Origin of the sequence: Kribbella sp. NBC_01484 (assembly GCF_036227145.1) — a bacterium.
GTDB lineage: Bacteria > Actinomycetota > Actinomycetes > Propionibacteriales > Kribbellaceae > Kribbella.
Genome location: NZ_CP109437.1, coordinates 3001161 through 3058625, shown reverse-complemented (window position 1 = coordinate 3058625; position 57465 = coordinate 3001161). Strand labels below are relative to the sequence as shown.

General features: G+C 69.0%; 55 protein-coding genes (2 of these 55 running past the window's edge). 31 read left to right on the top strand and 24 right to left on the bottom strand.

Going from position 1 to position 57465, the window contains the following annotated elements; all coding sequences use genetic code 11:
* From OG555_RS15095 to OG555_RS15085, 3 genes are all read right to left on the bottom strand, one after another.
* A protein-coding gene (locus tag OG555_RS15095; protein ID WP_329483509.1) for a phage baseplate protein crosses the window boundary here: on the bottom strand, positions 1-365 show its start. The gene continues 601 nt to the left of window position 1, outside the view; the window shows 365 of its 966 coding nt (coding positions 1-365); its start codon is at positions 363-365; its stop codon lies off the left edge, out of view.
* 79 nt (positions 366-444) lie between these two features.
* Positions 445-1359, bottom strand: a complete 915-nt coding sequence (locus OG555_RS15090) for a 1,4-dihydroxy-2-naphthoyl-CoA synthase (RefSeq protein WP_328525214.1) — start codon at positions 1357-1359, stop codon at positions 445-447.
* Positions 1360-1373: 14 nt separating this feature from the next.
* Positions 1374-2387: a LacI family DNA-binding transcriptional regulator gene (locus OG555_RS15085; RefSeq protein WP_329483508.1), complete on the bottom strand. Its 1014-nt coding sequence runs from the start codon at positions 2385-2387 to the stop codon at positions 1374-1376.
* A gap of 147 nt (positions 2388-2534) precedes the next feature.
* On the opposite strand from OG555_RS15085, the gene OG555_RS15080 reads away from it, so the two are divergent.
* Positions 2535-4472 carry a Xaa-Pro dipeptidyl-peptidase gene (locus OG555_RS15080; protein ID WP_329483507.1) on the top strand — a complete coding sequence of 646 codons (1938 nt, stop codon included), beginning with the start codon at positions 2535-2537 and terminating at the stop codon, positions 4470-4472.
* Positions 4473-4641: 169 nt separating this feature from the next.
* On the top strand, positions 4642-5502 hold the full coding sequence (locus tag OG555_RS15075; RefSeq protein WP_329483506.1) for a DUF559 domain-containing protein: 861 nt from the start codon (positions 4642-4644) through the stop codon (positions 5500-5502).
* Between the two features lie 65 nt (positions 5503-5567).
* Here the strand turns inward: OG555_RS15075 and OG555_RS15070 are convergent, their stop codons facing one another.
* On the bottom strand, positions 5568-6497 hold the full coding sequence (locus OG555_RS15070; RefSeq protein ID WP_329483505.1) for an AraC family transcriptional regulator: 930 nt from the start codon (positions 6495-6497) through the stop codon (positions 5568-5570).
* A gap of 207 nt (positions 6498-6704) precedes the next feature.
* On the opposite strand from OG555_RS15070, the gene OG555_RS15065 reads away from it, so the two are divergent.
* Positions 6705-7034 carry a PadR family transcriptional regulator gene (locus OG555_RS15065; RefSeq protein WP_329483504.1) on the top strand — a complete coding sequence of 110 codons (330 nt, stop codon included), beginning with the start codon at positions 6705-6707 and terminating at the stop codon, positions 7032-7034.
* Positions 7031-8248: a DUF1700 domain-containing protein gene (locus tag OG555_RS15060; protein WP_329483503.1), complete on the top strand. Its 1218-nt coding sequence runs from the start codon at positions 7031-7033 to the stop codon at positions 8246-8248. The genes OG555_RS15065 and OG555_RS15060 overlap by 4 nt, the downstream gene beginning before the upstream one ends.
* On the opposite strand, the gene OG555_RS15055 is transcribed toward OG555_RS15060, so the two are convergent.
* On the bottom strand, positions 8245-9294 hold the full coding sequence (locus tag OG555_RS15055) for a bifunctional NAD(P)H-dependent oxidoreductase/GNAT family N-acetyltransferase (protein ID WP_329483502.1): 1050 nt from the start codon (positions 9292-9294) through the stop codon (positions 8245-8247). The two genes, OG555_RS15060 and OG555_RS15055, sit on opposite strands and share 4 nt — an antisense overlap.
* A gap of 53 nt (positions 9295-9347) precedes the next feature.
* On the opposite strand from OG555_RS15055, the gene OG555_RS15050 reads away from it, so the two are divergent.
* Entirely contained in the window at positions 9348-9797 is a 450-nt protein-coding gene (locus OG555_RS15050; RefSeq protein ID WP_329483501.1) for a MarR family winged helix-turn-helix transcriptional regulator, read from the top strand.
* On the opposite strand, the gene OG555_RS15045 is transcribed toward OG555_RS15050, so the two are convergent.
* The 9 genes from OG555_RS15045 to OG555_RS15005 form a co-directional block, all read right to left on the bottom strand.
* Positions 9798-10514, bottom strand: coding sequence for a GNAT family N-acetyltransferase (locus tag OG555_RS15045; RefSeq protein WP_329483500.1), 717 nt, complete (start codon positions 10512-10514; stop codon positions 9798-9800).
* Between the two features lie 4 nt (positions 10515-10518).
* A complete protein-coding gene (locus tag OG555_RS15040; protein WP_329483499.1) occupies positions 10519-11466 on the bottom strand; it encodes an adenylate/guanylate cyclase domain-containing protein in 948 nt (315 codons plus the stop codon).
* A gap of 40 nt (positions 11467-11506) precedes the next feature.
* On the bottom strand, positions 11507-11905 hold the full coding sequence (locus tag OG555_RS15035; protein ID WP_329483498.1) for a cyclic nucleotide-binding domain-containing protein: 399 nt from the start codon (positions 11903-11905) through the stop codon (positions 11507-11509).
* Positions 11906-11989: 84 nt separating this feature from the next.
* Positions 11990-13330 (bottom strand): threonine/serine ThrE exporter family protein, encoded by a 1341-nt coding sequence (locus OG555_RS15030; RefSeq protein WP_329483497.1) that lies wholly within the window; start codon positions 13328-13330, stop codon positions 11990-11992.
* Positions 13330-14304 carry a sugar-binding transcriptional regulator gene (locus OG555_RS15025; protein ID WP_329483496.1) on the bottom strand — a complete coding sequence of 325 codons (975 nt, stop codon included), beginning with the start codon at positions 14302-14304 and terminating at the stop codon, positions 13330-13332. Before OG555_RS15025 ends, OG555_RS15030 begins: the two co-directional genes overlap by 1 nt.
* A gap of 171 nt (positions 14305-14475) precedes the next feature.
* Complete coding sequence (locus OG555_RS15020; RefSeq protein ID WP_329483495.1) at positions 14476-15432, bottom strand: transketolase family protein; 957 nt, start codon at positions 15430-15432, stop codon at positions 14476-14478.
* Positions 15429-16328: a transketolase gene (locus OG555_RS15015; RefSeq protein ID WP_329483494.1), complete on the bottom strand. Its 900-nt coding sequence runs from the start codon at positions 16326-16328 to the stop codon at positions 15429-15431. Before OG555_RS15015 ends, OG555_RS15020 begins: the two co-directional genes overlap by 4 nt.
* Positions 16325-17320: a sugar phosphate isomerase/epimerase family protein gene (locus OG555_RS15010; protein ID WP_329483493.1), complete on the bottom strand. Its 996-nt coding sequence runs from the start codon at positions 17318-17320 to the stop codon at positions 16325-16327. Before OG555_RS15010 ends, OG555_RS15015 begins: the two co-directional genes overlap by 4 nt.
* Positions 17317-18210, bottom strand: a complete 894-nt coding sequence (locus OG555_RS15005; RefSeq protein ID WP_329483492.1) for a nucleoside hydrolase — start codon at positions 18208-18210, stop codon at positions 17317-17319. The genes OG555_RS15010 and OG555_RS15005 overlap by 4 nt, the downstream gene beginning before the upstream one ends.
* A 119-nt stretch (positions 18211-18329) precedes the next feature.
* Here OG555_RS15005 and OG555_RS15000 point away from each other — a divergent pair, with 119 nt between their 5' ends.
* The 9 genes from OG555_RS15000 (at position 18330) to OG555_RS14960 (ending at position 27624) form a co-directional block, all read left to right on the top strand.
* Positions 18330-19757 (top strand): FGGY family carbohydrate kinase, encoded by a 1428-nt coding sequence (locus OG555_RS15000; protein WP_329483491.1) that lies wholly within the window; start codon positions 18330-18332, stop codon positions 19755-19757.
* Between the two features lie 302 nt (positions 19758-20059).
* Positions 20060-20794 carry a cupin domain-containing protein gene (locus OG555_RS14995; RefSeq protein ID WP_329483490.1) on the top strand — a complete coding sequence of 245 codons (735 nt, stop codon included), beginning with the start codon at positions 20060-20062 and terminating at the stop codon, positions 20792-20794.
* 11 nt (positions 20795-20805) lie between these two features.
* Complete coding sequence (locus OG555_RS14990) at positions 20806-21969, top strand: Gfo/Idh/MocA family protein (protein ID WP_329483489.1); 1164 nt, start codon at positions 20806-20808, stop codon at positions 21967-21969.
* A complete protein-coding gene (locus tag OG555_RS14985; RefSeq protein WP_329483488.1) occupies positions 21966-23147 on the top strand; it encodes a dihydrodipicolinate synthase family protein in 1182 nt (393 codons plus the stop codon). The genes OG555_RS14990 and OG555_RS14985 overlap by 4 nt, the downstream gene beginning before the upstream one ends.
* Complete coding sequence (locus OG555_RS14980; protein ID WP_329483487.1) at positions 23144-23959, top strand: sugar phosphate isomerase/epimerase family protein; 816 nt, start codon at positions 23144-23146, stop codon at positions 23957-23959. Before OG555_RS14985 ends, OG555_RS14980 begins: the two co-directional genes overlap by 4 nt.
* Positions 23960-23978: 19 nt before the next feature.
* Positions 23979-24725, top strand: coding sequence for a sugar phosphate isomerase/epimerase family protein (locus tag OG555_RS14975; protein WP_329483486.1), 747 nt, complete (start codon positions 23979-23981; stop codon positions 24723-24725).
* A gap of 69 nt (positions 24726-24794) precedes the next feature.
* Complete coding sequence (locus OG555_RS14970; RefSeq protein ID WP_329483485.1) at positions 24795-26237, top strand: diguanylate cyclase domain-containing protein; 1443 nt, start codon at positions 24795-24797, stop codon at positions 26235-26237.
* 9 nt (positions 26238-26246) lie between these two features.
* On the top strand, positions 26247-26969 hold the full coding sequence (locus OG555_RS14965) for a phosphotransferase (protein ID WP_329483484.1): 723 nt from the start codon (positions 26247-26249) through the stop codon (positions 26967-26969).
* Positions 26970-27075: 106 nt separating this feature from the next.
* The gene (locus OG555_RS14960; protein WP_329483483.1) at positions 27076-27624 is read left to right on the top strand and encodes a hypothetical protein; all 549 of its coding nucleotides are present in this window, start codon (positions 27076-27078) and stop codon (positions 27622-27624) included.
* Between the two features lie 64 nt (positions 27625-27688).
* On the opposite strand, the gene OG555_RS14955 is transcribed toward OG555_RS14960, so the two are convergent.
* Positions 27689-28171, bottom strand: coding sequence for a GNAT family N-acetyltransferase (locus tag OG555_RS14955; protein WP_329483482.1), 483 nt, complete (start codon positions 28169-28171; stop codon positions 27689-27691).
* A gap of 100 nt (positions 28172-28271) precedes the next feature.
* Here OG555_RS14955 and OG555_RS14950 point away from each other — a divergent pair, with 100 nt between their 5' ends.
* The 4 genes from OG555_RS14950 to OG555_RS14935 all read left to right on the top strand — a co-directional run bounded on the left by OG555_RS14950 (position 28272) and on the right by OG555_RS14935 (position 31429).
* Complete coding sequence (locus OG555_RS14950; protein WP_329483480.1) at positions 28272-29147, top strand: aldo/keto reductase; 876 nt, start codon at positions 28272-28274, stop codon at positions 29145-29147.
* Between the two features lie 76 nt (positions 29148-29223).
* Complete coding sequence (locus OG555_RS14945) at positions 29224-29568, top strand: tetratricopeptide repeat protein (RefSeq protein ID WP_329483478.1); 345 nt, start codon at positions 29224-29226, stop codon at positions 29566-29568.
* A 140-nt stretch (positions 29569-29708) separates the two neighbouring features.
* Positions 29709-30821, top strand: coding sequence for an LLM class flavin-dependent oxidoreductase (locus tag OG555_RS14940; RefSeq protein WP_329483477.1), 1113 nt, complete (start codon positions 29709-29711; stop codon positions 30819-30821).
* Complete coding sequence (locus OG555_RS14935; protein ID WP_329483475.1) at positions 30818-31429, top strand: FMN reductase; 612 nt, start codon at positions 30818-30820, stop codon at positions 31427-31429. Before OG555_RS14940 ends, OG555_RS14935 begins: the two co-directional genes overlap by 4 nt.
* On the opposite strand, the gene OG555_RS14930 is transcribed toward OG555_RS14935, so the two are convergent.
* Positions 31426-32187, bottom strand: a complete 762-nt coding sequence (locus tag OG555_RS14930; RefSeq protein ID WP_329483474.1) for a TetR/AcrR family transcriptional regulator — start codon at positions 32185-32187, stop codon at positions 31426-31428. The two genes, OG555_RS14935 and OG555_RS14930, sit on opposite strands and share 4 nt — an antisense overlap.
* A 95-nt stretch (positions 32188-32282) precedes the next feature.
* Between OG555_RS14930 and OG555_RS14925 the strand changes: the two genes are divergently transcribed.
* From OG555_RS14925 to OG555_RS14915, 3 genes are read left to right on the top strand one after another with little or no spacing between them, the layout of a single operon-like run.
* Positions 32283-33236 (top strand): ATP-binding cassette domain-containing protein, encoded by a 954-nt coding sequence (locus tag OG555_RS14925; RefSeq protein WP_329483473.1) that lies wholly within the window; start codon positions 32283-32285, stop codon positions 33234-33236.
* Positions 33233-34021: an ABC transporter permease gene (locus OG555_RS14920; RefSeq protein ID WP_329483472.1), complete on the top strand. Its 789-nt coding sequence runs from the start codon at positions 33233-33235 to the stop codon at positions 34019-34021. The genes OG555_RS14925 and OG555_RS14920 overlap by 4 nt, the downstream gene beginning before the upstream one ends.
* A gap of 17 nt (positions 34022-34038) precedes the next feature.
* The gene (locus tag OG555_RS14915; RefSeq protein WP_329483471.1) at positions 34039-34563 is read left to right on the top strand and encodes an FkbM family methyltransferase; all 525 of its coding nucleotides are present in this window, start codon (positions 34039-34041) and stop codon (positions 34561-34563) included.
* Here OG555_RS14915 and OG555_RS14910 read toward each other — a convergent pair.
* Entirely contained in the window at positions 34538-35305 is a 768-nt protein-coding gene (locus tag OG555_RS14910) for an SDR family NAD(P)-dependent oxidoreductase (RefSeq protein ID WP_329483470.1), read from the bottom strand. The genes OG555_RS14915 and OG555_RS14910 overlap by 26 nt on opposite strands.
* Before the next feature lie 18 nt (positions 35306-35323).
* On the opposite strand from OG555_RS14910, the gene OG555_RS14905 reads away from it, so the two are divergent.
* From OG555_RS14905 to OG555_RS14890, 4 genes are all read left to right on the top strand, one after another.
* Positions 35324-35677 carry a hypothetical protein gene (locus tag OG555_RS14905; RefSeq protein ID WP_329483469.1) on the top strand — a complete coding sequence of 118 codons (354 nt, stop codon included), beginning with the start codon at positions 35324-35326 and terminating at the stop codon, positions 35675-35677.
* 50 nt (positions 35678-35727) lie between these two features.
* Complete coding sequence (locus OG555_RS14900) at positions 35728-36267, top strand: GNAT family N-acetyltransferase (RefSeq protein WP_329483468.1); 540 nt, start codon at positions 35728-35730, stop codon at positions 36265-36267.
* A gap of 300 nt (positions 36268-36567) precedes the next feature.
* Positions 36568-38415: a hypothetical protein gene (locus tag OG555_RS14895; RefSeq protein WP_329483467.1), complete on the top strand. Its 1848-nt coding sequence runs from the start codon at positions 36568-36570 to the stop codon at positions 38413-38415.
* Positions 38416-38483: 68 nt separating this feature from the next.
* Positions 38484-38918, top strand: coding sequence for a GNAT family N-acetyltransferase (locus OG555_RS14890; protein ID WP_329483466.1), 435 nt, complete (start codon positions 38484-38486; stop codon positions 38916-38918).
* On the opposite strand, the gene OG555_RS14885 is transcribed toward OG555_RS14890, so the two are convergent.
* Genes OG555_RS14885 through OG555_RS14860 form a run of 6 tightly spaced genes read right to left on the bottom strand, consistent with a single transcriptional unit; the run spans position 38915 to position 45732 of the window.
* The gene (locus tag OG555_RS14885; protein WP_329483465.1) at positions 38915-39739 is read right to left on the bottom strand and encodes a bifunctional allantoicase/(S)-ureidoglycine aminohydrolase; all 825 of its coding nucleotides are present in this window, start codon (positions 39737-39739) and stop codon (positions 38915-38917) included. The genes OG555_RS14890 and OG555_RS14885 overlap by 4 nt on opposite strands.
* Entirely contained in the window at positions 39736-41079 is a 1344-nt protein-coding gene (allB, locus tag OG555_RS14880) for an allantoinase AllB (RefSeq protein ID WP_329483463.1), read from the bottom strand. Before allB ends, OG555_RS14885 begins: the two co-directional genes overlap by 4 nt.
* 22 nt (positions 41080-41101) lie before the next feature.
* The gene (locus OG555_RS14875; RefSeq protein ID WP_329483462.1) at positions 41102-42247 is read right to left on the bottom strand and encodes a glycerate kinase; all 1146 of its coding nucleotides are present in this window, start codon (positions 42245-42247) and stop codon (positions 41102-41104) included.
* Complete coding sequence (gene gcl / locus OG555_RS14870; protein WP_329483461.1) at positions 42247-44022, bottom strand: glyoxylate carboligase; 1776 nt, start codon at positions 44020-44022, stop codon at positions 42247-42249. The genes OG555_RS14875 and gcl overlap by 1 nt, the downstream gene beginning before the upstream one ends.
* Entirely contained in the window at positions 44022-44906 is an 885-nt protein-coding gene (locus OG555_RS14865) for a 2-hydroxy-3-oxopropionate reductase (RefSeq protein WP_329483460.1), read from the bottom strand. Before OG555_RS14865 ends, gcl begins: the two co-directional genes overlap by 1 nt.
* Before the next feature lie 13 nt (positions 44907-44919).
* The gene (locus tag OG555_RS14860) at positions 44920-45732 is read right to left on the bottom strand and encodes a hydroxypyruvate isomerase family protein (protein WP_329483459.1); all 813 of its coding nucleotides are present in this window, start codon (positions 45730-45732) and stop codon (positions 44920-44922) included.
* A 181-nt stretch (positions 45733-45913) separates the two neighbouring features.
* Between OG555_RS14860 and OG555_RS14855 the strand changes: the two genes are divergently transcribed.
* The 6 genes from OG555_RS14855 (at position 45914) to OG555_RS14830 (ending at position 55425) form a co-directional block, all read left to right on the top strand.
* The gene (locus OG555_RS14855) at positions 45914-47446 is read left to right on the top strand and encodes a PucR family transcriptional regulator (protein ID WP_329483457.1); all 1533 of its coding nucleotides are present in this window, start codon (positions 45914-45916) and stop codon (positions 47444-47446) included.
* A gap of 129 nt (positions 47447-47575) precedes the next feature.
* Positions 47576-49501: a 2-oxo-4-hydroxy-4-carboxy-5-ureidoimidazoline decarboxylase gene (uraD, locus tag OG555_RS14850; RefSeq protein ID WP_329483456.1), complete on the top strand. Its 1926-nt coding sequence runs from the start codon at positions 47576-47578 to the stop codon at positions 49499-49501.
* Positions 49498-50958, top strand: coding sequence for a xanthine dehydrogenase small subunit (locus tag OG555_RS14845; protein WP_329483455.1), 1461 nt, complete (start codon positions 49498-49500; stop codon positions 50956-50958). The genes uraD and OG555_RS14845 overlap by 4 nt, the downstream gene beginning before the upstream one ends.
* Positions 50955-53294: a xanthine dehydrogenase molybdopterin binding subunit gene (gene xdhB / locus OG555_RS14840; RefSeq protein ID WP_329483454.1), complete on the top strand. Its 2340-nt coding sequence runs from the start codon at positions 50955-50957 to the stop codon at positions 53292-53294. Before OG555_RS14845 ends, xdhB begins: the two co-directional genes overlap by 4 nt.
* The gene (gene xdhC / locus OG555_RS14835; protein ID WP_329483453.1) at positions 53282-54148 is read left to right on the top strand and encodes a xanthine dehydrogenase accessory protein XdhC; all 867 of its coding nucleotides are present in this window, start codon (positions 53282-53284) and stop codon (positions 54146-54148) included. The genes xdhB and xdhC overlap by 13 nt, the downstream gene beginning before the upstream one ends.
* A complete protein-coding gene (locus OG555_RS14830; RefSeq protein ID WP_329483452.1) occupies positions 54145-55425 on the top strand; it encodes a guanine deaminase in 1281 nt (426 codons plus the stop codon). Before xdhC ends, OG555_RS14830 begins: the two co-directional genes overlap by 4 nt.
* Before the next feature lie 1244 nt (positions 55426-56669).
* Here OG555_RS14830 and OG555_RS14825 read toward each other — a convergent pair.
* Positions 56670-57465, bottom strand: partial view of an 8-oxoguanine deaminase gene (locus OG555_RS14825; protein WP_329483451.1) — the 3' portion only. The gene runs 554 nt beyond the window's last position; the window shows 796 of its 1350 coding nt (coding positions 555-1350); its start codon lies beyond the right edge, outside the window; its stop codon occupies positions 56670-56672.

Here is a 57465-nt window from a genome sequence, read left to right as displayed (position 1 = left end):
GTACGCCCGACGGTCTCGGCTCCGATCGAGACGGCGTGGCCGAACCCACTCAGGTACATGTGGCCGACGACGTCACCGCTCATCGTCAGTTGGGTCAGGGTCAGGTCGCCGCTGTTGGCGCCGGTCTTCGAGCGCAGCTGACCGGTGAAGAGCCGCTGGTTCCAGGTGTCGAACGCGATCGACTGCATGACGGTGACATCGGCCAGCGGCTTGCTGCGGAACAGCTCACCGCCCGGTCCGTCCAAGGCGAAGCGTCGCGTGGGCAGCAGGTCGAGCGTACGGGCGGAGGCCGGTAGGCCGACCGCGCCTGCGACGAGCATCGCACCGGCACCAGTGAGCAATCCACGGCGGGAGAGGTTGTCCATATCGCCCGACCGTAAGCGTTTTACCGCGAACTGTCAGCAGTCCGCACGAATTTTTCTGCGAACTACTCAGAGATCAGTGTTAGAACGCATAAGGGTACGGCGACCAGTCCGCCGGGCGCTTCTCCAGGAACGAGTCGCGACCCTCGGCGGCCTCGTCGGTGCCGTAGGCGAGGCGGGTCGCCTCGCCGGCGAACAGCTGCTGCCCGACCAGTCCGTCGTCGATCAGATTGAACGCGTACTTCAGCATCCGTTGCGCGGTCGGCGACTTCGCGCAGATCTTCTTGCCCCACTCGAGCGCGACCGTCTCGAGCTCGGCGTGCGGCACGACCTTGTTCACCATGCCCATCCGGTACGCGTCCTCGGCGGAGTACTCGTCACCGAGGAAGAAGATCTCCCGCGCGAACTTCTGCCCGACCTGCCGGGCCAGGTACGCCGACCCGAAGCCACCGTCGAACGACGCGACATCCGCGTCCGTCTGCTTGAACCGCGCATGCTCCGCGGACGCCAGCGTCAGGTCCGCGACCACGTGCAGACTGTGCCCGCCGCCCGCGGCCCAGCCCGGTACGACGCAGATGACGACCTTCGACATGAAGCGGATCAACCGCTGCACCTCGAGGATGTGCAGCCGCCCGGCCTTCGCCGGATCGATGCTCTCGGCCGTGGTGCCCTCGGCGTACTTGTAACCGTCCTTGCCGCGGATCCGCTGGTCGCCACCCGAGCAGAACGCCCACCCGCCGTCCTTCGGCGACGGGCCGTTGCCGGTGAGCAGCACGCAACCGACGTCGGTCGACATCCGCGCGTGGTCCATCACCCGGTACAACTCGTCGACGGTGTGCGGCCGGAACGCGTTGCGTACCTCAGGCCGGTTGAACGCGATCCGCACCACCCCGGCGTCGACCGCCCGGTGATAGGTGATGTCGGTCAGGTCGAAACCGTCCACCTGCTTCCAGGCCGACGGGTCGAAGATCTCGGAGACATGCGCGGCATCGGTCACGCCGCGAGCATATTTCAGCCGCGTGCGGTGCTTTCCCGCAGGACGACCTCGGCCTTGAACGTCTCGGTGGTCGCGTCGCCGCCCTCGATCGCCAGCTCCAGCGCCCGCCGGCCCATCTGCTCCAGCGGCAGCCGGACCGTCGTGAGTCCCGGCCACACGTCCCGCAGCGTGGCGATGTCGTCGAATCCGGCCACTCCCAACCGGCCAGGTACATCGACCCCGCGCGCACGCAAAGCGGACATCGCACCGACCGCCATCACGTCGTTCACCGCGAACAGACAGTCAACGTCGGCCTGCCGATCCAGCAGCACCCCGGCAGCGGCGTACCCACCGTCGCGGGTGAACTCGCCGGCCTCGACCGCCACCGGCTGCAATCCGGCCTCGGCCAGTCCCGCAACGAATCCGTCCCGGCGGTCCCGCGCCGTGGCGAGAGTGTCCGGCCCACCCAGTACGGCGAACTTCCGCCAGCCGAGCCCGATCAGCTCGCGCGCCAACGCCGCCGCGCCGGAACGGTTGTCCGGCTCGATCGTGTGGGCCGGCATGCCGGACTGGCTGACCAGCGCCAAACCGGCACCGGAGCTGAGGAACGTCTCGACCTCGGTCGCGGTCCGGGCCAGGCTCTCGGCGTCGGTCCGCCGGCTGCCGATCATCACCGCGGCCCGCGCCCGCTGCGCCCGCAACGACGACAGATAAGCGATCTCGCGCTCCGAGTCCCGGAACGTGCTGGCCATCATCACCAGCAGATGGCGCTCGTCCGCGGCGCGCATCACGCCGTTCGCGATCGCGGCGAAGTACGGGTCCTCGATGTCGTGGACCAGGATGCCGACCAGGTTCGTCGACGACTTCGCCAGCGCCTGCGCCTGCGCGTTCGGCGTGTAGCCGAGCTCGTCCGCGGCCGCCTTGACCCGTTCCTGCAACTCGGGGCGGGGCACTCGATCCCCGCCGTTGAGCACGCGGGAGGCAGTCGCCACCGACACGCCCGCGCGCTGTGCCACGTCCAGCAATGTCACCGGTGCTCGCAGATTCACTGGCCTACCCTTTCCTGCTCTCCCCCCAGGGGTGGTGGCGGTCACCTTATCGGAATCAGTGTCTCGTTACGCTGTGTCGCCGGGAAGTGCTTACCAATCTCGGCAGAACCTGGCTTTGCGGCGCGGGAGTGACTAGCCTTCCGAGCCATGACGACCGTCCGCGCCAGGGTGACGATCCTGGTCTCGTCCACCGTGCTCAGCCTGGCGACCGTGACCGGTCCGGCCATGGCTGCCCCGATCCCGGACGACCCCGGTGCCGGCGCCGGACCGGCCGCCACTCCGAGCGTGCCGGAGCACATCGACACGGCCACGAAGAGCACTCAGCCGGTCTACGACTACGACGCCGCGATCCGCGAGTCCGTGTACGTCGACACCACGATGGACACCGACTCCGACGGCAAGGACGACGTGATCGCCGTCGACATCGTCCGGCCGGTCGAGACCGCGCTGGCCGGGGTGAAGATCCCGGTGATCATGGACGCTTCGCCGTACTACTCGTGCTGTGGTCGCGGCAACGAGAGCGAGAAGAAGACGTACGACGCGAACGGCGTCATCCAGAAGATGCCGTTGTACTACGACAACTACTTCGTCCCGCGGGGCTACGCGGTGATCGGCGTCGACATCGTCGGCACCGGCCGCTCGACCGGCTGCGGCGACGTCGGCGGCAAGGACGAGATCGACTCCGTGGTCGACGTGATCGACTGGCTGAACGGCCGCAACACCGCGCACACCGCGGACGGCCGCCAGGTCAAGGCGACCTGGACCACCGGCTCCGTCGGGATGATCGGCAAGTCGTACGACGGCACCCTGGCGAACGGGGTCGCGGCGACCGGCGTCAAAGGCCTGAAGACGATCGTGCCGATCTCGGCGATCTCCTCGTGGTACGACTACACCCGCTCCGGCGGCGTACCGTACTCCGACGACTACATGCCCTGGCTCGGCGGCTACGTCGGTCACGACAGCCCTGCCTGTGAAGCGGTTCGGGGCGAGCTCGGTGACAACGACGACGACGAGACCGGCGACTACACCGCCTTCTGGTCTGAGCGTGACTACCTGAAGGACGCTGGCAAGGTGAAGGCGTCGGTCTTCATGACGCACGGGCTCAATGACTACAACGTCCAGACGAACCACTTCTCGCAGTGGTGGACGGCACTGTCGAAGAACAACGTGCCCCGGAAGCTGTGGCTGGGTCTTGAAGACCACGTCGATCCTTTCGAGTTCCGTCGTGACGCCTGGGTGGACGAGCTGCACAAGTGGTTCGACTACTGGCTGCAGGGCTTGCAGAACGGCGTCATGAAGGAGCCGATGGCAACGATCGAGACCGCGCCCGATGTCTGGCGCAACTACCAGACCTGGCCGGCCGTGAACCGTCCCATCTCCGTGCCGCTGTCCGCGGGCAAACTAGGTGCCCAGGGCAAAGGATCGGTGACGATCACGGACGACCCGGACCTGACCGAGGACGACATCGTCGCCGACCCGACCACGGTGATCGCCGGCCGGCAGACGTTCCTGTCCGCGCCACTGCCGGTGCCGATCCGCATCAGCGGTACGTCGTCGGTCACGCTCAAGCTCAAGTCCGACTCGTCCACGACGCCGGTCACCGCCCGCCTGATCGAGTACGGCGACGCCCAGCGGTACACCGGGGTCCGGCGTACCGACGTGAGTTCCTGCGAAGGCGCGAGTACGGACTATGACGACAGCTGCTACTACACCGTCGAGAAGCTGACCGCACAGAGCGACCACGGCATCGTCAGCCGCGGCTGGATCGACGCCGCCCACAGCAAGTCCCTGAGCAAGCCGACTCCGCTCACCCCCGGCCAGTGGACCACCGTCACCGTCCCCCTCCGCGCCCAGGACGAGGTGATCCCGAAGGGCCGCATCCTGGGCCTCGCGATCACCCTGTCCGACACCGAGTGGACCAGCCCCAACGACACCGGCGCCACCATCGACATCGACCTCGCCGGCAGCAAACTCAACCTCCCCGTCACCTCCGGCACGATCGCCGCCCCCACCAAACTCACCCCCATCGACGTAGACATCACCACCCCCACCCAACGCCCCGACCTCCACGACCCCACCAACTAACGTGGTCTGACCCCGCCCCGTTCGCCGAGTCGTGGATTTGGGTTGATTCCATCGCCGTTGCGCAGCCCTGAGTCACGACTCGGTTTTCGTAACTCCCGCCAGATGCCACGACTCGAAGTCCCTGTGGATAAAGGGGATGGGGTGGTCGTAGGGCTGGGAGAATGGTGGGATGTTGTTCACGGCGGCGCAGGCACAGGCGGCGGGGATGTCGCGCGGGGTGTTGCGTGGTGTGGGATACCGCCGAGTGCTGGGGTCTGTGTACGTGGCTGCCAGTGTCGCGGTGACGCCTCGGTTGCGCGCCGAGGCCGCATTGCTTTTGATGCCTGGTGCCGTGATGAGCCACCACACCGCCTTGAACTTGTGGGTCGCGGACGCACCGGCCGGTGACGACGTACATGTGAGTGTCCGCCGTGATCCCCATCGAACCCTGCCGCGCATCCGTGGTCTGCGCGTTCACGAAGTACACAACCTCGAGTGCGTGCTGCGGGTCGGACTGCCGCTGACGCCCCCCGACCGCACGTTCCTCGACGTGGCGCCGTACTGCGACCTGACCGAACTCGTCACGGCCGGGGATTCGCTCGTACGGCGTGCTGGGGCAGACCCCGAGCACCTGAGAGAGATGGCGTCGGCGGCGATCGGCGTACGTGGTGTCCGGCTCGCCCGGGAAGCGGCTGCACTCGTACGGCGCGGGGTCGACTCGCCCATGGAGTCGCGGCTACGGCTCCTGCTCGTCCTGGCCGGTCTCCCCGAGCCCGAGGTCGGCCGCGTGATCTATGACTCCGACGGCGGCTGGCTGGCGCGACCGGACCTGTGCTACCCGGATCTCAAGATCGCGATCGAGTACGACGGTCAGCACCACCTGCTCGACATCCGCCAGTGGCGGCGAGACATCCGCCGGCGCGAGAACCTCGAGCGCGAAGGCTGGCTCGTCCGCGTCATCACCGCCCACGACCTCCTCCAGTCCCCCGACACCGTCATCGCCCGCATCTCCCAAGACCTCCACACCCGCCGCCACCCACTCGCCGCGTGACCCAGTCGTGGAATCCGGCTCCGACTCGCCGCTTGGCGTGCAGCCTGGATCCACGACTCGGCGAGTTACTTGCCTTCGGCTACGTACTGCATGGGGTCGCCGAAGCCCAGGTCGGTGATGCCGGCGGTGTAGAAGGCGCCGATCAGGAGGGAGCGGCGGTGGGCGGCGAAGGTGAGTAGGTGCGCGACCATGCCGCCGTACGTGAAGACTCGTGGTGGTTCGCAGGTGGTGTCGACGAAGCTCTCGTCGAAACGGCCCTCCTCGTTCAACTGGTTGACCAGGGCAACGAAGCGGGAACCGGCGATCGCGTGCCGCTCACGCAGTTCGGAGATCGGCGTGACCACCTGCCGCCCGCACTCCGGCACCTGGAACGGCCGGTCCTCCACCGACGCCAGCCACATCTCCTCCTGCCAGACCAGGCGATCCAGCAGATACCGGATCGAGATGTCGTCGTCGATCCCTTCCACCGACAACTCGATCGGCCGGTCCAGCGCCGCCGCGTCCAGCCGGGCGCCGCGCTCGATCATCTCGCCGGTCAACCAGACGTGATGCTCGACCATCCTGACCAGTACGTCCATCCCTCTCACCTCTGTCCGCGCCGGCAGCCTCAAACCCGCCGGCGGCTGAAAATGAACCCCACTCGGCGCCGTCAGGAAGAACACCCGCGACGCCTCCCGCCGCCACTCCCGCGGCGACATCCCATAAGCCCTGGCGAACGCCCGAGTGAACGCCTCGTGCGACCCGTAGCCGGCCTCCACCGCCACATCCAGTACGGCGACCTGCTCAACCAGCAACCGGTACGCCGCCCGCTCCAGCAACACCCGCCGCCGGAACGCGAACGGCGACTCCCCTGCCACCGCCCCGATCACCCGATCGAAATGGAACCGCGACAAATGCACCCGCCCGGCCAGCCCGGCCCCGTTCACCACGGCGGTTCCCGGCCCGGCCATCCCCTCAGCCACCACCGCCACGAACTCCTCGAACACATCTGCCATGCCCCCACTGTGCCCGACCCACCCCCGCCGCATTTGATCGAAATTGCGGACCTGTCAATCACGCCCGAGGCGATCACTCGCGCACCCCGTGCGGTCGCGCCGGGTGCTGCCTACCGGAGTACTCCGCAGTGTGTAGTAGTGTGGTCAGTAGAGCACCGGGAGGGCGGTCTGAGGGGTCCGGCCTTCCGGTGCGTTAGGGAGGTTGGGATGGACACGAGCCAGTTGCTCAAAGGCGTGCTGGATCTGGCGGTGCTTGCCGTGTTGCGGGACGCCGACGGGTACGGGTACGACGTGCTGCGGCGGCTCCGGGCCGCCGGGCTGGAGGATGTCGCGGACGCGTCGGTGTACGGGACGTTGCGGCGGTTGTTCGCGGCCGGCGCGTTGACGTCGTACGTGCAGCCGAGTGAGGAAGGGCCGCACCGGAAGTACTACGGGCTGAACAAAACCGGCCGCGAACTGCTCCAACAGTCCACCAAGACCTGGAACCACTTCGCCGACACCATGTCGGTGTTGCTGCTGGAGAAGGAGGCCGCGTGAACAGCACCCTGACCGGAGCGGTCGCGATCTACCTGGCCCAGGTGCGGGCCGAGCTCAGCGACCTGCCACCGGGCGAACTGGAGGACGTGCTCGACGACGTCAGTGGTCACCTCACCGAGGTGGCCGCCGAGTTCGAGGGCGAGCCGACCATCGCGGCCTTGCAGGAGCGGCTGGGCACACCACAGCAGTACGCCGACGAACTGCGCACCGCGGCCGGGTATCCACCGCGCACCCAGCCGGTCGGCGACGCCCATCTCGACTCAGGCTGGAAGGCGCTGCGCTGGGGCCTGATCGCGGCCACCGCCGGACCGTTCTTCATTGCCGTCGGCATCTTCGCGTGGCAGCAGGACGCGACCGCGTTCTTCGGTCTGCTCGGGCTCGCGGTGCTGTTCGGCGGGGCCTTCCTCGGCGTACGGGCGCTGCACGGCAACGACCCGCGGATCGTCCTCGACACCCCGCACGGTGCCCGCGGCACCGCCGCCATCCACGCGTGGATCGAGCAGATCCCGCCGCATGCCCGCCGCGAGCTGGTCAGCATCGGCCAGCCGGTCTGGTGGGTCGCCCGCGGTGTGATCGGCGCCGGCGGCTTCTTCGCGTTGTTCGGCGCGAACTCGGTCACGGTGGTCGGCTCGATCGCCGGCGCCGCGGTGTCGATCTGGATCGGCCGCAAGACGCAGCAGGACCGGCGCTGGCTCTGGTACGTCGTACCGCTCAACGTCGTCGCGGCGATCGCGGTCCCGGCCTTCCTCGCCGCCGCGTACGCCGGTACGTCGTTCGGCGTCTTCTCCAACTACAACGACTACCGCGGCGGCTCGTCGGCGTACAACCCGCCGTCGAACGGCCTCACGCTGGACGGGAAGCAGGTCTCGAACATCTACCCGTTCGATGCCCAGGGCAAGCAGGTCGACGTCCGGCTGTACGACCAGGACGGCAACCCGATCAGCCTGCCGCTGCAGGACTGCGCGACGAACTACGGCTCCGGCGACCGGGACACGACCAGCAACCTCTTCCCGCAGGCCGTGGTCAGCCCGGACGAGAACGGCAACTCGGACCCGGAGAACTGCAAGGACACCAGCAAGGCCCCGTTCGTCCCGCCCCCGGCGCCGGCCACCCGCACAGAGCCGACCCCGACCGCGAAGCCCAGCTCCGGACCGACCCCGAAGCCGTCGCCCGCGCGCCCGGGCGTCACGCTGACGGTGCAGCCCAGCCGCTAAGCAGCCAGCGGCTTGGTGAGGCGGACGGCTCCGGCCGGTGCGGGTTCGGTGGAGAGCGTGTAACCGGCCTTTTGGTACAGCTGGATGTTGCGGTCGCTGTGTTCGCCGGTGAACAGCCCAGCGGCCGTGACTCCGTACGGCGCCTGGGCCTCGGCGAAGGCCAGCAAGCGCCGGCCCAAGCCGGTGTGACGCTGGTCCGGGGCAACCATCAGCCGGCCGATCTCCCAACTGTCCCCCTCACGCCGCGCCCGCACCGAGCCGACGAGACGGCCGGCGGATCGCACGCACCAGGTGGACCAGGTGCGCAGACCGGCTACGACCTCGGCCTCCGACTCCACCAGGGCGGGCAGATCGAGCCGTGAGTTGGCGATCGCCTCGTCGACCCAGCAGCACCGCTGCAGCACCAACAGTTCGGCCGCATCCCCGAGCACAGCGGGCACGATCGCGGCCGACTCGAGCGCACTTGTCCCCGTGTCCTCCCGGTACAACGGCCGCAGGACGCCGGCCACCCGACTGAGCTGGCGCAACGCATCGCCGGCCCGCACGGCCAATCGCTCCGAGTTGATCACAACGCCATCCTGCAGATCATCGGCGATCCGGAGAAAGATGTCGCTCCCGATCGGCAGCATCCGCAAGGACGCCGCCACCCCCCGAGCCATCTGGACACCGCGGGTCCCGGCCGAGGTGTTCCCGTACCCGATGAACAGGCACGGCTTCCACGCCCACTCGGCGTACAGATAGTCGAACGCGTTCTTGAGCGTGGCCGGCATCGCGTAGTTGTACTCGCTCGTCACGAAGACGAGGGCATCCGCCGCCGCCACCCGCCGGCTCCAGGACCGGGTGTGCTCATGCACGTAGTTCCCGCTCGACGGATGCTCCGGCTCGTCGAGGAACGGCAGGCCGACCTCGGCCAGATCCGCCACCTCGAGGCGCACCCCGAGCTCGGCCGCCACCTCCGCCGTGGCACCGGCGAACCACTGCGCAACCGCCGGCCCCAGCCGCCCGGGGCGAGTGCTGGCAATGACCAGCAGAATTGTCTTTGACATGTCAACGAGCGTACACCTGTTCTTTGACACGTCAAAGAAGTACGATCGGACCCGTGACCGAGACGCGCTGGCTGGACTCCGACGAGGAGCGGGCCTGGCGTGCGGTACGCCGGTTGCTGACCGTGGTCCCGTCCCGGCTCGCCCGTGACCTGAACCAGCTCGGCCTGTCCACCGCGGACTACGAGGTGCTCAGCACCCTGTCCGAGAAGCCCGGCCGGCGCTGGGGGCTGAAGGACTTCGCGGTGAAGATGCAGTGGTCGCGCAGCCGGTTGTCACACCACGCGGCCCGGATGGAGGCCCGCGGCCTGATCGAGCGGGAACCGGATCCCGCCGACGCGCGCGGCTCGATCTACCACCTGACCGACCACGGCTTCGACGTACTCGCGGAAGCCGCGCCCGGGCACCTCGACTCCGTCCGGCAGCGTTTCATCGACCACCTCAGCCCTGAGGAGCTCGCCGTCCTGGAGCGAGTCTCGACCAGGATCGCCGACCTGCCGGACTGATCAGACGAAGGCGGCGGCGACGCGGTGGTAGGTGTAGCCCAGCTTGCGATAGAGCCCGATAGCAGCGGCGTTGTCACCGTCAACCATCAGAGCGGCCCGGCCGTGCCGCTTGATCAGTTCGGCCGTGACGAACCCGCACACCTGCCGGGACAATCCCTTGCCCCGGGCAACAGGCCGGGTAGCGACGCCGGCCAGGAACCCGACCTCCGGCGCGCTCCAGGCATCCGCCGCGATGCTCAACAGTTCCCCGCCATCACCGCTCACCGCAGCCCAGCGCCGTACGCCGCCACGCCCGGGCCACGCGTACGACGAAGGAGACGCCTCGGCCAGCAACTCCTCGATCCCGGCGTCACCGTCGAGCCAAGCCGCCATCGTGGTCACGTCCGGAGTCTGCACCGTCTCCATCCAGCCGAACGCGGCCGCGAACTGCATCCCCGGCACGCGATCCGCCAGCTCCCGCAGCAGCTCCTCCGAGCCGAACGGGCGGAAGCTCGGTCCGACCTCGGCCAAGACGCCGGCCGCCAACCGAGCGGCCGGTTCCGCGGACCCGGACACCGCGAGCCGGTCGCGCTTCGAGAGGTCCGGTGACGCCACGGCGACCGCGTCACCGTCGTACCAGGCCCGGACGCCGTGGCCCAAGCCTTGGGCGGCCCAGACGATCAGCGGATCGCCTCCACTCGCCCGGATCAGGTCAGCAGTGGTCTGGATCTCGCGCACCCGATCATTGTCCCTCAGGCCGTTGGAGGGCGTACGGCGTGAGGTGGTGATAGCCGCGGACCGAGACCCGGCGGAGGCGGCGCAGGCGGAAGTCGGGGTGACCGTCGAGGGCGGCGGCGAGCTCGCGGTCGGCCAGGACACGGCCGGGTTTGCACTCCGAGGTGAGGCGGGCGGCGAGGTTGACGACTTCGCCGTACACGTCGCCGAGCCGGATCAGGATCGTGCCGTAGGACAGCCCGATCCGCAGCTCGGGGAGATCCTCGGCCGCGGTCACCGCGTCCTGCAGCGCGAGCGCCACCGCCGCACCCTGGGCCGCGGTGTCGGCGACGAACAGCACCTCGTCGCCGATCGACTTGATCACCCGGCCGCCGTTCAGCGCGACCACGTCGGCGGCCATCCCCTCGAACCGCTCGATCAGCTGCCCGAGCTCGGCCTCCGTCAGCCTCCGCGTCAGCCGGGTGAAGCTGACGATGTCGGCGAACCCGACCGCCCGCACCCCGCGCGCCACCTCGTCCGACCCGTCCATCGCCCGCCCGGCGGCCGCGGCCAGGTGCCGGCGCCACACGTAGGTCTGCAGCCGCTCCATCGCCGGCAGCAGCATCCCCGCCACCTCGAGCGCCTCGTCCGCCGCCAGCTTCGACCCGCCCAGGAACTCCAGGAACATCGCCGACTGCCAGGACGCCAGCCGGGACTGCGTCTGCCCGAGCTTCCGCGCCAGCGAGGACTCCATCTCCGGATCGATGAAGTCGTCGTCCTCCAATGCCGCCACCAGCCGCAGCGCCTCGACGTCGTCGTCGGTGAACGCGACCTCGTCGTCCGGCACGGTCGCGAATCCGAGCGCGTGCCACATCCGCTCGGCGCGCGCGCTCGAGATCCCGGCCCGCTCCGACACCTCGATCCGGGTGAACTTCCGTTCCCCGCCCAGCAGCGTCCGCTCGAACTCCCGCTGCATGCCCGCCAGATCTACCTGAGCTCCGGCAGCGGGGTCGGCGTCAGGAACCACCGCGGCGCTCGGCGATGGTCGCGTCGATCGCGTCGCGGAAGGCCGGCAGGCGGCGGGTCAGGTCGTCGAACTTCTCCCGGGTGAAGTGCAGCAGCTGCAGCCGGGACTTGGCCGTGACGGTTGCCGTGCGCAACGTGTTCTTCCGGACCGCGACCTCGCCGGCGATGTCGCCGGGCCCGAGCTCGGCGATCTCCTGGCCCTTCTCCCGCACCGCCGCCGTACCGCTCAGGATCAGGTACGCCGCGTCCGGCGGGGTCTGCTCCAGGATCAGTGACCAGCCGGCCGGCACCGAGACCTCCTCGCCGGCCCGGAAGATGTCCCTGATGTCGCGTCCGGACAGATCCGCGAACAGCGGCAGGTCGCGCGGGGATGTCCTACCCAGTGCCACGTCGATCCTCCGAGCCCGCCGGGCCACCCCGGCGATCAGCCGATGTTTCCAGTCGGTAACTCTAACGGCTGCCCGGGGCAGAGGTCACTCGACCCTCCGCCGGCGGCGCGGGCGGCCGGCACGACGGCGTACCGGGCGGCGTGGTCCGACCAGGCGAGGCCCGGCGAGGCGATCCTCGAGGCGCCGGGCCTCGCGACGGATCGGCTGCGCGACGTACTCGCCGAGGATGACGCCGGACGCGAGCGCGACGCCGATGGCGATGGCCGTCACCAGGCTGAAGATGCCGAGCAGGTTGCCGAGGCCCATCAGCTCGTACAACCCCTTGTAGATGGTCAGTCCCGGCAGCAACGGGATCGAGCCCGACACCACCAGGACCAGCGGCGGTACTCCCGACCGCCGGCCGAGCGAATAGCCTCCGAGACCCACGGCGAAGGCCGCCGCCGCGGTCGACCACGCCGGACCGAACGAGGCTCGCGTCATCAGCGTGAACACCAGCGACCCCAGAGCGCCCATCATTGCGGCCGGTAGCAGCGCCCGGAGCGGTGCGTACGACGCGTAGGCGAAGGCGACCGCCATCAGCGCGCCCGCACCGACCATGATCGGCAGGTTCGCCAATTTGATCGTCTGCGCCTCGATCCCGACGCTCAGGCCGAACTTGAGCCCGATCGCGAGACCGAGCGACACTCCGGCGATGATCCCGCCGGTCAGCAGCATCGCCTCGAGACTGCGCGCCGCCGCGGTCACGTAGTACCCGGTGATCGCGTCCTGGACCGCACCGGTCAGCGCGATCCCGGCCAGCAGCATGATGATGCCTGCGGCAACGACCAGGGACGGCTTCACCGGCGCGTGGACGGCGTACAGGATCAGGGCGACCGCGGTCGCGACGAAGGCGCCGGCCACCTGCTGGTAGAACGCGGGCAGCCGCTGCCGGCTGAACCACCGGTTGTTCAGGTCGATCACGATCGCCGTGACGACCGCCACCAGCGTGATCAGCCAGCCACCACCCAGCAGGAGCGTGGCGCCACCCGCCATCACACCCCAGGCCAGGACGGCACTCCAGCGCGAGTACGGCGGACCCGCCGAGGTCAGCCGGGCCAGCTCACGGCTCGCCTCGTCCCGGGTCACGTCGCCGCGGGCGAACCGCCGTACCAACTGATCGACGTCGGTCAGCCGGGAGAAGTCCTGGGACCGATAGCGAACCAGACGGATGTGCGTCTCCGGCGCGACGTCCGCCGCGGCCTGGTAGGAGATCGTCATCGAGGTGAAGGTGATGTCGACCTCGCACCCGCGCAGCCCACCGGCCGCGGTGACCCCGAGCATGGTCGCGGTCGCGTCCGCCGTACCGGCGCCACTGGACAGCAGTACCTCGCCCACTCGCAACGCCAGGTCGATGGTCCGGTAGACCTCCCGCTGCTCGAGCTCCATCACTCGCCCAGCAGGCGGTGGGCCATCGCCAGGTCGGTGATCAGGATGTTGACCCAGCCGCCGAGCAGCGCGGCGCGGATCGCGGAGTACTTCCGCTCGCCACCTGCGACCCCGATCCGGCGCGGCACCGCCAGCAACTCCTTCGCGGTCACCCCGATGACTCGCTGGTCGAACGTCGAGCGCACGTGCTTTCCCTCTTCGTCGAAGAACCGGAAACAGACGTCCCCGACCGCGCCGAGCCGGCGCAGCTCGTCCTGGTCGGCCTCGGCGACCGCGTTGCCACTGCGCTGCAGCAGCGGCGAGGGCTCGAGGCTGCCGATTCCCACCAGGGCGTCGGTGAGCTGTCCCCACGTGCCCAGAACGTCCCGAACGGACACGTCGTTCATCATCGCGCGCCGCACGGCGGGCGTCCCGACCAGGCCCGGCGCGGGCAGGTAGACAGGCATCGCACCGGTCAGCTCGGCGAACCGCGCGGTCAGCCGGGTGGCTTGCATCTGCACCGCCGCGTCACCCAGCCCGCCGACGATCTGGACCACCTTGTCCACCACCGGCACGCTCTTGCGCGGCATCCGGTCCACCGCGCTGATCAGCGTCTCGCTCCAGGACGAGATGCCGATCACGTGTCCGCCGGTCAGCGTCATGTCGAGGTACGCCGCCGTGCCCGAGCCGAGCGCCGGCAGCACCTCGTCCCCGCTCCCCGCGGTGTCGACGACGACCGCGTCCCGCAGTCCGTAGCGGCCCTGCAGCTCGTCCTCGAGATCGCTGTGCACGCCACTCGGCATGGTCACCACGGTGTGCACGATGCCGACCTCGACGGCCTGCTTGAGCATCCGCGACACCCGGGCCTGGGAGAGGTTCAGCTCGGCGGCGATGCGCGGCTGCCGGATGCCCTTCTCGTGGTACATCCGGGCCACCTTCGCCAGCAACCGCAGCTCGTCCAGCCCCGGCTGACGCACTGCGCGGTTGGCGTTCACCTCGACCCCCTAACAAACGATCAGGAATCTGGACTATAGGTCAGATAAACTCAGACCGAATCTGCAAGACCACACGTGCTCTGGGTCGGTGAAATTCCGAGCCGGCGTCTGACACCCTGCCAACGTCCGAAGAAGCGTGGGCTATAGGCCACACTTCTTCGGACGCAAGCGTCAGTGGAGGAGCCGGCGGGCCGCGTCCGCGATCCCCTCGGCGGACAGCCCGTACCGGTCCAGCAGATAGCCGGCCGACCCCGTGGGCGCGAACTCGGGGATCCCGAGGATCAACACCCGCGCCGGATGCTGCTGTACGACGGTCTCCGCAACGGCACCGCCAAGGCCGCCACCGGACACCGCTTCCTCGGCGGTGACGATTCCGGCCGTCTCCCGCGCGGCCGCGACCACGGCTCCGGTGTCGAGCGGCTTGACCGTCGGCATCGACAGCACCCGGGCCGAGATGCCCTCCTCGGCGAGCCGTTCGGCCGCGGCGATCGACCGCCACAGCACGGTCCCGTTGCTGATCAGCGTCACGTCGTTCCCGTCCCGGACCGTGATCGCCTTGCCCAGCTGGAACTCGTAGTCATCGGCGTAGACCTTCGGCACGCTCATCCGGCTGACCCGGATGAACACCGGCCCGTCCGAGGTGGCCGCCCAGCGCAGCGCCGCCGCCGTCTCGATCGGGTCGGCCGGAACGATGATCGTCAACCCGGAGATCGCCCGCAGCCAGGCGATGTCCTCGATCGAGTGGTGCGTGGGGCCGAGTTCGCCGTACGCGACGCCCGGGCTCATACCGCACAACTTCACGTTGGTGTTCGAGTAGGCGACGTCGGCCTTGATCTGCTCGAGCGCGCGCCCGGTGAGGAAGCACGACGCGGCCGAGACGAACGGGATCCGGCCGCCGTTGGCCAGCCCGGAGGCGACCCCGACCATGTCCTGCTCGGCGATGCCGACGTTGATCAGCCGGTCCGGGAACGCCCTGCGGAAGCTGTTCAGCTTGCTCGAGCCCACCGAGTCGTTCACCACGCCGACGATCCGGTGGTCCGCGTGCGCGAGCTCGGCCAGGGTCTCGACGTACGCGTCCCGGCAGTCGTACCTCGGCTGGTCCGCGATCGAGGTGTGAACGATGGTCATGCCGACCGCCTGTGGTCGCGCGCCAACTCGGCCAGCGCCTGCTCGAACTCCGCCGCGTCCGGCACCCGGTGATGCCACGCGACGTTGTCGCTCATGAACGAGATCGGGTGGCCCTTGTGTGTGTGCGCGATCACGAACGTCGGCTTGCCGGGCCGGACCGGTACGGCAGACAGCACGTCGAGCAGCTCGCCGTGGTCGTGACCGTTCACCTCCACCACCGCGAACCCGAACGCCGTCGCCTTCTCCGGCAGCGGATCCAGGTCGTTGGTCTCCTTGGTGGTCGCACCTTGCTGCAGCCGGTTCCGGTCCACGATCACGGTCAGCCGATCGAGCTGGTACTGCGAGGCCGCCATCATCGCCTCCCAGTTGCTGCCCTCCTGCAGCTCGCCGTCCCCGACGAGCACATACGTACGGCGCAACGACATGTCGAGCCTGGCCGACAAGGCATGCCCGACCGCGACTGGCAGGCCATGTCCGAGCGGGCCGGTGTTGGCCTCAACAGCCGCGACCTTGGTCCGGTTCGGGTGACCGTTCAGGGCGGACAACGGCTTCAGGAACGTGGCCAGCTCACTCACCGGCAGGAAGCCGAACGCCGCCAGCGTGGTGTAGAGCGCGCCGGCGACGTGCCCCTTGCTCAGGATGAACCGGTCGCGCTCCGGGTCGGCGACCGTCTCGGGCGAGATGTCGAGCACCGCGCCGTACAGGGTCGTCAGGATGTCGATGGCGGAGAAGTCTCCGCCGATGTGCCCGGCGCCGGCGTGGTGGACCAGCTTGAGGTCCTGGATCCGGATCTGCTGCGCGGCCTCGGCGAGGTGCGCGATCTGCTCGACGCGGCTGCTGTGGATCGGCAGCCGCCCGAGCACGGGCATGGTCGTGTGTTCGACCGTCAGCGTCATGCCAGCTCCGCCATCGAACTCAGCAGCACCTTCTGCACCAGCTTCTGCGCGGCCAGGGCGTCGTGCGAAGCCTGCGCCGCGGCCAGAGCGTCGTCATCGAGTACATCGAGCGCGTGGTGCACCGCCTTCAGGAACCGGATCGCCTGCTTCGCGGCCTCGACGCTGTCCTCGCGGAACGGGAACTGGTCCAGCTGCCAGACGCCCTCCCAGTTGTTCTTCCGCAGGGTGTGGAAGAACTCGAACGTCTCGACCAGGTGCACCGAGCCGACGACCATGTCGTCGTCCCAGCCGCGCAAGTTGTCGTTCACGTCGATGGCGAACAGCCGGCCGTAGTCGATCGCCAGCTGGGCCGCGTCGGCGGGCGTCTCCTGGCCGTAGAGCGAATGGCCGAAGTCGAGCAGGATGCCCAGGTTGGGCAGGCCGATCTTCTCGATCCCGAGCAGCGTGCGGGCGACGTTCGGGAAGATGATCTTCACCCGTGGCTCGCGCGGCTTGTACTCGATCACGAAGTTGATGTCCGGGTGCGCGGAGACGAGCTCCTTCAGGCCGTCCAGCGCCAGGTTCCAGATGTCGTGGTAGTCGACCTGGAACGGGTAGTCCCAGCCGTCCTGGCCGGGCCACAGCTTCACGTACGAGCAGCCCAGGTCCTTCGCCAATTCCGTTGCCTGATGCAACAGCTCCATCGCCTGCCCGCGGACGGCGGGGTCCGGGTTGGTGAGCGAGCCCTTGACGAAGTCGCGGGTGTAGATCTCGGGCGTGATCGCGATCGCCTTGAGATTGTTGCGTTTCAGCACGTCCTTGACGTCGTCGAGGGTCCCGTCGTACCCGGCGAACGGCCAGTTCAGGTCGACCACGGACAGGTCGCCGACGGCGCCGGCCCGGTCGATCTGCTCGAGCAGCCCCACCGGCGGCCCGTAGCCGTCGGTGGCGTAGCGGTCCTTGTAGGTCGCGAAGTGCCAGATACCCGCGCCGAAGACCGGCAGGTCGGTCATGAAGTGCTCCTTTGGTGGGCGAAGCGGCGGATCTTGGCGAACATGTCCTCGAGCAGGAACCGGACGTCGACCTGTTCGACCACACTGATCGGGTTGTTGGTGCCGGGCAGGTACCAGCCGTCGACGCCGAACCGCGGAGCCGGACGGACGCGCAGGTTCCCGCTGCTCGGGTAGAGCATCAGCGCGATCGCCGGCGAGTCGCCGAGGGACCGGGACTCGATCGGTTCGCCGTGGTACGTCGCGTTCCACTCGTGCAGCTGGTCGATCAGGTACTTGCCCAGAGGGCCGGCATCGCCGATCTTCTCGTCCAGCTCGGCGTATCCGACCGACACCTTCGTGTAGACGTCGCTGGGCACCTGCCACACGGTGATGCCGGAGCCGAACACCACGTTCGCGGCGTGGATGTCGTTCGACAGGTTGAACTCGATCCCCGGGTACGACGTGTGCCCGTAGTACCCGCGCCCGCCGATCCAGATCACGATCACGTCCCGGTGCACGATCTCCGGATCGAGCAGGATCGCCGACGCCATGTCGGTCAGCGGACCGAGGAAGGACACGAACAGCGGATCGTCCTTCGACGCCAGCTTGGACTCCTCGATGATCAGCCGCGCACCGGGCGAGTCCAGCGGGGTCTGCTCGTCCGCGATGCCGGTCGGCGCGCCGTTCGCGACCGGGACCTGACCGGTCAGGTCCAGCAGGTCCAGCAGGTGATCGATCTCCTCCCGCGACTCCGCCATACTGCGGTCCGACCGCCGCGTGCCGAAGTGGGCCGCGATCAGGCCGCGGATGTCGAGGGTAGGCGACAACAGCCCGTGCACGATCGCGAACTGATCGTCCGCCTCGTTCTTGGCGTCGGTATCGATGATCACCCGCCGTCTGCTCGGCTTCACCGCGGCTCCCTTACAGCGAATAGATATTCAGTAGTGCATAGTTTATCGCGACGAGTGTCGTCACGAGGCTAGAGTCCCGTCAAGAGCTCGGTTGAAAGTTGTCAGATCCGGAGGGTTCGATGCTGCGAGCGGTACTCGCGATCGACCAGGGCACCACGAACTCGAAGGCGGTCCTGGTGAGCGCGGACGGCGGCGTGCTGGCGACCGGATCCGCGCCGGTCGGCCTCTCCACTCCGCGGCCGGGGTGGGCCGAGCAGGACGCCGATGACCTGTGGAAGAGCGTCTTGCGGGCGATCGCGTCCTGCCTCGCCGCCGCGGAACACAGCGTGCTCGCGGGGCGGGTGGAGATCGTCGGGATCGCCTTGTCCACCCAGCGCGAGTCAATCGTGGGGTGGAGCCGCCAGGGTGAGGCTGTCGGCCCGGTCATCGGCTGGCAGGACGTGCGCGCGGCCGCATGGTGTGCATCCTTGCCTCCATCCGCTGATGAGCTGGTGCGTTCGCACACCGGGCTGCGAGTGGATGCGATGTTCTCCGCGCCGAAGCTTCACTGGTTGCTGACGGAGACGGGTGCTGATCGTGTCGGCACCGTGGACTCCTGGTTGACCCATCGGCTGACTGGTTGCCGCGAGCACCTGACCGACGCCGGCAACGCGTCACGGACCTTGCTGTACGACGTACGCGAGCTCGACTGGTCGGACGAGCTGCTGGACGCATTCGGCGTACCGCGGTCGGCGCTGCCGGAGGTGCGTGCGTCGAACGCCGGATTCGGCGCGACGGCAGGGGTTCCGGGGCTGCGCGACGGGATCCCGATCGTCGTCGTACTCGCGGATTCGCATGCGGCGATGTACGGACAAGGGTGTGTGCGGGCCGGGATGATCAAGGCGACGTACGGGACCGGGTCGTCGGTGATGACTCCGGTCGATGGCTTCATCCCGGGTGGGTGCACGCTGGCCTGGTTGACCGACCAGCCGTTGTACGCAGTAGAGGGGAACATCGTGTCTTCCGGCGCGGCGCTCGCCTGGACGGCCGCGATGCTCGGTCTGCCGGGTGTCGGCGCGTTGATGGAGCTGGCGGCGACGGTTCCTGCTGCGGACGGCGTCGTTCTGGTGCCGGCGTTCGCCGGTCTCGGAGCGCCGCACTGGGACCGGCAGGCCCGGGCCGCGCTGACCGGGATGAGCAACTCCACCACGCGCGCCCACATCGCCCGCGCCGCCGTCGACGCGGTCGCGCAGCAGATTTGCGACATCGCGGAAACCATCCCGGCTTCGGACGGCACGCCCCGGTGCCTGCGGGCCGACGGCGGCGCGACCGTCTCCGCCCTCCTGATGCAAACCCAGGCCGACCTCCTCGGATACTCGGTCGAGGTCGCCGACGTCCCCGAGATCTCCGCCCTCGGCGCCGCCGAACTCGCCTGGACCACTCTCGGCCAGTCGACCACCTGGTCCAGCACTCGCACCTACCGCGTCTTCGAACCCACCCTTGCCACCCGAGCCCGCACCACTTCCCGCGCCCAGTGGGCCGCCGCCGTGGCCTCGGTCCACACCTGAGCGGCGCGTCGGTCGCCTTTCCGGAAACAAACCGGCACCTGGCGGTTTCTTTCCGGAAAGCGCAGGAGGGCCCCTCGCTCCCGCAACTGACCGGACGTGGTGCCCCACCCACCCCTCCTCCCACTTGCCCCACTTTCTTCTCCCTCGCCACCTTCGGTTCAGATCCCGAAGTGACTCCTTGTAGCTGACCGGATGTGGTCGGAGATCGCTTTCCGTTACAGGTTGACTCCTCGTGACAGCCCACCTAAGGTTGCGGTCACAAGCCTTGGAAAGGGCTTTCCGGGGCTGAGAGGGAGGCCGGCATGTGCGAATACGCGCCAGGTTCCGCCGCGGCACTGCCCGGCGGCATCGGCATCTCGTTGCTGACGGTGTACGACATCGAGGCACCGGACGGCCTGGTCGGCGGTGCACCGCACGTCCACCTGGCCTGCTCCGAGGGGTACTACGTGGTGGCCGGCTCTGGTGCGGTCCAGACCCTCAACCCGAAGGGCTTCGCCGAGACCCCACTGCAGGTGGGCACCGTCGTCTGGTTCGACCCCGGCACGATCCACCGGCTGGTCAACGGCGGCGGTCTCAAGATCCTCGCCCTGATGTCGAACTCCGGTCTCCCCGAGGCCGGCGACGCCGTACTGACGCTCCCGCCCGAGCACCTCACCGACCGCGAGACCTATCTGAACGCGACCACGCTGACCGGCGAGGGTGAGGTCCGGACGCTGTCCGCGATGGCCCGGCGTGACCTCGCGGTCGAGGGGTTCGCCGTACTGCGTGAGTCCTTCGACGCGAACGGCCCGTCGGGCCTGGACGACTTCTACGCGGCCGCGGTCCGGATCGTCCAGCCACAACTGGCGGACTGGCGCAAGCGCTGGGAGCAGGGCGCCCGTCGCCTCGCCGACGAGACCGGCGCCGCGCTCGACGCGCTGGAAGCCGGCACGGCACCCCACCTACAGACCGCTGAACTCCATCAACTCCCCGCCCCCACCGAGCTCGGCCGGCACGGCATGTGCGGTCGCCTCGATATCTACGACATCACTTCGTGAGAGGCAGAACTGTGAACGAGCGACGCGTCGGCATCGTGATGAACGGCGTCACCGGCCGGATGGGCCTGCGCCAGCACCTCGAGCGTTCCATCGTGGCGATCCGCGAGCAGGGCGGCCTGCCCTCCGCCGACGGCACGATGATCATCCCCGAGCCGATCCTCGTCGGCCGCAACGAGCTGAAGCTGCGCCGGATCGCGGAGCAGTACGACCTGACCCGGTGGACCACCGACCTGTCCGAGGCACTGGCCGAGCCGGACGTCGAGATCTACTTCGACTCCCAGCTCACCCAACTGCGCGAGAAGGGCGTCCGCGCCGCGGTAGAGGCCGGCAAGGCGATCTACTGCGAGAAGCCGATCGCCGAGAGCCTGGAGGCCGCGATCGACCTGGCCCGGCTGGTCCGCGACTCCGGCCTGAAGATCGGCATCGTCCAGGACAAGCTGTCGCTGCCCGGCCTGCGGAAGCTGAAGCGGCTCGTCGACGGCGGATTCTTCGGCCGGATCCTCTCGGTCCGCGGAGAGTTCGGCTACTGGGTCTTCGAGGGCGACTGGCAGGAAGCCCAGCGGCCTGCCTGGAACTACAAGCAAGAAGAGGGCGGCGGCATCGTCCTCGACATGTTCTGCCACTGGCGCTACGTGCTCGACAACCTCTTCGGCCCAGTGAAGTCGGTCTACTGCCAGGGCGCGACGCACATCCCGTCCCGGGTCGACGAGCAGGGCAACGAGTACACCGCCACCGCGGACGATGCGGCGTACGGCGTGTTCGAGCTGGAGGGCGGCATCGTCGCGCAGCTGAACTCGTCGTGGGCGACCCGGGTGTTCCGTGACGAGCTGGTCGAGTTCCAGGTCGACGGCACCGAGGGTTCCGCGGTCGCGGGCCTGCGCAACTGCCGGGCTCAGCACCGGTCCGCGACGCCGAAGCCGGTCTGGAACCCGGACCTGCCGGCCACCGAGATGTTCCGCGACCAGTGGGCGACGGTGCCGGACAACGAGGTGTTCGACAACGGCTTCAAGGTGCAGTGGGAGATGTTCCTGCGGCACGTGGTCGAGGACGCGCCGTTCACCTGGGACTTCGTCGAGGCCGCCAAGGGCGTGCAGCTCGCCGAGCTCGGCCTGCAGTCGTGGCGGGAGGGCCGCAAGCTCGAGGTCCCGCCGCTCGACCTCGAGGGCCCGCTGTGACGCTCGAACTGCGCCTGCCGCGCGACGGCGGCCTGGAAGAGTACCGGCTGGCCGGCGAGCCAGTTGCCCAGGGCACCTATACGCCGGCGGCGAGCCGGCTGGCCTTCGCCGCCGCACACGTTGTCGCCGACCCCTTGGGCGACAACTCGCCCGGACAGCCCGCGGTGATCGACTGGGAGCACACGCTGGGGTTCCGGCGGCACCTGTGGTCACTCGGGCTGTCCGTGGCGGAGGCGATGGACACCGCACAACGCGGGATGGGGCTTGACTGGGCGGCGACGCAGGAGCTGATCCGGCGATCCGCCGCCGAGGCACCCGACGGCCGGATCGCTGTGGGAGTTGGCACAGACCAGCTCACCACCGCGCCTCGACCCGCTGCCGGCTCGCGCGGCGACCACTCCTTGGATGCGGTGACCGCGGCGTACGAGCAGCAGCTTGCGCTTGCCGAGGAGGTCGGGGCGCAGCCGATCCTGATGGCCAGCCGGGCGTTGTGCGCCGCGGCGACCTCCCCGGACGACTACCGCAAGGTCTACGACCATCTGCTCGGCCAATCGAGCCGGCCGGTCATTCTGCACTGGCTGGGCTCGATGTTCGACCCGGCGCTGGACGGCTACTGGGGCAGCGACTCGCTCGACACCGCGGCCGACGTCGTGGTCGATCTGATTGTCGACAACGCGACAAAGGTCGACGGCATCAAGGTGTCCCTGCTGGACGCTTCCCGAGAGGTCGCCCTGCGCGACCGTCTGCCGGAGGGCGTTCGGCTCTACACCGGCGACGACTTCAACTACCCATCGCTGATCAAGGGCGACGAGAACCGCTACAGCGACGCCCTGCTCGGCATCTTCGCCGCGATCGCTCCGGCGGCCGCGGCGGCCCTGAAGGCGCTGGACGACGGCGATCTGGACACCTACGACCGCGTCTTCGCGCCGACGGTCCCATTGGCCCGCCAGATCTTCTCGGCACCGACGTACTACTACAAGACCGGAATCGCCTTCCTGGCTTGGCTGAACGGGCACCAACCCGGGTTCTCGATGGTGGGTGGCCTGCAGACCGGGCGGTCGCTCCCGCATCTGGCTGACACCCTCCGCCTTGCCGATCAAGCCGGCGTACTCACGGATCCGGAGCTTGCCGTCGAGCGGTTCGGACAGCTGCTGCGTGTGGGTGGAGTCGACGCGTGAACCGCTACAGCCTGAACCAGGCGACGACGAAGTACTGGCCGCTCGAGGACGTGGTCGCGGCCAGCGCCAAGGCCGAGCTGTCGTGGATCGGCCTGTGGCGCGAGCCGATCCAGGAGTACGGCGTCGACAAGGCAGCGCGGCTCGTCACGGACGCGGGCCTGAAGGTCTCGTCGCTGTGCCGGAGTGGATTCTTCACGTCGACCTATCCGGCCGAGCGAAAAGCGAAGATCGAGGACAACCAGCGCGCGATCGACGAGGCCGCGACGCTGGGTACGTCCGTGCTCGTGCTCGTCAGCGGTGGTCTGCCGCCAGGCTCGCGTGATCTCGACGGCGCTCGTTCGATGGTCCGCGATGGGCTGGCCGAACTGGCGCCGTACGCGGCAGAGCGTGGGGTGAAGCTGGCGGTCGAGGCATTGCATCCGATGTTCTGCTCGGATCGGTGCGTGGTCTCGTCGCTGGGTGGCGCGCTCGAGCTGGCCGAGCAGTTCCCGGCGTCGCAGGTGGGTGTGATCGTGGACGCGTATCACCTGTGGTGGGACGCCGACGTCTATCGGCAGATCGAGCGGGCCGGCGAGCGGATTCTGTCCTACCAGGTGAGCGACTGGGTGGTTCCGTTGCCGGCGGACACGCTGCTCGGGCGCGGCATGATGGGCGACGGTTCGATCGAGCTGCGCCGGCTGCGCGAGGCCTGTGACGCGGCCGGGTACGACGGACCGATCGAAGTGGAGATCTTCAACCAGGAGCTGTGGGACGCGCCGGGACAAGAGGTCTTCGACCTGGCGCTGGCGCGCTATCAGGAACACGTCATCTAGTAGCTGAGGAGCTGCCTGTATGAGTATCCCCGCCGACGGCATCGGAATGCACCTCTACACCATGCGGGAGGTGTTGGCCGAGGACTATCCGGGGACGCTGAAGCGGCTCGCCGGGATCGGGTATCGCACGGTGGGGGTGAGTGGGCGGTTCGACCACACCGCCGAGGAGATCCGCTCCTTCGCCGACGACGCCGGGCTGTCGATCGTGCTCGAGCACGTCGGGTACCCCCGGATGACGGACAACTGGGCCGGTGCGCTGGCCGACGTACAGACGTTGGGCGCGCAGTGGATCGTCGTACCGTCGATTCCTTCCGAGATGCACTCCGTGGAGGGGTTCAAGACGGCGGCGGCCGCGTTCACCGAGGCCGGCAAGGCCGCGCGTGATGCCGGCCTGAAGCTGCTGTTCCACAACCACGGGCGCGACTTCGATGCGGTGGACGGACAGGTTCTGTACGACATCCTGCTCGACGTGGACCCGGAACTGCTGGGCTTCGAGCTGGATCTGTACTGGGTGGTCGACGGTGGCCACGACCCGGCGAAGTACTTCCAGGAGCACCCCGGGCGGTTCCCGGCGCTGCACGTCAAGGACATGGCCGCGGACGGTTCCTGGGAGGACGTCGGTGCGGGCAAGCTCGACTTCGCGGGCATGTTCGCCTACGCGACCGAGGGTGGGGTCGAGCAGTGGCTGGTCGAGCACGACAAGCCGGCCGACGCCTGGCAGTCGGCCGAACGGAGCTACCGCGGGCTGACCGAAATCAGGTACTGACAAACGCTTAACCGGATCAAAGGTGATTACAACTGCTCACGGCGGGTGAGATCGGCCTATTCTCGACCCGTGCCCAACGACGACCCATCGGTCCGGCTGACGGCTGTACGCCGCCTCTACGAGGTGAGCGCGCGGATGGGTGCGGGGCGCAGCCTGGCCGAGACCCTGCAGGCGGTGGTCGACGGGGTCGTCGACGGGCTCGGCTTCGGCATCGCCGTACTGAATCTGCGGCATGCCGACGGGAAGTTCGAGGTGTTCGCGGTCGCCGGGTCGCCGGAGGCGCGGGAGGCCCTGCTCGGCCGGGTGAGCGCGGCGGACATCTTCGACGCCGACTTCGCGATCGCGGACGAGTGGGGCGGCCTGCGCTTCGTGCCGCATGAGCGGCTGCCCGAGGGCGAGGTGACCGGCTGGGTGCCCGACGTACCGGTGTCCGACGATCCGGCCGCCTGGCATCCGCTGGACGCGCTGTTCGCGCCGCTGTACTCACCGAGCGGTGAACTGGTCGGGATGCTCTCGGTCGATCTGCCCGAGGACCAGCGCCGGCCTGGGCCGATCCACCGGGAGCTGCTGGAGATCTTCGCCACCCAGGCCGGCCTGGCGATCGACAAGGCCCGGCTGACCGATCAGCTCCGCGCCGAGAAGGCACGGCTGGAGGCGAGCGAGACCACGTTCCGGATGGTCTTCGAGGGTGCCGGGAACGGGATGGCGACGATCGCCTTCGACGGGCCCGACGCCGGCCGGGTGCTGCGGGTGAACGACGCCTTCTGCCGGATCACCGGGTACGACGCCGATAAACTGCTCGGCACCCGCCTGCCGGACTTCCTCCGCGACGAGGAGCCCGGGCAGTCCCGGCGCGAATTCGACGAGGTTGCTGCTGGCAACGCGCCGTACCGGTTCGAGCGGCTCTTCTCGCAGCCCAGCGGGAACGAGATCTGGCTCGGCGGTACGGCGGCGATCGTCGAACAGGGCACCAGCCAGCCGCAGATCCTGCTGATCCAGATCGACGACGTGACCGCCCGCAAGGACGCCGAACGCGAACTCCGCCACCACGCCGCCCACGACCCGCTCACCGGCCTGCCGAACCGGCGGCTGCTCCAGCACCGCTTCACCTCGGTCCTCGAGCGGACCCGAGCGACCGGCCGGCCCGGCGCCTTGCTGTTCTGCGACCTGAACCACTTCAAGCTCGTGAACGACAGCTACGGACACGAGGCCGGCGACCACGCCCTGCGCGAGATCGCCGCCCGGCTGTCCACCGCGGTCCGCCATGGCGATACCGTGGCCCGTCTCGGTGGCGACGAGTTCGCCGTACTCGCCGAGGACATCGCCGGTGAGGACCTGACGACGTTGATCTCCCGCCTCGAGTCCGCGGTGAGCCGACCGCTGCCGAACATCGCGGTCGAGGTCACGACGAGCATCGGCACCGTCCCGATCACGCCGGACGCGAGCGATCTCGACGCCCTTCTCCACGAGGCCGACCAGGCCATGTACGCCGCGAAGCACCGCCGCTCGTAGGCTGCGCGGATGGACGAGGTGGAGTTGCGTGGCGGGTTCGTGAACGTGGTGGTGCGGCAAGGAGACGCCGTACTGCGGAAGCCCGGTGAGCGGGCCGGTTTCGTGCATGATCTGCTGCGGTTGCTGGCGGGGTGGGGTGGCGCGCCACGGTTTCTCGGTGTGGATGCGGACGGTCGGGAGCGGCTGGGCTTCGTCGACGGGTACGTCGCGTGGGAGCGGCCGTGGAAGCCCACCGTCACGTCCACTGATGCATTGCACTCGGTGGGCCGCTTGGTCCGCGAGTTCCACGACCTCACCGCGGGTACGGCGCTCGCCGGCGACCAAGAGGTGGTCTGCCACAACGACCTCTCGCCGAAGAACACCGTCTACACCGACGACGGGACGCGCGCCATCGCCTTCATCGACTGGGACATCGCCGCCCCGGGTGCCCGCATCCACGACATCGCCTTCATCTGCTGGCAGTACGCCGACCTCGTGAGCCTCGACCGGGCTGTCCCGCACTGGAAGGCGCTACTGGCCGGCTACGGTCCGGTCGATCTCACCGCACTTGTCCCCACGGTGCTGTGGTGGCAGTCCCGCGCCGCCGACGGCATCGACGCCCAGGCCGCGGCCGGTGACCAGGCCATGCGGCACCTCCGCGACCTCGACATACCGAACGACATCCGTCGGACGCGCACCTGGGTCGAAGCTCACGCCGACGAATTGCAGGAAGCTGCAACCGCCCAGTCTTGAACCGCCACCTCCGCGTGTGCTTCAAATAGGGGCTGATCATCAACGTGGGGGGATCCACAGTGCTACGGAAACTCGGTCTCGGCGGCGTGGTCTGATGAGGACGGTGATGACTGGGCCCGCGTGGGTCGCCTACGCGCAGATCTATGTGGAGAGCTCGGAGAACTACGCCGACCTCGGCGAGTGTTTCGCCGGGCAGCGGAACGGGTTGTGCGGGGCGGCGGTCGAGGGGAAGTTGTTTCTGATCACCGGGCTGCACACTGGCAAGGTCGGGTTCGTGGTCGAGGTGCACGACAAGATGCCGTCGGTCGAGTACAGCGCGGACGAGGTTGTCGAGGCGTCGTACCGGCCGTTGGGCGCGGCGGCGCTGAAGGGCTGGGGCGGTGAGGGGCGCTGGCCGCTGAACCTGGAGCAGGTGAGCTACCGCGTGCGGTATTCCGGCTGGGGAATGGATTCCGGACATCAAGCCGGACCGCCGATGGACGACGAGACGCTGGTCGACCGCTACCTCCTGCAGTTCTGGCCGGCACCACCTGCGCCTGACCGCGTGATCAGGCAGACCGGCAAGCAGGCGGCGTACTGGCACAAATACGCGCGGCAACAGCCGACCCCGGCGCAACTCGCGGAGATCAAGCGCGAGCGCGCGCGCCTCGAGTAGGACCGGCGCCTCTTCGCAGACGGCGGGCAACTGGTCAGCGAACTGTGGCGGACGTTTCGGGTGCTTACGAGCCCAGCTGGGTGAGGGCGTCGTCGGTTAGGCGGTAGACCATCCATTCGTCTTGGGGGCCGGCGCCCAGGGACTTGTAGAAGTCGATGGCTGGGGTGTTCCAGTTGAGGACGGACCACTCGAGGCGTTCGTAGCCGTTGGTGACGCATTCCTGGGCGAGGGCGGTGAGCAGGGCCTTGCCGAGGCCGGTGCCGCGGGTCTCGGGGCGGACGAAGAGGTCTTCGAGGTAGATGCCGTGGACGCCGCGCCACGTGGAGAAGCTGAGGAACCAGAGTGCGCAGCCGGCCACCTCACCCTCGTGTTCGGCGACGTGGCAGAAGACCGCGGGGGCGTCGCCGAACAGGGCGGTCTCCAACTGCGCCGCGGTCAGGTGGCATTCGTCCGGGGCTCGCTCGTAGTCGGCGAGTCCGTAGACCAGTTCCACGATCGCCGGGACGTCCTCTCGCCGGGCTCGCCGTACCCGCTCGTCAATGTGCATGGGAACATCCTGCCCTCGACGCCGATTCAGTACCGACAGTGCTGAGTTTGTGCGGATATTCCTGTTTGAATCGGCGCCCGTCGCGCGCGAGGTTGGAGTCATGGCAGCTGACACGAAGAAGACCCGCCGGATCGGTGACGTCGAGGTGTCCGCGATCGGGCTCGGCGGGATGCCGATGTCGATCGAGGGCCGGCCCGACGAGGAGCGGTCGATCGCGACCATCCACGCCGCGCTCGACGCCGGGATCACCCTGATCGACACCGCCGACGCGTACCACCTGACCGCGACCGACGACGGTCACAACGAATCCCTGATCGCTCAGGCACTGGCGTCGTACGGCGGCGACACGTCGCACGTGCTCGTCGCCACCAAGGGCGGCCACCTCCGGCCCGGGGACGGCAGCTGGACTGTGGACGGCTCACCGAAGCACCTGTTCGAGGCCGCCGACGCGTCCCTGAAGCGGCTGGGTGTCGAGGCGATCGGCCTGTACCAGTTCCACCGGCCCGACCCGAAGACGCCGTACGAGGACTCGATCGGGGCGATCCGCGACCTGCTCGACGCGGGCAAGATCCGGCTGGCCGGCATCTCGAACGCGAACCCGGCCCAGATCAAGCAGGCCAACGAGATCCTCGGCGGCCGCCTCGTCTCGGTGCAGAACCAGTTCTCTCCCGCCTTCCGCTCCAGCGAGCCGGAGCTCGACCTGTGCGACGAGCTCGGCATCGCATTCCTCCCCTGGTCGCCGCTCGGCGGCATCTCCAACGCGGGCAACCTCGGCACCAAGCACCCCGCGTTCCACCAACTCGCCGCCGAACTCGGCGTCAGCCCACAGCGCCTGACTCTCGCGTGGATGCTGGCCAAGTCGCCGTACGTCATCCCGATCCCCGGCTCCAGCCGGCCGGAGACCATCCGCGACTCGTACGCCGCGATCGACCTGGAGCTCACCCCCGACCAGGTCGCCACGCTCGACGCCGCCTGACGCCGGACCGCGGCGCGGAATAGCTCCGCGCCGCGTGGTGTTCCTGTCACGTTCCCGAGATGACAGGAGGCCCTCCATGGAAGACATGCGCGCATTGAGCTACGGCCTTGGCCGGCAATACTTCGAGGACCGGGACTACCGCGGCGCCATCCGCGCCCTCCGCCCGGTCGTCGACGAAACTCCCGACGACGTCGGCACCCGGCTGCTGCTGGCCCGCGCCTACTACCACGCGGCCCTCCTCAAGCCCGCCGAAGAGCACCTTCTCGAGGTCGTCGAACGCGAGCCCACCGAGTACTACGCCCACCTCATGCTCGCCCGCACCCTCGAACGCCAGTCCCGCCGCGACGAAGCCACCAAGCACCGCCGCATAGCCGCCGCCCTCACCGGCGACGACGAGTTCCTCGAGCCGCACACAATCTGACCGGCGCAGCCGACGGCCCGCGATCCCCCGTGGATCGCGGGCCGTCGGCGTTCACCGGGCAGGATGGAATGACTCGCAGGGGATTGGCGTTCTCCCAGCAAGAGTAGTTTAATAGTGAACTATCTAGGCGAGGAGGACCGATGCAGTTCGGTGTGTTCAGTGTTGGGGATGTGACCGAGGACCCGACGACTGGGACGACCGTGAGTGAGGGCGAGCGGATCAAGGCGATGGTGGCGATCGCGCTGAAGGCCGAGGAAGTCGGGCTGGACGTGTTCGCGCAGGGTGAGCACCACAACCCGCCGTTCGTGCCGTCGTCGCCGACCACGCAGCTCGGGTACATCGCGGCGAAGACGTCGAAGATCATCCTGTCCACCTCGACGACGCTGATCACGACCAACGACCCGGTGAAGATCGCCGAGGACTACGCGATGCTGCAGCACCTGGCCGACGGCCGGGTCGACCTGATGATGGGTCGCGGCAACACCGGTCCGGTGTACCCGTGGTTCGGTCAGGACATCCGCAACGGCATCGCGCTCGCGGTCGAGAACTACGCCCTGCTGCGCCGGCTCTGGCGCGAGGACGTCGTCGACTGGGAAGGCAAGTTCCGTACGCCGCTGCAGGGGTTCACGTCGACCCCACGGCCGCTCGACGGCGTACCGCCGTTCGTCTGGCACGGTTCGATCCGGTCACCCGAGATCGCCGAGCAGGCGGCGTACTACGGTGACGGGTTCTTCCACAACAACATCTTCTGGCCGGTCACGCACACCAAGCGGATGATCGAGCTTTACCGCAAGCGCTTCGAGCACTACGGGCATGGCGCCGCCGACCAGGCGATCGTCGGGCTCGGCGGTCAGGTCTTCATGCGGAAGAACTCGCAGGACGCCGTCAACGAGTTCCGGCCGTACTTCGACAACGCGCCGGTGTACGGACACGGCCCGTCGCTGGAGGACTTCACCCGGGAGACGCCGCTGACGGTCGGCAGCCCGCAGCAGGTGATCGAGCGGACGCTGACCTTCCGCGAGGAGTTCGGCGACTACCAGCGTCAGTTGTTCCTGATGGACCACGCCGGGTTGCCGCTCAAGACTGTGCTGGAGCAGCTGGACATCCTTGGTGAAGAGGTCGTTCCGGTGCTGCGGAAGGAGTTCGCGGCGAAGAAGCCGGCGCATGTGCCGGACGCGCCGACGCATGCTTCCCTGAAGGCCGCGGCCGAGCGGGCGCACGACCTGGAGACGATCGAGGAGCCGACCCGATGACCGCACCTGCTGAACGGGTGATCGCGGTGGTGACCGCCGGGCTGACGACACCGTCGTCGTCCCGGCTGCTCGCCGACCAACTGGCGGCCGCGGTGCAGGACGAGCTGTCCGGGCGCGGGATCGCGTCCCGGGTCGAGCTGATCGAGGCGCGCGACCACGCCCACGACCTGACCAACAACCTCCTCACCGGCTTCCCGACGGCGTCGTTGCAAACCGTTCTGGACACGGTGACCGAAGCCGACGCGCTGATCGTGGTCAGCCCGACCTTCAGCGCGTCGTACAGCGGTCTGTTCAAGATGTTCTTCGACGTCCTGGACGACCAGGCCCTGGCCGGCAAGCCCGTCCTGCTCGCCGCGACCGGCGGCACCGAGCGCCACTCGCTGGTGCTCGAGTTCGCCCTACGCCCCCTGTTCGCCTATCTGAAGGCGCTGCCTGTCCCCACCGGCGTGTACGCCGCCTCCACCGACTGGGGCCCCAACGCCGCCAAACTCCGCTCCCGCATCACCCAGGCGGCCACTGAACTGGTCGCCGCCCTCCACCATGAGGCTCCCACCCACGCCGACCCGTACGACAACCCCACCCCCTTCGAAGACCTGCTCAACAGCTAATCGATCAGCAGGGAGATGCCGTCGAGGATCCTGGTCAGCCCGAACGTCAGGGCGTGGGCCGGATCGATAACGGATTGGAAGTGTTCGCCGACCGCGGTGCCTACGCGGCCGGCAACGGGGAAGTGTTTGGCGCTGCCGGACATGACGTGGGTGAGTGTCGGGGAGATCTGACGCCACCACTCCTCGTCGGTGAGGCCGGACTCGCGCTGCGTGCGGAGCTGCTCGGCGCCGGCGCGGGCGGTGCCCTGGACGTGGGTGAGGACCAGGATGAGGGCCGAGTCCATCTCGACGTCGGTCAGGCCGAGGCCGTCGAGGGGGCGTAGCTCGGCCTCGTACTTGGCGGTGATGTTCGGGCCCAGCGCCGTACGCATCGTCGGGACCTCGTGGATCCACGGGTGCGCGGTCAGAACGTCCCAGTTGCGGTGGGCAATGAATTCCAGCGCACCGCGCCAGCCGCCGGGCTGCCGCGACGGCTCGTCGACGTCGGCGTACAGGTCGCCGTACACGCGGTCGAACATCAGGTCGGTCAGCTCACCCTTGCCGGGCACGTGCGTGTAGAGCGACATCGTGCCGACCTTCAGCCGCTCGGCCACCATCCGCATCGAGAGGGCCTCGAGCCCCCCGCCGTCGGCCAGCTCGATCGCCGCGTCGACGATCGCGCGGACGGTCAGACCGGAGCGGCCGGGCTTCGTGTGGCTCCCCCAGAGCAGCGCCAGACTGCGCGCCGGATCGGACGCTGCCACCTTCTTTCCAGCCAAGGAACTAACTCCAGCCGCTCGTCGTTGTCCCGATCGTACCCGAGTCGTACAGTGTACGGTACACTCTACGACTCAACTCGGGCGAGAGGTGGGACGTGACAACGGAGCGTGTGATCGAGGCCGTCGGCGTACGGAAGCACTACAAGGGCGGCACCGAGGGGGCAGGGCTGAACGGGTTCGACCTGGAGGTCACCGCCGGCACGGTGACGGGCCTGCTCGGCCCGAACGGCGCCGGCAAGACGACGGCGGTGCGGATCCTGTCCACGCTGCTGGAGCTGGACTCGGGTACGGCGACTATCGCGGGGTACGACGTCCGCCGGCAAGGCGCCGAGGTCCGACGGCGGATCGGACTCGTCGGCCAGTACGCCGCGATCGACGACGTACTGACCGGGAGGCAGAACCTGGTCATGTTCGGCCGGCTGAATCACCTGGGCCACTCGAAGGCGCTCCGCCGGGCGGACGAGCTGCTCGAGCGATTCAGCCTGACGGAGGCGGCGGGGCAGGCGGTCAGCAAGTACTCCGGCGGGATGCGCCGGCGGCTCGATCTGGCGGCGAGTCTGATCGTCGCGCCGGCCGTGTTGTTCGTGGACGAGCCGACGACCGGTCTGGACCCGGCCGGGCGGCTCGAGGTGTGGTCCGCCGTACGGCAGTTGGTCGACGGCGGGACGACGGTGCTGCTGACCACGCAGTACCTGGAGGAGGCGGATCAGCTGGCGAACCGGATCTCGATGCTCAAGGCCGGCAAGGTCGTTGCCGAGGGCACCCCGGACGACCTGAAGACGCAGCTCGGATCCGACTGGCTGGATCTCGTCCTCGCGGATCCCGCCGACGTGCCGCGGGTGCTGCAGTTGGCAGAACCCTTGGCGGACGGGGAGATCCGGGTCAGCGACGTACGGATCAGCGTGCCTGTGAAGGACCGTACACGGGCGCTCGTGGTGATGGCCAACTCGTTGCACGAGGCAAGGATCGAACCGGAGGACATTACCCTGCGCAGACCGACATTGGACGAGGTCTTCCTGCACCTGACCGGGACGGAGGTGGCGGCATGACGGCCTTGGGCTGGGCACTGGCGGACAGTTGGACGATCGCGCGGCGGACGCTCGTGCACTGGCGGATGCAGCCGGGGATCGTGATCTTCAACTGGTTCTTCCCGGTGCTGATGCTGCTGATGTTCGGTGCGTTGCTGGGTGGCGCGATGGACTTCCCGGACGGACAGTCGTACTACGAGCTCCTCGTGCCGGGGATCTTCGCTCTGGCGATGCTCTTCGGGCTGGAGGGCACGATGACCGCGGTCACGACGGATGCCGCAAAGGGTGTCACGGACCGGTTCCGATCGTTGCCGATGAGCTCGGCGGCAGTCGTGATGGGGCGGTGCATCGCGGACATGCTCGACTCGGCGGTGACGCTGCTCGTGCTGGTCGGGACCGGGCTCGCGCTCGGCTGGCGGTGGCACGAGGGTGTGCCGTCCGCGCTGGCCGCCTTCGGGTTGCTGTTGCTGCTGCGGTTCGCCTTGCTGTGGGTGGGGATCTTCATCGGGCTGACCGTGAAGAACGCGCAGAGCGTGACGATGGTGCAGGTCCTGGTGTGGCCGATCGGCTTCCTCTCCAGTGCCTTCGTGGCCACGTCAACGATGCCGTCCTGGCTGGGCACGATCGCTCAGTGGAACCCGCTGTCCGCGACCGCCACCGCCTCTCGCGCCCTCTTCGGCAACCCCGACCCCTCCGCCACCTGGATCGGCGCCCACGCGGAGATCGCCGCGGTGATCGCCCCGTTGCTGCTCATCGCAGTCTTCCTGCCACTCTCCGCACATCGGTTCCGCACACTTTCGCGATAACTGAATACTGGACGGTCATGGCCGTTCGGGACGGAGCGGTACGACGAGCCGCGTGGAGTCTCGCCCACGTCATGGGGCGTGTGCTGGGATCACCCGCGGCACGTCGTACCGCCCGCCTGGTCGGCTTCTCCGAAGGACGTCGGCGTCCACGCACTGACGGTGGCGAAGCGGCTGGACGAGCTAGGTGGCGGGCGGGTGACCGCGGTCGAGCCGGCCGCGGACTGTGTCGCGACGGAGCGATCGTCCAGGAGGTGCCGGTGATCCGGCTGGACGACTGGGCGCGGGAGCACGCGTTGACCCGCCTCGACGTGGTGAAGCTCGATATCGAGGGCGGGGAGATCGCGGCCCTCTCCGGAGCGACCCGCACGCTCAAGCGGTTGCAGCCACGCGCTCTGCTGGTCGAGGACAAGCGAAGCGAGTCGAGCGCGCGGCTGCACACGATCCTGGACGAGATGCGCTACCTGCCGGCCGGCGAGACGCTGGACCAGAACGCGCTGTTCCGGCCGGAAAGCTTGCTCACGGCATCAATTGGCCGCCGTTGACCTCGATGATCTGGCCGGTGACGTAGGAGGCCATCCGGTCGGAGGCCAGGAAGAGGATGGTGCCGACGCACTCGTGCGGGGTGCCGGTGCGGCCCATCGGGATGGTGGCGATCATCGCGGTCATCTGCTCGTCGCCGGTGTGCCGGTCGTGGAACGGGGTCTTGATGACGCCGGGTGAGATCGCGTTCACGCGGATGCCCTCGGGGGCGAGTTCCTTGGCGAGGCCGCGGGTGAACGTGCTGACGGCGCCCTTGCTGGTCGCGTAGACGACCGAACCGCCGCCTCCACCGTGCCGGCCGGCGATCGAGGTCACGTTCACGATCGCGCCGCCGCCCTGCACGCGGAACACCGGCACGATCCGGCGGCTGAGCGCGAACACCGAGGTCAGGTTCACGTCCAGGATCCGGTGGAACTCCTCGTCCGGTACGTCGGCCACCGGCGACCGCTTGACCAGGTCACCGGCGTTGTTCACGAGCACGTCGATCCGGCCGTGCTGCGCGAGTACGTCGTCGATGAACGCGTCTGCCGACTTCGGGTCGGCCAGGTCCGCCTGGTGCAACGACGCCGTACCGCCGGCCGTCTGCACCGCGCCAACGGTGTGCTTCACGCCCTCCTCGTTGCGGTGGTAGTGCAGCGCGAGCGTCGCCCCGGTCTCTGCGAATCCCACCGCCGCCGCAGCCCCGATCCCGCTGCTGGCGCCCGTCACCACCACGACCTGATCCCTGAAATCCAGATATCCCATACGCCCTATCCTCTCCTAGTGCCACGCACCGTTCTGATTGCCGTGCATGTCGCCTGGCCGGCCGGGATCCTCCTGCTGCGACTGATCACGAGGGTCCGCCGCCGGTGCCTGGCGGCTGCTGGCATCGGGTGGCTGGCTGCGGTCGTGGTGGCGACCACAGCGACGCCGACCTCTCGGGCACTGCCGATCGGGCTCATCCTCGGAGCGGGGATCGCAATCGGCGGCTGCCTCGCGACAGCGCGCGGAGTGACGTTCACCTGGGAGCAGCAGCAGACGTACTGGGCGTACGACGGGAAGATCCCACCCGGCGATCGGCTCGTGGAGGTCCTGACCGGGCTGGTAGGGCTCATCGGCGTGATGGCGCTGGCTTGAACGCGCCGTGAGCGCAGTTGCCATTGGTGGGTGGGCGGTAGATTCGATGGATGGGATACGCGCTCGGGGAGCTGGGGCTGCGGCGGTGGCGGACGGCTGACGCGCTGCGGCTGGCCGCGGCTCACCAGGATCCTGAGATGAGAACCCAGGGCGGGATCGTGGACCGGGCGTCCGCGGTGGACTGGATCGGCCGCGTCGCGGACCTGGACAACGGGCATGTGTACGCCGTTGCCGATGCCGACGACCACCCGATCGGGTGCGTGGCCGTGACGAACATCGACCGCCACCAGGTGGGCTGGACGTGGTACTGGACCCTCGCCGACGTCCGCGGCCACGGCGTCGCCCGGGACGCACTCCGCGCCCTCGCCGACTGGGCCCACCGCGACGCCGGCCTCTACCGGCTCGAGCTCGGCCACCAACTCAACAACCCCGCGTCCTGCGCGGTCGCGGCCGGCGCGGGCTTCCTCTCCGAGGGCCTCGAACGCCAACGCCTCGCGTACGACGGCTCCCGGTATGACGTGGAGCGCCACGCGCGCCTGATCACGGACCCGCTGACCCCGCCCGAACGCCCGGTCTCCATCAGCGTCTGATATCCGCCCTGGTTCTGCGACCCCGCAACAAGGACTCGCGGGTCAGCACCTGGTCGACGGTCCGCTCGATCAGGTCGTGGCCGACGACAAGGTTGGGGGTGCTCGTCGCCGAGGGCAGCAGACGAGCTCGACTGCCGAGTCATCGACAGGCTGATTGGCGGTGAGCAGTCGAGGTCGATCAGGCGGCGTTGCCTACCCCGTTCTCCTCCCGAGAGCCGTGTGATGTTTCCCCTTGTGGATAAGGGCTTTCGGGGCTCGGCGATTTGCCGCAGCTCGATGGCGATGCGTAGAATCGAAGACATGTTCGAAGGAGATCTGGCGACGCTGTCGACGGCCGACCTGCTGGAGTCGGCCGTCGAGTGGCGTGCCGTGGGTGTCCGGGCCGATGTCCGGGTCCTGGAGGTCGCCTTGGTCTATGCCGATCGCTTTCACCCTGACGCGGGCCCGGTCCGCCCGGGCCGCCGTGGCTGCGACGGTCGGGAACGGGCGGTGTTGCTGGGTGGTGACGGGTGTCCGGAGGTCTTGGAGTTCGCGGTCGCGGAGTTCGCGGTGGTGCTGGGGATCTCGCCGCGGGTCGCCGCGGACTATCTGGGGCAGGCGTTGGCGTTGCGGCACCGGTTCCCGTTCACCTGGGCGCGGGTCCTGGCCGGTGAGGCGACCGCGTGGAAGGCGTGCCGGATCGTGGCCGACTGCGTGAAGCTGTCCGCGGACGCCGCCGCCTATGTCGACCAGCGGATCGCGCGACTCATCGACTCGATCACCCCGTACCGGTTGGACAAGATCGTGAAGGCCGCGAAGATGCACGCCGATGCCGATTTGGCGCGGGCCGAGGCGGCCGAGAAGGCCCGCGAACGGGGTGTGTTCGTCGGCCGCGCGGATGAGCACGGCACCAAGACCATGTACATCAAGGCCGCCGCCGGTGCAGTGATCCGGAACAAGGCGACCCTCGACGCGATCGCCGAGGCGTTGAAGACCTTCGGCGACACCCGGTCGGTCCAGCACCGGCGCGCGGACGCGGTCGGGATCATCGCCGACCCCCGTTACACCCAAGAACTCCTCACCCAGGCCCGCCACCACCACCTCACCACCCCAGCACAGGACACCACGGCCCCGGACCCCGCGGGGCCGGACGCCGCCGGGCCTGTGAGCACGAGCCCTCGGGGTGCGAGCCACCGGGGCACCGGGTGCCCCGAGGCCGGTGACGACGATCGTCCTCACGCGACCACCGACCTGGCCCGGGCTGATGTGGACCACCAGGTCGACTCGGGCCACGGCACCGCTGCCGCGGGGGCGAGCGGGATGCCCGGCGCGGGCTCGGCATCCCGGTGGGGTGATGAGGACCGGACCGGCATCCGCGACGAGCCCGGCCTGGACGACGAGGCCGACCGCGACGCACCCCACCCCAGTAGCAGCGACCTGCCCGACCCCCTCGACACCCCCGACATCGTGCCGATCGAACCCTTCGACCCCTCCGACCCCGGCCTGCACCTCGACCCCGACGACGGCCAGCCTATGGACGCGGCCGCACGCCGCGCCCTGCACGCGCGCCTGGCCCAGATCAAGCAGGACGCCTACAGCACCCACGCCACCCGAACCGGCGCCGACCGCGACGGTAGTCCCGACCGTGCCGGCGGACGGGTGCGTCCGGGCCAGACCGAGATCTATGTCCACCTCACCGACCACACCCTGGCCACCGGGACCGGGGTCCTGCGCGCCGAGGGCATCGGGCCGCTGCTCGCCGACCAGCTGGCCGAGCTCGTCGGCCACGGCCCGTACACCGTGAAGCCGGTCATCGACCTCAACGACGCCATCAGCGTCGACGCCTACGAAATCCCCGACCGGATCCGCGAACGCATCAAACTCACCCACCCCGTCGAGCTCTTCCCGTTCGGCACCCAAGAAACCCACCCCGGCATGGACCTGGACCACCTCCAGCCCTACGACCCCCTCGGCCCACCGGGACAGACCAGCACCACCAACCTCGCACCGCTCGGCCGCTTCGGTCACCGGGTCAAAACCCACGCCCACGGCTGGACCGTCCGCCGCCTCGACCCCAAAACCTTGGAATGGACCACACCCCACGGCTTCGTCTTCCACGTCACGCCTACCGGCACTTTCAGGGCGATACCAGGAGCACCATCGCAATAGCCGGCGCCGCGTTCAGCCCCGCCAGACAGGTCAACAGAACTGTCGGAGGCCGCGGATACGGTCCGATTGTGGACACCCATCCCGCGCTCGATGTCGTACTGACCGACGATCCGACCGACGCCGAGATCGCCGTCGTCGCGGATTCGCTGGACGAATTCAACCTCAGCGCGAGCGGCGTTCGGGATCGGCGGGCACTGGCCGTGCTCGTGAAGGACCCCTCGACCGGACAGACCCTCGGCGGGTTGACCGGCCGGACCTCGCTGGGGTTGTGGTTCGTCGATCTGCTCTATCTGCCGGATGCGCTGCGCGGGTCAGGCCTCGGGAGCAGGATCCTTCAGCAGGCAGAAGCCGAGGCACGGGATCGGGGCTGTGTCAGCGGCGTCGTCTACACGATCAACTTCCAGGCGCCCGACTTCTACAAACGCCACGGCTGGACCGAGTTCGGGCGAATCCCGAGCGCGGCCGGCATCAGCCGGATCTTCCTCAGCAAGCGCCTCGGCTAGAGGAATCGCTGCGGCAGTTTGGGGTGGCGGTTGACGTCTTTGTAGAGGAGATAGCGGAAGCGGCCCGGGCCGCCGGCGTAGCAGGCCTGCGGGCAGAAGGCGCGGAGCCACATGAAGTCGCCCTCCTGGACCTCGACCCAGTCTTTGTTGAGGAGGTAGACCGCCTTGCCTTCGAGGACGTAGAGGCCGTGTTCCATCACGTGCGTCTCCGGGAACGGGATCACCCCGCCCGGCTCGAAGCTGACGATGTTGACGTGCATGTCGTGCCGGACGTCGTCCGGATCGGCGAACCGTTGCGTCTTCCATCGACCCTCGGTGCCCGGCATCTCGCGACCCTCGACGTCGGCCTCGTTGGTGATGAAGGCCGGCGGTACGTCGATGCCCTCGATCCGCTCGTACGCCTTCCGGACCAGGTGGAAGGTCGCGGTCGCGTCGCTCGTGTTCCGCAGAGTCCAGTCGCCGCCCGGCGGCAGGTAGGCGTACCCACCCGGCGCCAGCGCGTGCTTCTCGCCGGCGACCGTGAGTACCAAGTTGCCTTCGACAACGAACAGGACGGCCTCGGCGGCCGGGTCGGTCTCCGGCTTGTCGCTGCCGCCGCCCGGCGAGACCTCGACGATGTACTGCGAGAACGTCTCGGCGAACCCGGACAGCGGGCGGGCGATCACCCACAGCCGGGTGCCGTCCCAGAACGGGAGCCGGCTGGTGACGATGTCGCGCATCGTGCCGCGCGGAAGGACGGCGTAGGCCTCGGTGAAGACCGCGCGGTCGGTGGTGAGGTCGGTCTGCGGGGGCAGTCCACCCTTCGGGGCGTAGTAGTTCATCGTTGTGCTCCTCGGGTCAAGAGGCGGCCACGCGGGGCCGCCTCGATGTCGACGGGGTGGCCGCGGAGCCAGGTGCTCCGGACGACACCGTCGAGCGTCCGTCCGTCGTACGGCGTGATGGCGTTCTTGTGCTGCAGGGACTTCGCGTCGACGACGAAGGTGTCGTCGGGGGCGAGGACACAGAAGTCGGCGTCGGAGCCGACCTCGATCCGGCCCTTGGTCTTCAGTCCTACCTGTGCGGACGGAGCGGCGGACATCCAGCGAGCGACATCGGTCAGGGTGAAGCCGCGGCGGCGGGCCTCGGTCCAGACGGCCGGCAGGCCGAGTTGCAGGGAGGCGATGCCGCCCCAGGCGGTGCCGAAGTCGCCGGTGTCGAGGTGTTTGAGGTCGACCGTCGACGGCGAGTGGTCGGAGACGATCATGTCGATCGTGCCGTCGCGGAGCCCTTCCCAGAGCAGCTCACGGTTGGCTGCTTCGCGGATCGGGGGGCAGCACTTGTACTGCGTGGCGCCGTGGGGAATGTCCTCGGCGGTAAAGGTCAGGTAGTGCGGGCAGGTTTCCGCGGTGATGCGTACGCCGGTGTCGCGGGCTGTGGCGATCCTGGGCGGGATGTCGGCGCTCGAGACGTGCAGGATGTGGACACGGCAGCCTGACCGGCGCGCGAGCTCGATGACCTCGACGACAGCGGCGTTCTCGGCCACGCGCGGGCGGGAGCGTAGGAACGCGGGATAGCTGGCGCCGTCCGGCGGCGGGGCCTGGTCGATCCGGTGCGCGTCCTCGGCGTGCACGATCAGCAACCCGTCGAACTCGCTGATCTCGGCCATCGCGTCGTCGAGCTGACTCTGGTCCAGAGGCGGGAACTCGTCGACGCCCGAATGCAGCAGGAAACACTTGAAGCCGAAGACGCCGGCCTCGTGGAGTGGGCGGAGTTCGGGGACGTTGTCCGGGATCGCACCGCCCCAGAATCCGATGTCGACGTACGCCTGAGGCTGCGCGGTCTTGCGCTTCAGCTCGAGCGCCGGGAGGTCGCAAGTCGGCGGGATGCTGTTGAGCGGCATGTCGATGATCGTGGTGACGCCGCCCGCCGCGGCTGCTCGCGTCCCGCTGGTGAAACCTTCCCACTCGGTCCGACCTGGGTCGTTGACGTGGACGTGGGAGTCCACGAGGCCCGGGAGCAGCACCTCGTCGTCGGCTAGCACTACTTGCCGCTCGGCCGCGAGGTCGGCGTTGTACGGCGCGATCGCGACGATCCGCCCGTCGCGGACCCCCACGGCAGAGGCCGTCTCCCCCGCGGCACGCACCACCCGGCGGGCCCGGATCAGAAGGTCCAGCGCGCTCATGCGATGCCCCTCTCACTTGCAGTCATCGTAGGTGCTCCCTCGCGATCCACTCCCCAACCCGCTCCAGCAACGGCACGGGCTCAGCGATACACCGCCGTACGTCGGGCTCCAGGTCGGTGAGCGCGTACGCCGCAACCACGCCAGCCGCTCGTAGTTGCTCGTGGTCCAACCGGTTGACCCCACACACCGCAACCACCGGGGTCCCAGGTGCCCCGACCGAGCCAGGTACTCGGGCGGCGGCTGCGGCTATGCCGGCTACGGCCTTGCCGTGCAGGGTTTGCTCGTCGAGGGCGCCTTCGCCGGTGATCACCAGATCCGCACCGACGAGTTGCTCATGGAAGCCCACCAGATCAAGAACCAGCTCGATCCCCGGGCGGAGGTCGGCGTCGAGGAGTGCGAGCGCGGCGAAACCCACCCCACCTGCTGCTCCAGCGCCCGGCGCGTCGCGCAGGTCGCGGCCGGTCTCGCGGGCGACGAGGTCGGCCCAGCGGCTGAGTGCGGAGTCGAGATCGGCTATCTGCTCGGGGGTGGCGCCTTTCTGTGGGCCGTAGACGGCCGCGGCACCCTTCGGTCCGGTCAGCGGGTTGTCGACGTCGCACGCGACGACGATCTCCACTCCGCGAAGCCGTTGGCGGAGTGCGGGCAGGTCGAGAGACTCGGTCCCGGTGAGGGCGTGGACCAGGCCGGCGCCGCCGTCGGTGGAGGCGCTGCCGCCGATGCCGAGGATCACCTTCCGGCAACCGGCATCGATGGCCGCCGCGATCAGCTGGCCGGTGCCGTAGGAGGTGGCGGTCATCGGAGCCGGCCGGCCGGCGGGAAGTCGGACCAGACCGGAGACATCGGCCAGCTCGACGACGGCGACATCGTCACGACCGCCCGAGCGACCGAAACCGCGTGGAGCACCGCGGTCGGCGGATGCGCGGCGGCGGGCGTAGGCGGTGTGGACTGGTTCGCCGGTTGGGCCGGATGCGGTGACCGGCACCAACTGGAAGCCGGCCGCGACGGCGGCGGCCAAGGTGCCGTCGCCGCCGTCGGCTACTGGGATCGCGACCACGGTGGCGTCAGGGCGGACTCGCCGTACGCCCGCATCGACCGCGGCGGCGACCTCCGCGCTGGTCAGGGTGCCCTTGAACTTGTCGGAGGCAACGATCACCCGGGGTGCCGGCATCAGTCGAGCAGCGCCAGGGCGGTGGGCGCGTCCGCGGGGACCTCGGCGAGGTCCTCGAACTCGGAGATGTTGTCGATTTCGAGGCCCATGGAGACGTTGGTGATCCGTTCGAGGATGATCTCGACGACGATCGGGACCTCGTGTTCGACCATCAGCTTCTTCGCCTGCTCGAGGGCGGGGAGGATGCCATCGGGCTCGAAGACGCGGAGGGCCTTGCAGCCCAGGCCTTCGGCGACCTTGACGTGGTCGACGCCATAGCCGTTGAGTTCCGGGCTGTTGATGTTCTCGAACGAGAGTTGCACGCAGAAGTCCATGTCGAACCCGCGCTGCGCCTGCCGGATCAACCCCAGGTACGAGTTGTTCACGACCACGTGGATGTACGGGATGTTGAACTGCGCCCCGACCGCCAGCTCCTCGATCAGGAACTGGAAGTCGTAGTCACCCGACAACGCCACCACCATGCTGTCCGGATCCGCGACTGCGACCCCCAGCGTGGCCGGCACGGTCCACCCGAGCGGACCCGCCTGGCCGGCGTTGATCCAGTGCCGCGGCCGGTAGACGTGCAGCATCTGCGCCGCCTGGATCTGCGACAACCCGATCGTGCTGACATACCGGACCTCAGGCCCGAACGCCCGATTCATCTCCTCGTAGACGCGCTGCGGCTTGATCGGTACGACGTCGAAGTGCGTCTTCCGCTGCAACTCCGTACGACGCTTCCGGCACTCGGCCGCCCACGCGGACCGGTCGGCCAGGCGGCCTTCCAAAGCCCACTCCCGCGCCACCTCGACGAACACTTCCAGGGCGGCGCGAGCATCGGACACGACGCCGTAGTCCGGCGCGAACACCCGCCCGATCTGCGTCGGCTCGATGTCGACGTGGATGAACTTCCGCCGGCCCTGGTACACCTCGAGGCCGCCGGTGTGCCGGTTCGCCCAGCGGTTGCCGATGCCGAGCACCAGATCGGAGGCCAGCAGGGTCGCGTTGCCATAGCGGTGCGACGTCTGCAGCCCCACCATCCCGGCCATCAGCGGGTGGTCGTCCGGCAGCACGCCCCACCCCATCAACGTCGGTACTACGGGAATCCCGGTGAGCTCGGCGAATTCGACCAGCAGGTCGGCCGCGTCCGCGTTGACGATCCCGCCACCGGCGACGATCAGCGGCTGGTCGGCGGCGGCGAGGAAGGACAGCACCTTCTCGGCCTGCGCCCGGGTCGCGGCCGGACGCGACACCGGCAGCGGCTCGTAGGTGTCGATGTCGAATTCGATCTGCGCTTGCTGCACATCCACCGGCAGATCGATCAGCACCGGCCCCGGACGGCCCTCACGCATCACCTGGAACGCCTTCTGGAACGTCCCCGGCACCTGCGCCGCTTCCATCACCGTGACCGCCCACTTGGTGACCGGCTTGGCGATCGACGCGATGTCGACGGCCTGGAAGTCCTCCTTGTGCAGCTTGGCGACCGGCGCCTGGCCGGTGATGCACAGGATCGGGATCGAGTCCGCCGACGCCGAGTACAGGCCGGTGATCATGTCGGTCCCGGCGGGCCCCGACGTACCGACGCAGATGCCGATGTTGCCGGCCTTGGCCCGGGTGTAGCCCTCGGCCATGTGCGAGGCGCCCTCGACGTGACGGGCCAGCACGTGCTTGATCCCGCCGTGGTTCTTCATCGCGCTGTAGAAGGGGTTGATCGCGGCGCCGGGCAGCCCGAACGCCTGCGTGGACCCTTCCTTCTCCAGGATCAGGACCGCGGCGTCGACCGCGCGCATCCGGGTCATCAGCCGATCTCCTTTCCGGACAGGCGCTCCACGCCACGCAGCAGCGCGGAGTGGTCGAGACCGCCATCACCGTTCACCCGAGCTGAGGTGACCAGCTGCGCCACCAGCGCACCGAGCGGTACGACGACACCCGCCTCACGCGCGGCCGCCGTGACGATGCCCATGTCCTTGTGGTGCAGGTCGATCCGGAAGCCGGGCTGGAAGGAGCGCGACAGCATGTTCTCCTTCTTCTGGTTCAGTACGGCGGAACCGGCCAGCCCACCACCGAGGACTTCCAGGGCCGCCTTGGTGTCGACGCCGTACGCCTCCAGGAAGATGACAGCCTCGGCCACGGCCTGGATGTTGGCGGCGACGATCAGCTGGTTGGCGGCCTTGACCGTCTGGCCGGAGCCGCTCGGACCGACGTGGACGACGGTCTTGCCGACGACGTCGAACAGCGGCTTGGCGGTGGCGAAGTCGTCGGCCTCGCCGCCGACCATGATCGACAGCGCGGCGTTCTTGGCGCCCGCCTCGCCACCGGACACCGGGGCGTCGAGCAGCCGGAAACCGAGCGCCCGCGCCTGCTCGGCGAGCTGCTGCGTGACGTCGGGCCGGATGCTGGAGAAGTCGATGATCAGCGTGCCGGTCTCGGCCTGCTGGAAGACACCGTCCTCTCCTTCGAGGACGTCCTGGACGTCGGGCGAGTCCGGCACCATCACGCAGATCACGTCCGCGCCCTTGACCGCGTCGGCGATCGAACCGGCGGCCCGGCCGCCGGCGTCGACGAGGGTCTTGGTCCGCTCCGGACTGCGGTCGAGCCCGGCCACGGTGTGACCGGCGTTCGCGAGGTGAAGGGCCATCGGGTTCCCCATGATGCCGAGGCCGATGAAGGCGATGTTCGTCATGTCAGTCTCCTAGTCAGCGGCGCTCGTACGGGAGCCACGCGAAGCTTTCGTCGGTGCTGGTGGACGGCTTGTACTCGAGCCCGACCCAGCCGTCGTACCCCTGCGCCGCGAGGGCGCTGAGCTGCTGGTCGAGCGGGAGGGTGCCGGTGCCGGGCTCGTTGCGGCCCGGCGCGTCGGCGATCTGCACGTGCGCGACCCGGTCGGTGTGCTCCGCGATCACCCGGTCGACGTCGTCGCCGTTGACCGCGAGGTGGTAGAGATCCGCGAGCAGGCCGAGGTTCGGTACGTCGTACGCCGCCTGGACGCGATCGATCACGGCCAGGGCGTCGGCCGCGGTCCGCAGCGGGTACTGGTCCGCACCGCTGACCGGCTCGACCAGCACCGTGGCGCCGATCCGAGCCGCCGCGCGGGCGGCCAGGGCGAGGTTCTCGACCGCGAGCTCATCCTGCTCGGCCTCGGTGTGAGCGTTGTCCCGGTTGCCGTAGAGGGCGTTGAACCCCTGAGCGCCGAGCCGCTCGCCGATCCCGACAGTGACCTCGACGTTGTCCCGGAACTCGCTCGACCGCTTCGGCCACGACACCAGGCCGCGGTCGCCGCCCGGCATGTCGCCGGCGAAGAAGTTGAGGCCGGTCAGCTGGACGCCGGCATCCGAGATCGCGGCGACGAACGCCTCGACCTGCCGGTCCGGCGGCACCGCCTCGACGAACGGCCACCAGAACTCGACGGCGCTGAACCCGGCGCGCCGGGCGGCCGCGGGCCGCTCCAGCAGGGGCAGCTCCGTGAACAGCAGCGAGCAGTTCACCGTGTGGCGCAGTGGGTGGCTCATGGCAACTCCATGTTTTCCGTATTGCGGAAGTCAAATTCTGTTCTGCGAAATGACCATAAGGCGGTCGTGTGGAGACCGTCAAGCGCCTGGCCAGCCGACAGGCAGCCGGTCGCGAGCGCTGTCTCGCGTACGGCGCGCGTTGTACGTTCCTCTAAAGACCCGGATCCGGAGGAGGTGCGTCGTGCTGCTGTCCGAACTGCTCGACGCGCCGGAGCTCGGGCTCCGCCTCCTGCACTCCGCCGGCGGTGCGCTCGACCGGCCGACCGGTCGCCTCGTGACCACGGACCTGCTCGAACCCGGCCGCTACCTGAACGGCGGCGAGGTCGTCCTGACCGGCCTGGTCTGGCGCCGGCGCCCGGCGGACAGCGAACTGTTCGTCGCCTCGATGGCCGGCCGGGGTGCCGCCACGATCCTGGCCGGCAAGGCGCTACTGGGCGAAGTCCCGGACGACCTGCTCGCGGCCTGCCGCCGGCACGAGGTCACCCTGATCGAGGTGCCGATCGAGATCGCGTTCGCGGACGTGACCGAGTACGTCGCCGCCGCGGGGTCGGCCGAGACCGGAGCCCGCCTGTCTGCGAGTCTGGTCCGGCAGCGCCAACTGCTGTCGTCGATCGCGGCCGGCCGCAGCCTCGACGAGCTCGCGGCCCGGATCTCCGCCGAGATCGGCCACGACTGCCGCGTGCTCACGTCCACCGGGCGGCACGTCGTACCCGGGCCGGGTGAGCTGGACGCCGAGACGCTCGACGTGGTCACGCGGCGATTCCTGACCGCCGATCGCACACCGGCGGTGGCCGAGGCCGGCGGTGCGTCGTACAGCCTGTTCCCGGTGGGATCGGGGCTCGGTAATCGGCTCACGGCTTGGGTGCTGGTCATCGAAGGGGACCACACGCAGTGGTCCCACGACCATGTCGAGGCCGTGCATGAGTTGTGCGCCATCGCTGCGCTGGACCGGGCGAGGCGCGACGAAGGGCGACGGGCACTGCGGCCGCTGGTGGCTGATGCGCTGGCGTTGGTCGAGTCCGGGGCGCCGCATGCGGAGGTCGCCGTACGACTGCGGCAAGCCGGATCCCACGCGGAGCGGCCGATGGTCGTCGCGGTGGCCGAGCTGCGGGACGACGGACCGAGCGAGGTGGCGCTCAGCCTGTTCGAGGACGTCGCTCTCACCGTGGGTCCGGCGGTGGTCGCGCCTGGCCGCGACGGCTTGCTGGTCGGGTTCCTGCCGTTCGTACCGGGGTTGCCAGAGCAGATGCGGCGGGCCTTCGGGCGACTTGCCCCCGGGCTCGTCCGGGCCCGGCTCGCGGTCGGCATCAGCGGCGAGACCACGATCGACGCGCTCACCGGTGCGCTCGAGGAGGCCCGCTTCGCACAGCGCGCGGCCGGGGCCGGACGCGCGCCGGTGTCGGTGGTCACCTCCGACGAGGTCGCGTCGCATGTGCTCCTGCTCGCCACGCTGCCTGACGACGTACGGCGTACCTACACGCACCGGGTCCTCGGACCGGTGCTCGAGAACGATCGCCGTACGCATGCCGACCTGCTCGCGACGCTGCAGGAGTTCCTCGCCTGCTCGTGCTCCTGGTCGCGTACGGCGGAGTCGCTGCATCTGCACGTCAACACGGTTCGCTACCGGATCGAACGCGTGGAGCAACTGACCGGACGCGATCTGTCGCGGCTCGAGGACCGGGTCGACGTGTTCCTGGCCCTGAAATCGCTCTGATTGTGTGATCCTCCAAAGCCGGCGTTCATCAGCGGTTCAACTTCGGAGGTTCATCGGGTGCAATCCCGGCCGCGCTGAGCAGATGCTGGCGTGCAGGTCAAACCTGCCGACGCCAAGGAGCGTGTCCCGATGAAGGCCACCCTGCGACCGAGCCGCCGTGCCAGCCGCCATCCCGTCGACGAGGTCCTGCCGGTCGGCAAGCTCGCGGTGTACGGCACGCAGCACGTCCTCGCGTTCTACGCCGGCGCGGTAATCGTGCCGATCCTGCTGGCGAACTCGATCGGGCTCACCACCCAGCAACTCATCCACCTGATCAACGCCGACCTGTTCACCTGCGGCATCGCCTCGATCATCCAGTCCGTCGGATTCTGGAAGGTCGGCGTCCGGTTGCCGCTGCTGCAGGGCGTGACGTTCACGGCGGTGTCGCCGATGATCGCGATCGGCCTGGCCGCGGGCGGCGGGACGCAAGGCCTGCTCGTCATCTACGGCGCGGTCCTGGTCGCCGGTCTGGCCACCTTCTTCATCGCACCGTTCTTCAGCAAGCTGATCCGGTTCTTCCCACCGGTGGTGACCGGCTCGGTGATCACGATCATCGGCCTGGCGCTGCTGCCGGTGGCGGCCGGGGACGCGGTCGGCGGCGCGGGCCCGACAGCCGACCCGACCAGCGGGAAGAACCTGGCCTACGCGCTCGGGACGCTCGGGCTGATCGTGCTGATCCAGCGGGTCTTCAAGGGCTTCATGGCGACGATCGCCGTCCTGGTCGGCCTCGTCGCCGGCACGATGGTCGCCTGGGCGTTCGGCGACGCACACTTCGGCGCGGTCGCCGACTCGGCCTGGGTCGGGGTCACCCAGCCGTTCTACTTCGGCTGGCCGAAGTTCTCGATCGCGGCGATCATCTCGATGGTGGTGGTCATGCTGATCACCGCGGTCGAGACGACTGGTGACGTCTTCGCGACCGGCGAGATCGTGGAGAAGCGGATCGGCAAGGACGACATCGCCCGCGCGCTGCGGGCCGACGGCCTGGCCACCACGATCGGCGGTGTCTTCAACTCCTTCCCCTACACGTGCTTCGCGGAGAACGTCGGCCTGGTCCGGCTGACCCGGGTCCGCAGCCGCTGGGTGGTCGCGGCCGCCGGCGGGATCATGATCCTGATCGGCCTGGTGCCGAAGGCCGGCGCGGTCGTCGCGGGCGTCCCACACCCGGTACTGGGCGGCGCGGCGCTGGCGATGTTCGCCACCGTGGCCGTGGTCGGCATCCAAACGCTGGCCAAGGTCGACTTCCACGATCACCGCAATGTCGTCATCGTCGCGACCAGCCTCGGCCTGGCCATGTACGTCACCGCGCAGCCGGAGGTCGCCCAGGCCGTCCCGGGCTGGGCCGAGATCATCTTCGGCAGCGGCATCACGCTTGGCAGCCTGACCGCGATCGGTCTGAACATCCTGTTCCACCACGTCGGCAAGGACTACGGACCCGCGGTGGCCGGGCAGCCGGGTGACTCGGTCCGGCTGGACCAGGTGAACAAGATGAGCCGCGACGAGTTCGTCGAGACCTTCGCCGGCCTGTTCCAGGGGCCGCGCTGGGCGGTCGAGCGGGCCTGGGACATGCGGCCCTTCGCCGACACCCACGCCCTGCGCCGGTCCTTCCAGGAGGCGCTGTTCTCCGGCTCGCACGATGAGCAGCGCCAGCTCATCGAGGCGTACCCGCAGCTCGGCTCGCAGTTCGTCGCCGACGGGCTCAGCGGCGAGGCGTCGCTGCGGGACCAGTCGGACAAGGGCCTGACCTTCCTGGCCGATCTGGACCGGGACGAGCTGGCGACGATCACCGAGGCGTACAGCGAGCGGTTCGGCTTCCCGCTGGTCATCTCGGTCCGGGACGCGGACTCCTTCGACCGGATCGTCGAGCAGGGCCGGGAGCGGCTCGGCAACTGCGAGAACCAGGAGCACGCCGCCGCGCTGCTCGAGATCGCGAAGATCGCCGGATACCGGTTCGACGACTTCCTCTCCGACGCCAACCCGATTCATAGTGCAAGAACACGCTGGAGCAGTAACCGATGACGACACAGGCCCAGACGAGACAGACACCGCGTGCACCTGCTGTGAAGGTGAACGGCGAGGACACCGCGATCGGCGATGTCGCCGTCCACACCACCGCGCTGGACTGGCTCCGCGACCAAGGCCTCACCGGCGCGAAGGAAGGCTGTGCCGAAGGCGAGTGCGGCGCCTGCTCGGTTCTGGTGGCCCGGCCCGGCATCGACACCCAGACCGAGTGGACCGCGGTGAACGCCTGTCTGCTGCCGATCGCCTCCCTGGACGGTCAGGAGATCGTCACCTCGGAGGGGCTGGGCTCGCCGGCGGCACTGCACCCGGTGCAGGAGGAGATGGCCGTCCGCGGTGGATCGCAGTGCGGCTACTGCACCCCGGGCTTCATCTGCAGCATGGCGGCCGAGTACTACCGCCCCGGGCGTACGACGTCCACCGACGGCGATCACGAACACGGTCCGAACGGCTTCGATCTGCATTCGCTCAGCGGGAACCTGTGCCGATGCACCGGCTACCGGCCGATCCGGGACGCGGCGTACGCACTCGGTGACCCGACCGAGAACGACGCACTCGCCGTACGCCGGGACTCGCCGCCACCTCCGCCTGCAGTGACCGGGATGGTGACCGGTGAGGCTGAGTTCGTCCGGCCCGGATCGCTCGACGACGTGCTGGGCTTGCTGGTCGATCGGCCCGGGGCGCAGGTCGTGGCTGGGTCGACCGATCTCGGTGTGCAGGTGAACATCTTCGGCTCCCGCCCGCCACTGACTGTCGCGATCGACCGGCTGGCCGAGCTGCGCGAGTTCGCCTTCGGGCCGGACGAGGTCCGGCTGGGCGCCGCGCTCACACTGACGGAGATCGAGCGGCGGCTGGCCGGCCGGGTGCCGCTGCTGGCCCAGATGTTCCCGCAGTTCGCGTCCCGGCTGATCCGGAACGGCGCGACCATCGGCGGCAACCTGGGCACCGGTTCGCCGATCGGCGACACCCCGCCCGCGCTGCTCGCCCTGGATGCGTCGATCGTCCTGGCCTCGCGCCGAGGCGAGCGAGTGGTCGCGCTGGCGGACTACTTCACCGGCTACCGGCAGACGCTGAAGGCGCCCGACGAGCTGATCAAGACGATCGTGCTTCCGCTACCGCTCGAGCCGCTGACCGCGTTCCACAAGATCGCCAAGAGGCGCTTCGACGACATCTCGAGCGTCGCCATCGGGTACGCCGTCGACGTGGTGGACGGCGTCGTACGGCAGGCCCGGATCGGGATCGGCGGCGCCGCGGCCACACCGCTGCGGGCACGAGCCACCGAGGCGGCACTGATCGGTCAACCGTGGACCGAGCGGACGGTCCGCGAGGCGGCCGCGGTGATGGCCGCCGAGGGTACGCCGATGGACGACCACCGCGCGAGTGCGTCGTACCGCTCGGCGATGCTCGGCCAGTCGCTGCTCCGCTTCTACTTTGCTGACGAGGGGGCCGGCGCATGAGTTCGTTGTCCGAACGGCCAACGCAGGCGGTGGTTGGCGTACCACTGCCGCATGAGAGTGCCGCGCTGCATGTCACCGGTACTGCGCTCTACACCGACGATCTCGTGCAACGGACCCGCGATGTCCTGCACGCCTGGCCGGTCCAGTCGTCGCACACACATGCCCGGATCACAGCGCTCCGGGTGAAGCCGGCGTACGACGTGCCCGGCGTGGTGCGGGTGTTGACGGCGGACGACGTACCCGGGGTGAACGACGCGGGGGTGAAGCACGACGAGCCGTTGTTCCCGGGTGAGGTGATGTTCAACGGGCATGCCGTGTGCTGGGTACTCGCGGAGACGTTGGAGGCCGCGCGACTCGGGGCGCTGGCGGTGGAGGTCGAGTACGAACCGCTGCCCTCGCTGGTGACGGTGCGCGAGGCGATCGCGGCCAAGAGCTTCCAGGGCATCGGGCGGCACCTGGAGCGCGGCGAGGTGGATGCTGCGCTGGCCGGAGCAGCGCACGTGTTCCGGGGCGAGTTCGAGTTCGCCGGACAGGAGCACTTCTATCTGGAGACGCATGCGGCGCTGGCGCTGGTCGACGAGGGCGGTCAGATCTTCGTGCAGAGCAGCACACAGCATCCGTCCGAGACGCAGGAGATCGTCGCGCATGTGCTCGGTCTGGCCAGCCATGCGGTGACTGTGCAGTGCCTCCGGATGGGTGGAGGCTTCGGCGGCAAGGAGATGCAACCGCATGGCTTCGCCGCCATCGCGGCGCTCGGCGCGACGTTGACCGGCCGACCAGTGCGGTTGCGGCTCAATCGCACGCAGGACATGACGATGTCGGGCAAGCGGCACGGATTCCACAGCTCGTGGACCGTTGGGTTCGACTCGGACGGCCGGCTGGTGGCGTTGGATGCGACGCTGACCGCCGACGGCGGGTGGAGTCTGGATCTGTCCGAGCCGGTACTGGCGCGGGCGATGTGTCACATCGACAACGCTTACGAGATCCCGAATATCCGCGTGGACGGGCAGATCGCCAAGACGAACAAAACGTCGCAGACCGCGTTCCGCGGCTTCGGCGGACCGCAGGGCATGCTCGTGATCGAGGACATCCTCGGTCGGTGTGCGCCGCTGCTCGGGTACGACGCTCTGGAGCTGCGCCGGCGAAACTTCTACCAGGTCGGCGACTCGACGCCGTACGGGCAACCCGTGCGGCATGCGGACCGACTGGACTCTTGCTGGAGCCAGGTGATCTCTGGTGGGGACGTCGTGGCGCGCTCTGCCGAGATCGCGGCCTACAACGCTGCGCATCCGCATGTGAAGCGCGGGCTGGCGATGACGCCGGTCAAGTTCGGCATCTCGTTCAACCTGACCGCGTTCAACCAGGCCGGGGCGCTCGTGCACGTCTACAAGGACGGGTCGGTGCTGATCAACCACGGCGGCACCGAGATGGGCCAGGGCCTGCATACCAAGATGCTGCAGGTCGCGGCGACCACGCTCGGCGTGCCGCTGGCCCGGGTCCGGCTGGCTCCGACGCGTACCGACAAGGTGCCGAACACCTCGGCGACCGCGGCCTCGTCCGGCGCGGACCTCAACGGCGCGGCGATCAAGAACGCCTGCGAGCAGATCCGCGAACGGCTCGCGCAGGTCGCGGGCGGGCAGCTCGGCATCAGCCCGCACGACGTCCGCTTCGTCGACGGCGTCGTCCGCGGACTGTCCGGTGACGGCGTGGAGTGGAATGAGCTCGTCCGCGCTGCCTACCTGCAGCGAGTGCAGCTGTGGGCGGCCGGCTTCTACCGCACCGAGGGACTGCACTGGGACGCGAACGCCATGCACGGCGAGCCGTTCAAGTACTTCGCGTACGGCGTTGCCGCGGCCGAAGTGGAGGTGGACGGGTTCACCGGTGCCTACACGCTGCGGCGGGTCGACATCGTGCATGACGTGGGCGACAGCCTGAGCCCGTTGATCGACATCGGCCAGATCGAGGGCGGGTTCGTTCAGGGGACGGGTTGGTTGACGCTCGAGGATCTGCGCTGGGACGAGAGCGACGGGGATCGACGCGGACGGCTCGCGACGCAGGCGGCCAGCACCTACAAGCTGCCGAGCTTCTCGGAGATGCCGGAGGTCTTCAACGTCCGGCTGCTGGAGAAGGCCCACGAGGATGGCGCGGTCTACGGCTCGAAGGCGGTTGGTGAGCCGCCACTGATGCTCGCCTTCGCGGTCCGCGAGGCCCTGCGCCAGGCTGCCGCCGCGTTCGGTCCTGCCGGGACCAGCGTCGACCTCCCGTCGCCTGCGACGCCGGAGGCGGTCTATTGGGCGCTGGATCGCGCACGGGGTGGTGACTCATGGAGTGGATGAAGGCAGTCCAGCAGCTGCGTGCGGGGCGCCGGCCGGGCGTGTTGGTCACGGTGATGTCTGTTCGTGGGCACGCGCCGCGGGAGGCCGGCGCCAAGATGGTCGTTGCCGCTGACAACGTTTGGTCGACGGTCGGGGGTGGGAACCTGGAGTCGGTGGCCGTCGAGCGCTGCCGGGCAATGATCGCGGACGGTGTGGCCGAGCCCGAGGTGCTCGAGTTCGCGCTGTCGGACAAAGCGCCGTACCAGCATGGTGTTCAGTGTTGCGGCGGTGAGGTGAAGCTGCTGCTCGAGCCGTTGCCGGTGGTGCCGTCGGTGGCGATCTTCGGGGTCGGCCATGTCGGGCTCGAGCTCGCACGGATCCTGGCCCGGCATGACATCGAGTTGCATCTGGTCGACTCGCGGCCGGATCAGCTGACCGCGTCCCGGCTCGCGGTTCTCGATGACGCGGTGGCTCAGGTGCACGTCCATCAGGTGCCTTTGCTGCCGGAGCTCGTGGTCGGCGAGTTGCCGCCGGGCACCCACGCGCTGGTGATGACCCACGACCACGCCGAGGACGCCGCGCTGTGCGACGCCGCGATCCGCAACGAGCAGCTCGCCACGATCGGGCTGATCGGATCGCAGGCGAAGTGGGCCCGGTTCCGCCGCAAGCTCGCCGAGGACGGCAACTCATCGAAGGCGATCGATCGGATCACGACTCCGATCGGGCTGCCCGATCTGCCCGGCAAGGAACCAGCCGTCATCGCCGTCAGCGTCGCGGCCTGGCTCCTGCAGCAATTCTCCGCCGAGCGGCATCCCGCGTCGGCCCGATCTGCCGAGCGTCGCCCCACGCCGGCTCAGCGTGAGGCGAAGGCATGACCATCTTCCGAGGCACGTTCCTCGACACCCCGGACAACCCGTTCACCGGCGGCAGTCTGCGGGTCGACTCCGACGCCGGCCTGCTGGTCGAGTACGGCGTCATCGTTGCCCGAGGCCCCTTCCTGGAGATCCGGCAGGCGCACCCGGCCGAGCGGGTCGTCGACCTGAGCGGCGGCGTCGTACTGCCTGGTTTCGTGGACACGCACGTGCACTTCCCGCAGATCCGGGCGGTCGGCGGGCTGGGGTTGCCGCTGCTCGAGTGGCTGGATCGGTACGCGCTCCCCGAGGAAGCACGGACGGCGGACGTCGCCTACGCGACCGGGGTGGCCGGTGAGTTCGTCCGCGGGCTCGCGGCCGCGGGGACGACCTCGGCGCTGGTCTTCGGGGCGCACTACTCCGACGCGGTGGATGCACTCTTCAACGCCGCGTCGACTGTCGGACTGCGGATCACCAGTGGACTGGTCATGAGTGACCGGCTGCTGCGGCCGGAACTGCTGACCACGCCAGTCCGCGCGTACGCCGAATCGCTTGCCTTGGCCAACCGTTGGCACGGCGTCGGCCGGAACCGGTACGCCGTCACACCTCGCTTCTCGCTGTCCTGCACGGACGACCTCCTCGCGACCTGCCGCGAACTGATGGAGGCGGTCCCGGGCGCGCTGTTCACGTCGCACGTCAACGAGAACGAGGCCGAGATCGCGACCGTGGCCGATCTGTTCGGCGGCAGCGACTACGTCACGACGTACGACCGGCACGGATTGGTCGACCGCCGCTGCGTACTCGCCCACAACGTGCACCCGACCGACGTCGAGCTCAAGACGCTCGCCCTCGGTGGCGCGACCGTCGCGCATTGCCCGACCAGCAACGCCGCGCTCGGCAGCGGGTTGTTCCCGCTCGGCCGGCATCTGCAGCACGGCGTACGCGTAGCCCTCGGGTCGGACGTCGGCGCCGGAACTGGCTTCTCCCTCCTCAAGGAAGGCCTCCAGGCCTACTTCTGCCAGCAGTTGCTCGGCGATCACGGGCTCGCCCTGACCTCCGCCCACCTGCTGTATCTGGCCACCGCCGCAGGCGCTGAGGCACTCGGCCTCGACGAGGTCGGCCACCTGAGTGTCGGCCAACGCTTCGACGCCCAACTCCTCCGCCCCGCCGACGGCTCTCCCCTCGCCGTGGGAGTCGCCCACGCCAACGACGCCGACGAAACCCTCTCCCGCATCTTCACCCTCGGCACCCCCGCCGATGTCCAAGCCGTCTGGATCGACGGCGAACTACTCCACGGTTAGCCGTCAGCGGGGACCTCCTCCAGGGGTGACCCCGACGGTCGGACGCTATTTCGGCGCTCCTGTCGTTTCCGTGGGTCTCGGCCCGCCTGCCTTTGCGCACCGATCAAGCACCGAGCCGCCGCCGCGACGCTCGACTGGTGCACACCCCGGCGGAACGACAACCATCACCAGCCGGCGCCGGCGGGCGGCGACAGGCGCTGGCGCTGATGGGCAGCGGCAAGCCACAGCGGGCTCGGTCGCCGGCGGGCGGGGCCATCAAGAATTGGGTCGTCGGCAACTCGTGGGCGGCGGCGGGCGGCGGCGGTGGGAGGGGATTTCGGGCCGGCGCAGGGAGCTTGGACAACATGTCGGGGCCTGGGACAGGTCATGAGGTGTGCCAGGCCCCGACATGGTGTCCGCCCCCCCGCCCGCCACACGGCGCCCCCGGACGGTGGAGCCGATATCCGACCGCGTGCCGAGTTGTCTGCGGGTGTCCGAGGAGAGAACCCCTCGAGCCGAGGGGTTGTCCGGGCGGTCGTGTCGTATCGGTGGCTGCTCGATCGTGGCGGTGTCGATGCCGCTGTTGCGTGGATGAGTGCGGGTGCGGACCGGAGACACTCACCAACCCGCCGTCGGCTCACCGCGGCCCGGGATCGGAGCGTGACCGGGGCAGGACCGCGTCTGCTTGGTGAGTGCCAGCACGGCGGCATCGAGCCCGGACCCGTGGCCAATCCGGGTTCGGCCACAGCAGAGATCGACTTTGTGCACCAGATCCGTACCCGGAGACTGGCGCCGTACGGATCTCGTGCACAAAGTGACCGACCAAGGCAGCCCGGCCGGGTAGCCAGGCAGCCGGGCGGGGTAGCCAGGCAGCCGGGCGGGTGAGTGCGCCAACCCCGAGGCAACGAGCCTGGACCCTGCCCGAACGGGGTCGCCACGGCAGAGATCGACTTTGTGCACCAGATCCGTACCCGGAGACTGGCGCCGTACGGATCTCGTGCACAAAGTGACCGACCAAGGCAGCCCGGCCGGGTAGCCAGGCAGCCGGGCGAGGCAGCGAGGCAGTCGGGCTGCCGGGCGGGGCTCCCGGGCCGGCTCGTCGGTGGGCCACTGGCGCGGCTCGACGTACGAGTTGCGGCTCAGTCTCAGCCACTGCCCGCTGCGATCCGGATGGCCGTCCGGAGTCCCTAGTACTTGTCGGACCGACCTGTCCGGCCTACTTGTCCGCGCGACCCCGGGCGTCGTCTGTCTTGGACGCCGGGCGCTCAGGTGCCGGCGAGGAGGCGGGTCTGGGTTTTCGCTACCTGGGCGGCCAGGGCGGGTTCGTCGAGTGTGGTGACTGTGTCGTGCTCGACGACGGGGTGTCCGTTGACCAGGAGGAGTTTCAGGGGTGGGGGTGTGCCCAGGACCAGGGCGGCTATGGGGTCGGAGATGCCGGCGTGGGCCAGGGTGTTCAGGTTCCAGACGGCCAGGTCGGCGAGTTTGCCTGGCTCGAGGGAGCCGATGTCGTTCTCGCGGCCGAGGATGCGGGCGCCGTCGAGGGTGGCCATTTCGAGGGCGGCGCGGACGCCGAGGGCCTGGGGGCCGCCGCGGGCTCGGGCGAAGAGGAGGGCGTGGCGGAGTTCCTCGATGAGGCTGCCGGCTTCGTTGCTGGCGGCACCGTCTACGCCCAGGCCGACGGGACTGCCGGCGGCGCGGAGGTCGGCGGCTCGGGCTATGCCGGCGCCCAGGCGAGCGTTGGAGCTCGGGCAGTGGGCGACACCGGTGCCCGTCTGGCCCAGGCGCTTGATCTCGGCGTCGTCGAAGTGGATGCCGTGGGCGAACCACACGTCGGATCCGGTCCACCCGAGCTCAGCGGCGTACTCCAAAGGCGTGCAATTGAAGGTCTCGCGGCACCAATGGGTCTCGTCGGTGGTCTCGGCCAGGTGCGTGTGCAGCCGGACGCGCTTACGCCGGGCCAACGACGCCGCCTCGCGCATCAGGTCGCCACTCACGCTGAACGGCGAGCACGGCGCGACCACGATCTGCAGCATCGACTCCGGCGAAGGATCATGCCAGCGG

Coding starts and splice junctions, on each gene's coding strand:
- OG555_RS14935 (WP_329483475.1), top strand. CDS start 30,818: ATGACCGCACCTGCTGAACGGGTGATCGCGGTGGTGACCGCCGGGCTG.
- OG555_RS14975 (WP_329483486.1), top strand. CDS start 23,979: ATGAGTATCCCCGCCGACGGCATCGGAATGCACCTCTACACCATGCGG.
- OG555_RS15015 (WP_329483494.1), bottom strand. CDS start 16,328: ATGACGCTGACGGTCGAACACACGACCATGCCCGTGCTCGGGCGGCTG.
- OG555_RS14865 (WP_329483460.1), bottom strand. CDS start 44,906: ATGACGAACATCGCCTTCATCGGCCTCGGCATCATGGGGAACCCGATG.
- OG555_RS14940 (WP_329483477.1), top strand. CDS start 29,709: ATGCAGTTCGGTGTGTTCAGTGTTGGGGATGTGACCGAGGACCCGACG.
- OG555_RS15070 (WP_329483505.1), bottom strand. CDS start 6,497: ATGGCAGATGTGTTCGAGGAGTTCGTGGCGGTGGTGGCTGAGGGGATG.
- OG555_RS14875 (WP_329483462.1), bottom strand. CDS start 42,247: ATGCCGGCACCCCGGGTGATCGTTGCCTCCGACAAGTTCAAGGGCACC.
- OG555_RS15055 (WP_329483502.1), bottom strand. CDS start 9,294: ATGTCAAAGACAATTCTGCTGGTCATTGCCAGCACTCGCCCCGGGCGG.
- OG555_RS14885 (WP_329483465.1), bottom strand. CDS start 39,739: ATGAACTACTACGCCCCGAAGGGTGGACTGCCCCCGCAGACCGACCTC.
- OG555_RS14830 (WP_329483452.1), top strand. CDS start 54,145: ATGACCATCTTCCGAGGCACGTTCCTCGACACCCCGGACAACCCGTTC.
- OG555_RS14965 (WP_329483484.1), top strand. CDS start 26,247: ATGGACGAGGTGGAGTTGCGTGGCGGGTTCGTGAACGTGGTGGTGCGG.
- OG555_RS15000 (WP_329483491.1), top strand. CDS start 18,330: ATGCTGCGAGCGGTACTCGCGATCGACCAGGGCACCACGAACTCGAAG.
- allB (WP_329483463.1), bottom strand. CDS start 41,079: ATGAGCGCGCTGGACCTTCTGATCCGGGCCCGCCGGGTGGTGCGTGCC.
- OG555_RS14960 (WP_329483483.1), top strand. CDS start 27,076: ATGACTGGGCCCGCGTGGGTCGCCTACGCGCAGATCTATGTGGAGAGC.
- OG555_RS14915 (WP_329483471.1), top strand. CDS start 34,039: ATGGCCGTTCGGGACGGAGCGGTACGACGAGCCGCGTGGAGTCTCGCC.
- OG555_RS14950 (WP_329483480.1), top strand. CDS start 28,272: ATGGCAGCTGACACGAAGAAGACCCGCCGGATCGGTGACGTCGAGGTG.
- OG555_RS14895 (WP_329483467.1), top strand. CDS start 36,568: ATGTTCGAAGGAGATCTGGCGACGCTGTCGACGGCCGACCTGCTGGAG.
- OG555_RS14900 (WP_329483468.1), top strand. CDS start 35,728: ATGGGATACGCGCTCGGGGAGCTGGGGCTGCGGCGGTGGCGGACGGCT.
- OG555_RS14860 (WP_329483459.1), bottom strand. CDS start 45,732: ATGAGCCACCCACTGCGCCACACGGTGAACTGCTCGCTGCTGTTCACG.
- gcl (WP_329483461.1), bottom strand. CDS start 44,022: ATGACCCGGATGCGCGCGGTCGACGCCGCGGTCCTGATCCTGGAGAAG.
- OG555_RS14945 (WP_329483478.1), top strand. CDS start 29,224: ATGGAAGACATGCGCGCATTGAGCTACGGCCTTGGCCGGCAATACTTC.
- OG555_RS14845 (WP_329483455.1), top strand. CDS start 49,498: ATGACGACACAGGCCCAGACGAGACAGACACCGCGTGCACCTGCTGTG.
- OG555_RS15020 (WP_329483495.1), bottom strand. CDS start 15,432: ATGACCATCGTTCACACCTCGATCGCGGACCAGCCGAGGTACGACTGC.
- OG555_RS15040 (WP_329483499.1), bottom strand. CDS start 11,466: ATGCAGCGGGAGTTCGAGCGGACGCTGCTGGGCGGGGAACGGAAGTTC.
- OG555_RS14910 (WP_329483470.1), bottom strand. CDS start 35,305: ATGGGATATCTGGATTTCAGGGATCAGGTCGTGGTGGTGACGGGCGCC.
- OG555_RS15030 (WP_329483497.1), bottom strand. CDS start 13,330: ATGGAGCTCGAGCAGCGGGAGGTCTACCGGACCATCGACCTGGCGTTG.
- OG555_RS15010 (WP_329483493.1), bottom strand. CDS start 17,320: ATGACCGACCTGCCGGTCTTCGGCGCGGGTATCTGGCACTTCGCGACC.
- OG555_RS14955 (WP_329483482.1), bottom strand. CDS start 28,171: ATGCACATTGACGAGCGGGTACGGCGAGCCCGGCGAGAGGACGTCCCG.
- OG555_RS14920 (WP_329483472.1), top strand. CDS start 33,233: ATGACGGCCTTGGGCTGGGCACTGGCGGACAGTTGGACGATCGCGCGG.
- xdhC (WP_329483453.1), top strand. CDS start 53,282: ATGGAGTGGATGAAGGCAGTCCAGCAGCTGCGTGCGGGGCGCCGGCCG.
- uraD (WP_329483456.1), top strand. CDS start 47,576: ATGAAGGCCACCCTGCGACCGAGCCGCCGTGCCAGCCGCCATCCCGTC.
- OG555_RS15065 (WP_329483504.1), top strand. CDS start 6,705: ATGGACACGAGCCAGTTGCTCAAAGGCGTGCTGGATCTGGCGGTGCTT.
- OG555_RS14995 (WP_329483490.1), top strand. CDS start 20,060: ATGTGCGAATACGCGCCAGGTTCCGCCGCGGCACTGCCCGGCGGCATC.
- OG555_RS15080 (WP_329483507.1), top strand. CDS start 2,535: ATGACGACCGTCCGCGCCAGGGTGACGATCCTGGTCTCGTCCACCGTG.
- OG555_RS15075 (WP_329483506.1), top strand. CDS start 4,642: ATGTTGTTCACGGCGGCGCAGGCACAGGCGGCGGGGATGTCGCGCGGG.
- xdhB (WP_329483454.1), top strand. CDS start 50,955: ATGAGTTCGTTGTCCGAACGGCCAACGCAGGCGGTGGTTGGCGTACCA.